This is a genomic window from Pseudomonas oryzihabitans (assembly GCF_007665395.1).
GTDB classification, from domain to species: Bacteria; Pseudomonadota; Gammaproteobacteria; order Pseudomonadales; family Pseudomonadaceae; genus Chryseomonas; species Chryseomonas psychrotolerans_C.
The window spans coordinates 1-56,936 of sequence record NZ_VDND01000007.1 but is presented as its reverse complement, the minus strand read 5'-3'; the positions used below and the strand labels follow the sequence as shown (position 1 = coordinate 56,936).

Sequence of the window (56,936 nt, the reverse complement as noted above, 5' to 3'; positions counted from 1 at the left end):
TCCAGGCCGATTATGCCCTTGATGGCCACGTCGCTGCGGGGCGGCAGCCCCAGCTGCTCGGCGGCCACGTGCATCACCGCGACGATGCGGCCGATGGAGTCCGCCAGGGTGCCGTCCCAGTCGAAGATCAGCAGCTGGTAATCAGGCATCCAGCCGCTCCAGCGTCTGGCTCCAGGTACTGTCGACCGGCGCCTCGAGACGCAGCTCGCCGCCCTCGGGCAGCGGAATCACCAGACTCGCCGAATGCAGGAACAGTCGCTTGCCGCCCAGGTCGCGGATCTCCTGGGAGAAGTCCTCGTCGCCATACTTGGGATCGCCGGCGATGGCATGCCCGGCGTGGCGGGCATGGACGCGGATCTGGTGGGTACGCCCGGTCACCGGCCGCGCCTCGACCAGGGTGGCGAATTCGCCATAGCGCCGCAGCACGCGGAATTCGGTGAGCGCCTCCTTGCCTTCGTCATTGACCTCGACCATGCGCTCGCCGGACCTGAGGGTGTTCTTCAGCAGGGGTGCGCTGATCTTCTTCTTTGCTGCCGGCCAGTGGCCGCGCACCAGGGCGTGATAACGCTTGTCGACGCCATCGCCGCGCAGCGCCTCGTGCAGGAACCTCAGCATGCTGCGCTTCTTGGCGATCATCAGCAGTCCGGAGGTGTCCCGGTCCAGGCGATGGACCAATTCGATGTCGCGGGCGTCGGGGCGCAACTGGCGGAAGACCTCGATGACCCCGCCGGACAGGCCGCTGCCCCCGTGCACGGCGATACCCGCCGGCTTGTTGATGACGATGAGCGTCTTGTCCTCGTGGACGATGGACGCCTCCAGGCGCTCGAGCAGCCCCTTGGCCAGGGGTGCCGGCTCGTCCGGCTCGGACAGCCGTAGCGGCGGCACCCGCACCTGGTCGCCGGCCTGCAGGCGGTAGTCGGGCTTGATGCGGCCCTTGTTCACCCGTACCTCGCCCTTGCGCAGGATGCGATAGATGAGGGTCTTGGGCGCACCCTTGAGCTGGGTACGCAGGAAGTTGTCGATACGCTGGCCGGCATAGTCGGCGGGCACATCGAGCAGTTGAACGCCGGTGCTGGGAGAAGGAGGCTTAGTCATCGGCGGATGATAGCAATTTTCCCTGATTTGAAGCACTTAAAGCTTGCTGCTATAGTCCGGAGGCGGTTATCAGTCCTGTCTGGATGGCACCGCTCGCGAGGCCGTCGATTCCGCCCGCGAATATAGGCTGCAAATGCAATAGTCACTGGACGTCTGGCCGTCCAGCAGATTGCCGACTCTGCCCAAGGGGGTGAGTGGCGAGCTGCGATCCGCCTGGTAACCAAGGCAGCGGCACCCAGGGTGCCAGCTGTAAAACGACAACCGCTCCGGACCTCGCGGGCGGCACCTGATTCCTGAAGATTGTGTGCAGGATGGAGATGCACAACCAGCGTATCGCGTAGCCTGACAGTACGCCTGCAGCCCGCTTCGCGCCCAGCTTCGGCCAAGGTGACGATCGCAGGTGGAAGCCTCAAGGCCAACGGCCGATGCTCCAACCGAGCGACACCTGACACGAATCCCGCGACGACCCGGCTGCCCGAGCCTTTCGGCTGTCACGCCCGCACCATGCCTGGTTGATTCCTCCTCCTGTGGAGCTGCAACGGCAGTCGCTCAAGCGCCTGCAGGAGACGTAGTCGCGGCACGCCCCCGGGCCTGCTGCTGGACACGAAGGCCGGATCCATACCGGCTTCGATACGACCCCATGCACCCTTCTCCTGAATCCTGTTGCCACCACGCGGGCCGAGAGCCCGGAACGTAGTGGTATTACATGAAGAGAATGCTCATCAACGCGACCCAGCCCGAGGAATTGCGGGTTGCCCTGGTCGACGGTCAACGCCTGTTTGACCTGGACATCGAGTCCGGTGCCCGCGAACAGAAGAAGGCCAACATCTACAAAGGCCGCATCACCCGCATCGAGCCCAGCCTGGAAGCCGCCTTCGTCGACTTCGGCGCCGATCGCCACGGCTTCCTCCCGCTGAAGGAAATCTCCCGGGAGTACTTCAAGAAGAACCCGGAAGGCCGGGTCAACATCAAGGAAGTGCTCTCCGAAGGCCAGGAAGTAGTCGTCCAGGTCGAGAAGGAAGAGCGCGGCAACAAGGGCGCCGCCCTGACCACCTTCATCAGCCTCGCCGGTCGCTACCTGGTGCTGATGCCTAACAATCCCCGCGCCGGCGGCATCTCCCGCCGCATCGAGGGTGAGGAGCGCAACGAACTGCGCGAAGCCCTGAACGGCCTGGACGCCCCGGGCGACATGGGCCTGATCGTGCGCACCGCCGGCCTAGGCCGCAGCACCGAAGAGCTGCAGTGGGACCTCGACTACCTGCTGCAACTCTGGTCCGCCATCACCGAAGCCTCGGGCGAGCGCAAGGGTCCCTTCCTGATCTATCAGGAAAGCAACGTCATCATCCGCGCCATCCGCGACTACCTGCGCCAGGACATCGGCGAAGTCCTGGTCGACAGCGTCGAAGCCCAGGAAGAAGCCCTGAGCTTCATCCGCCAGGTGATGCCGCAGTACGCCAGCAAGATCAAGCTGTACCAGGACAGCGTCCCGCTGTTCAATCGCTTCCAGATCGAAAGCCAGATCGAGACCGCCTTCCAGCGTGAAGTGAAGCTGCCGTCCGGTGGTTCCATCGTCATCGACCCCACCGAGGCCCTGGTGTCCATCGACATCAACTCGGCGCGCGCCACCAAGGGTGGCGACATCGAAGAAACCGCCCTGCAGACCAACCTGGAAGCGGCCGAGGAAATCGCCCGCCAGCTGCGCCTGCGCGACATCGGCGGCCTGATCGTCATCGACTTCATCGACATGACTCCGGTGAAGAACCAGCGCGCCGTGGAAGATCGCGTCCGCGAAGCCCTGGAAGCCGACCGTGCCCGCGTGCAGATCGGGCGCATCTCGCGCTTCGGCCTGCTGGAGATGTCCCGCCAGCGCCTGCGCCCTTCCCTGCGTGAAACCAGCGGCATCGTCTGCCCCCGTTGCAACGGCCAGGGCATCATCCGCGACGTGGAATCCCTGTCGCTGGCGATCCTGCGCCTGATCGAAGAAGAAGCCCTGAAGGATCGCACCGCCGAGGTGCGTGCCCACGTGCCCATCCAGGTCGCGTCCTTCCTGCTCAACGAGAAGCGCAACAGCATCACCAAGATCGAGCTGCGCACCCGCGTGCGCATCATCATCCTGCCGGACGACCACATCGAGACCCCGCACTTCGAAGTGCAGCGTCTGCGTGACGACAATCCCGAGCTGCTGAACAGCCAGTCCAGCTACGAGATGGCCAATACCGAAGCCGAGGAAGTGCTGCCGGTCAGCTCGACCCGCACCCTGGTCCGCCAGGAAGCCGCGGTGAAGGTAGCGCCCGAGCGCGCCCCAGCGCCCACGCCGGTGACCGCCGAGGTCGTGGCTCCCATCGCCACCGCACCCGCCAAGCCGGTAGCCGAGCCCAATCTGTTCAAGGGCCTGGTCAAGTCCCTGGTCAGCCTGTTCGCCGGCAAGACCGAGGAGCAGCCGTTGGCCGACAAGACCGTCGCCACCCCGGAAGCCGCCAAGAGCAGCGACGAGCAGCGCCGCCAGGACGAGCGTCGCAATGGCCGCCAGCAGAATCGCCGCCGCGAAGGCCGTCGTGACGACGAGCGCAAGCCGCGCGAAGAACGCCAGCCGCGCGCCGACCGTGGCGAACGCAGCGAGCGTCCGGCCCGCGAAGAACGCAAGCCGCGTGAAGAGCGCCAGCCTCGCGAAGAGCGTCAGGCTCGTGAAGACCGCCCCGCTCGCGAGGAGCGTCAGCCCCGCGAGGAGCGCGCCACCCGCGAGGAGCGCGCCACCCGTGAAGAGCGCCAGCCCCGCGAGGAGCGTCAGCCGCGCGAAGAGCGCCAGCCGCGTGAGGAGCGTCAACCCCGCGAGGAACGCGCCGCTCGCGAAGAGCGCCAGCCGCGTGAAGAGCGTCAGCCGCGCGAGGAACGCCAACCCCGTGAGGAGCGTGCCGCTCGCGAAGAGCGTCAGCCCCGTGAAGAGCGTCAACCTGGCGAAGCGCACGTGAGCGCCGAGGAACGCCCGGCTCGCGAGGAGCGCCAGCCCCGTGAGGAGCGCAAGCCCCGCGAAGAGCGTCAGCCGCGAGAAGAACGCAAGGCCCGCGAAGAGCGTCAGGCAGCGGCCACCGCCGAAGAGCTGAACGAAGAAGAGGTGCTGGAAGGCAACGAGGAGCTGGAAGAAGGCGAAGAGCGTCCCCGCCGTCGTTCCCGCGGCCAGCGTCGTCGCAGCAACCGTCGCGAGCGTCAGCGTGACGCCAACGGCAACTTCATCGAAGACGAAGAGCAGAACGCTGCAGGCACCGACGCCACTGTCGCGCCGGCCGCCGTCGCCCTGGGTACCGCCGTGGTGGTCAGCGAGAGCGTAACCGCCATCGCGACCCAGGAAGAGGTACGCGACGCTCACCAGCAGGACGCGGCACCGACCGTGGAAAGCGCCGTCACTGCCACTCCGGAAACTCCGGCGGAGCAGCCGGCCGCCGATGCGCCCGCCCAGCCGGAAATCCTTACCCCTACCGTGAGCCAGCTGCAGGACGAGCGTGCGCCGCACCAGGAGGTGGAAATCACCACGCCGGTCGCCGAGCAGGTCGCTCCGGTAGCGACCCCCGCCCCCACCCCCGCTGAACCGGTCGAGACCGAGACCGCGGAATCGGCGGCCGGCCGCGCCTCCAACGACCCGCGCGAGCGTCGCCGCCGTGAGCGCCTGGCCCGCGAAGCCGAGGCCGCCGCTCGCGCCAAGCAGGCTGAGCAGCCGGAGCAGGCAGTGCCGGCACCGGCCCTGGGCGCCATCGCCGAAACCGAGGAAACCTTCGCTACCGCAGCGGTAGGCACCCTCGAGCCGCAACCGGTAGTCGAGTCCGAGCCCACTCCGGTGGCCGAGGTCACGCCTGCCGCCGAAGCGGAATCGGCGCCTATCGTGGTGGAACAACCCGCCGAGCTCGCACCGAGCCCCATGCAGGAAGAGGCAGCCCCTGCCGCCCCGGCCAGCACGGAGCCGGCAGGCGACGAGATCCACAAGACCGACGTAGCGAAGGAGGACGAGTCCGCTCAGTCCGAACTCGACCGCAAGCGTGAAGAGTCGCGGGAAAACCATCCCCGCTGATTCCTGACGCAAAGGAAAAAGGGCGCTTCGGCGCCCTTTTTCATGCCCGGGATTCGTGGCGGCGTATACCGTCAAGCGGCCTTATCCCTTCCCTTGCGCCCAGGCTCATCGACGTCAGTGCGCTAACTTAGGCTGGCGCTGAGCGCAGCAAAGCCCAAGAGACCCAAGCGCGGCCTGCTTGTTGGGCTTCGGCGGTAGAGCTGCCTTAGCCCAACCTACGAGATCCAGTGAGGCAACGTAGGTTGGCGCTGAGCGCAGCGAAGCCCAACATTCCGAGGTGCGGACTGGCTGTTGGGCTTCGGCGGTGGAGCTGCCTCAGCCCAACCTACGAGACCCGGGTGAAACGCCGTAGGTTGGCGCTGAGCACAGCGAAGCCCGACATTCCGAGGTGCGGACCAGTTGTTAGGCTTCGGCGGGGGAGCTGCCTCAACCCAACCTACGAGACCCGGGTGAAGCACCGTAGGTTGGCGCTGAGCGCCGCGAAGCCCAACTTTCCGAAATGCGGATTGGCTGTTGGGCTTCGGCGGTGGAGCTGCCTCAGCCCGACCTAGGAGACCCGGGTGAAGCACCGTAGGTTGGCGCTGAGCGCAGCGAAGTCCAACATTCCGAGGTGCGGGCTGGCTGTTGGGCTTCGGCGGTGGAGCTGCCTCAGCCCAACCTACGAGAGCCGGGTGAAACGCCGTAGGTTGGCGCTGAGCACAGCGAAGCCCAACATTCCGAGATGCGGACTGGCTGTTGGGCTTCGGCGGTGGAGCTGCCTCAGCCCAACCTACGAGACCCGAGTGAAACGCCGTAGGTTGGCGCTGAGCACAGCGAAGCCCAACCAAGCGGCGTTCGCAGGAAAAACCCAGGCATAAAAAAACCCAGCCGACCGGCTGGGTTTTTCGAGCAAATCCCGAGGGATTAACGCTTGGAGTACTGCGGACGCTTACGCGCTTTGCGCAGACCGACTTTCTTACGCTCGACTTCACGGGCGTCACGAGTGACGTAGCCGGCTTTGCGCAGGGAGCTGCGGTAGCCTTCGTCGTACTCGATCAGGGCGCGGGTGATGCCGTGACGGATGGCACCGGCCTGGCCGCTTACACCACCGCCAGCGACGGTGACGTAGACGTCGAACTTCTCCAGGGTCTCGGTCAGCTCGAGGGGCTGACGGACGACCATGCGCGCGGTTTCGCGGCCGAAGAAGGTGTCCAGGGTGCGATCGTTGATGGAGATCTTGCCAGTGCCCGGACGGAGGAAGACACGAGCGGTGGCAGTCTTACGACGGCCGGTACCGTAATTTTGAGTTGCCGACATGTTGTACTATCCCGATTAAAACTTGAGTTCTTGGGGCTGCTGAGCGGTGTGCGGATGGTTCGCACCCTTGTACACCTTGAGCTTGCGATACATGTCGCGGCCCAGCGGGTTCTTCGGCAGCATACCCTTGACGGCGGTCTCGATGACGCGCTCGGGAGCACGGGCGATCAGCTTTTCGAAGTTGATCGACTTGATGCCACCCGGGAAACCGGAGTGATGGTAGTACATCTTGTCGGTAGTCTTGGCACCGGTCACCCGAACCTGCTCGGCGTTGATGACGACGATGTAGTCGCCGGTATCAACGTGAGGAGTGTATTCGGGCTTGTGCTTGCCACGCAGGCGAGTGGCGATTTCAGTAGCCAGACGACCCAGAGTCTGGCCAGCAGCGTCGACGACGTACCAGTCGCGCTTAACGGTTTCCGGTTTTGCGGTGAAAGTTTTCATTCTCTATGGCCTCAGAGGCCGCCCTGGTAAAAAGACGGCAAATTCTACACAACAGTGCAACCCCGGACAAGTCAGGGGCAGCCGGAAACAGACGCTCTTCGGGGGCTCGGGTCGGCGTCCGCTACGGCGATCTCGGCAGGCTTAGGCATCCCCCGCCAAGAAAGCTGCGGCATGATACCCCTTCAAGGCGAAAAAGCAACCGGAAATTAGCAGGAGAACAGCGCCTGGGTGGCCGCCGAGCCCTGGCGACGCGAGGCCAGGTGATCCGCTAGGCGGGTCGGCTCCGGCAGGCGGTGGCGCCGCACGCAGGCCATGACCAGCGCGGGTGCGCTGGCCAGGCTGACCCTATGACCGGGCGAGACGATCAGTGGCTTGACCCTGTCCTTGCTGCGCAGCAGCGTGCCGATCACCGCGCCGTCCCGATCCAGCAAGTCGACCTGGCTGCCGCGGGTTTCGGCCAGCTCGCCATGATGGCCGGTGAGGATCTTCTTGGCGACGCCGATGGTCGGCAGACCGGTGACCACGCCCAGATGGGCGGCGATACCGAGACGGCGGGGATGGGCGATGCCGTGACCGTCGCAGAACACCAGCCCGGGCGTTTCCGGCAACTCTTCCAGGGCCTGCAGCAGCGCCGGCAGTTCGCGAAAGGACAGCAGCCCCGGCACATAGGGCATGACGGTGGGAATACGGGCGACGGCATGGGCCAGCGGCTGCAGGGTGTCGGCATCCAGCAGGACGGCCACCGCCCGGGTGATCTCGCCGCCTTCCTCGAAACCCACGTCGACTCCGGCATAGCGCCGTGGCGCGCCGAAGTCGTCGTCCAGGCGGACCTGCCTGGCCAATTGCTTTTGCAGGATGCGCGCCTGGGCGGGCGAGCCATCCCAGTCGGCGAAGGGGTCGGAATTCACGAGCAGCTCCCAAGAACCTGAGTCAAAGGATTGATCCTTCAACCCGGGCAGGGTTCAGGGCTTGTGCGGACGCGCCAGGTACTCGTGGGACTGCATTTCCAGCAGGCGGCTGAGGGTACGCTGGAATTCGAATTCCAGCCGACCGCCGGCATAGAGGTCCTTGAGCTCGACCTCGGCGGACAGGATCAGCTTGACCTGGCGGTCGTAGAATTCGTCGACCAGGTTGATGAAGCGCCGCGCCATGTCATCCTTAAGGGCATCCATCCGCTCGACATTGGAAACCAGCACGGTCTGGAAGATCTTGCCCAGCTCGATGTAGTCGTTCTGGCTGCGCGGGCCGTCGCAGAGGGCGCGGAAATCGAACCAGGCGACGTCTTCGCAGGTGCGCCGGGCGCGGATCTCGCGATTCTCGATCATCAGCGGCACGTCCTCGCAGAGGTCGTTGCACTCGACGGTCAGCGAACGGAAACTCTTGGCCATGGCCGCCTCGACTTCCTCGCTCAACGGGTAGTGGAAGAGCTGGGCCTGTTCCAGGGCGCGCAGGCGATAGTCCACGCCGCTGTCGACGTTGACGATCTCGGTGTGCTCCTTGAGCAGCGCGATGGCCGGCAGGAAACGGGCGCGCTGCAGGCCGTCCTTGTAGAGGCCGTCTGGCACGATGTTGGAGGTGGCGACCAGGCTCACGCCGTTCTTGAACAGCTCCTCGAGCAGGGTCGCCAGGATCATGGCGTCGGTGATGTCGGAGACGAAGAATTCATCGAAGCAGATCACCCGCGCCTCGTCGGCGAAGCGCCGGGCGATGATGGTCAGCGGATTCTTCTCGCCCTTGAGGGTGCGCAGTTCTTCGTGCACGCGCTTCATGAAGCGGTGGAAGTGGGTACGCATCTTCTGCTTGAACGGCAGGGCGTCGTAGAAGGTGTCGACCAGGTAGGTCTTGCCGCGCCCTACCCCGCCCCAGAAATACAGACCCTTGATCGGCGTGACCGTCTTGCGCCCCAGCAGCTTGCCGAACAGGCCGCCCTTGGCCGCGGGCTCGGCGAGCAAGTCGTCATAGAGCCGCTGCAGATGGCGGACGGCCTCTTCCTGGGCAGCATCGTAGAAAAACTCCGGGCGCTTGAGGTCGGCCTGGTAACGCTCGAGGGGGGTCATGGCGGCTTCTGGTCGGCTGGGTGAAAAAGGGTGGTCACTGTAATGGCGGACCCTGGCGTTGACAACGCCAGGGTCCGGGGGTGCCGTCAGAGCTTGTTCAAAGACTCGCGAGCTAGAGACAAACAAGGCGAAAATGGCTGAGGAAGCGGAGTTTACAGCGGGTAAATGAGCATTCCGAAGCCATTTTCAACGCAGTTTGGCCGACGCGCAGCAGCCTTTGCGCAAGCTCTTAGCCTTCGGCCAATTGCGCCAAGACCGCGCGGGCGCGCTCGACCAGAGCATCGCGGGCGGCCGGAGAATCGCTGGCGACGCCTTCAGCCACGACCTTGTCGTCCAGCAGCAGCTGGAAGCCATTGCCCTCGCCTGCCACGACGGTGGCCGGGGTGGTGACCAGCTGTTTGCTGGTGATGCCGGCGGTCTTGGCTTCGGCGAAGGGGATGGAGAGCGCCAGCTCGGTGCCGTCGGCGTCGAGCAGGCGGAAGCGGAAGCTGCCGTCGTTTTCGCGGAAGCTGACGAAGCGGGCGGTCTTGCTGGCCTTCTTCTTGGTGCCGCCGGTGGCGACCTGGGTCTTGAGCGAGCGCAGGCCCACGGCTTCGCGCAGTTCACCGAGGAAGGGCGTGGCGTAGCGGCGGGCCTTGGCGGCGCCGGCCAGCAGGATATCTTCGAGGTCGTCGGGACGGGCGATCAGCGCCGCATAGCGCTCGCGCGCCTCGCCCAGCTCGGCGTCGAGCAGCTCGAAGAGCTGGGCCTTGGCCTCGCCCCAGGCCAGGCCATCCTGCAGGGCCGCGCGGAAGGCGGCACTCTGTTCGGGGGTGGCGAAGGCCTGGTAGAGGGTGAAGAGATGGGCGCTGTCGGGGTCCTTGGGCTCGCCGGGCAGGCGCGAGTCGGTGACGATTCGGGCGATGGCCTCCTTGAGCTGCTTGGCGCTGCCGAACAACGGGATGGTGTTGTCGTAGCTCTTGGACATCTTGCGGCCATCGAGGCCGGGCAAGGTGGAGACGCTTTCCTCGATGACCGCCTCGGGCAGGGCGAAGTAGTCGCGCCCGTTGCCGAACAGGTGGTTGAAGCGCTGGCCGATGTCGCGGGCCATTTCCACGTGCTGGATCTGGTCGCGGCCGACCGGCACGCGCAGGGCGTTGAACATCAGGATGTCCGCCGCCATCAGTACTGGGTAGCTGTAGAGGCCCATGGTCACCCCGGCATCGGGGTCCTCGCCCTGCTCCAGGTTGCGATCGACCGCGGCCTTGTAGGCATGGGCACGGTTGAGCAGGCCCTTGCCGGCGACGCAGGTGAGCAGCCAGGTCAGCTCGGGGATCTCGGGGATGTCGGACTGCCGATAGAAGGTCACCCGCTCCGGATCCAGGCCGCTGGCCAGCCAGGTGGCGGCGATCTCCAGCCGCGAGCGCTGGATGCGCGCCGGGTCGTCGCACTTAATCAGGGCATGGTAGTCGGCGAGGAAATAGAAGGAATCGGCATCGTCGGCCAGGCTGGCGCGAATGGCGGGACGGATGGCACCGGCGTAGTTTCCCAGGTGCGGGGTACCGGTGGTGGTGATGCCAGTGAGGATGCGAGTGGTCATGGAGGCGCTGGAAATCCGAGAGACGAGGGCTTATCTGGAGAGGTCAGGCCTGCAGGCGCGGCAGGACCAGATCCTTGAGTTCGACGAGTTTGCCATGGAAGAAGTGGCTGCACTCGGGAACGCGGAGCAGTTCGTGAGGCAGGTCGAGGCTGGCGGACCAGGCGTAGACGCGCTCGGGGGTCACCACCTCGTCGGCTTCGGGCTGGATGACGGTGAGCCGGGCCCGGGTGGGCAGCCGGCCATCGACCGCGAAGCGCTCCACCGGCGGCGCCAGCATGAACAGCCGCGCCACGGGCACGCCTGCGCCTTCCAGGCGCCCGCCAAGGCAGGCGGCGACACAGGAGCCGAAGGAGAAGCCACAGAGGGTCAGGGGCAGGTCGGGATGGCGTTCGCGCAGCCAGGCCACGGCGGCCGCGGCATCGTCGATCTCGCCTTCGCCGCCGGCATGCACGCCGGTGCTGGCGCCGACGCCGCGGAAGTTGAATCTGAGGGTGGCCTGGCCGGCATCCCGGGCGATGCGCTGCAGGGTGGCGACCACCTTGTTCTGCATGGCGCCGCCATGGAGCGGATGGGGATGACAGAGCAACACCGCACCGGTGGGTTCGGCGGGACTCTGGTACAGCGCTTCCAGAGTGCCCGCGGGGCCCTCCAGCAGCAGGGATTCTTCACGGGCTGACACGCTTGACTCCGTGACCCCGGACGCACAGTGCTCATCCAAGGAGTTGATTTGATAGGGTCGATCCTGCGCGATGCCTGAGTGCGGGGTATGATGACGCCCAGCGAATGGCAGAAGACGCAACCCAGTGTACAGGCTCGCCGGTCTGCCGTTACCGTAAAGCAAAGCCGCTCATAGAGGAAGTTTCGTGGAACAGTCGCTCACTACCTGGTTGTTGCCCCTGCTCGCGCTGCTGATCGGGGTCGGGATAGGTTTTCTGCTGGCGCGCCTGCTGCCGGGTGCCGCGCCGAGCCGGGTGCAGCGCCAGCTGGATGACCTGCAGAAGAAGTTCGACGACTACCAGCACGAGGTCACCAGCCACTTCAGCACCACCGCCGGACTGGTGCGCAAGCTGACCCAGACCTACCAGGACATGCAGACCCACCTGTCCGAGGGCGCCGAGCGCCTGGCGCAGGACGAACTGACCCGCCAGCACCTGCTGGCCTCGCTGCACAGTGCCGAACAGCGCTATCCCACCAGCCGCGAGCGGATCGATGGTCCGACCGAAGCGCCGCGGGACTACGCGCCCAAGGGTGACGGCACCCCGGGCACCCTCGATGAAACCTACGGCGTGAAGAGCCGCGGTTGATCCAGGAGGCCGGGCACTGTCCCGGCCTTTTCCTTTCCTGCTTGGCCGTGCGGGTCCGGGTGCGACGCCCGGCCCTTTTCCGGCCCGACATGGCATAATCTGCGGTTGCAGTCTTTCGCAGGAGAACGCCATGCCCGTAGCGGCCGATGGCCTGAGCCTCTACGGCATCAAGGCCTGTGACACCATGAAGAAGGCCCGCCTGTGGCTCGACGAGCACGGCCAGGCCTATCACTTCCATGACTACAAGCAGAGCGGCATCGACCGCGAACGCCTGGCCGCCTGGTGCGCCGAGCACGGCTGGGACAAGGTGCTCAATCGCGCCGGCACCACCTTCCGCAAGCTCGACGACGCCCAGAAGGCCGACCTGGATACCGCCAAGGCCATCGACCTGATGCTGGCGCAGCCTTCGATGATCAAGCGACCCGTGCTCGATCTCGGCGACCGTACCCTGCTGGGCTTCAAGCCCGAGCTCTATGCCGCGGCCCTGAACTGAGCCCCGCGGCGATAGCCCCCAACGCATACCCCGCACCGACCGGATCGGTGCCTTTGTAAAGGATGAACAACATGTCGAATGCCCTCTTCAGTATCGCCTTCGGTGTCGGCACCCAGAACCGCCAGGACGCCTGGCTGGAAGTCTTCTATGCGCAGCCCCTGCTGAATCCCGCTGCCGAGTTGGTGGCGGCGGTCGCGCCGCTGCTCGACTACCAGGGCGGCAACCAGGCCATCGCCTTCGCCCCGGCCCAGGCCCGCGGCCTGGCCGAGGCCCTCAAGGGCATCGACCCGGTGCAGTCGGCGCTGCTGACCCGCCTGGCCGAGAGCACCAAGCCGCTGGTGGCGACCCTGCTGGCCGAAGATGCCGCGCCTGCCTCCACCCCCGAGGCCTACCTCAAGCTGCACCTGCTGTCCCACCGCCTGGTCAAGCCGCACGGCCTGAACCTGAGCGGCATCTTCGCCCTGCTGCCCAACGTGGCCTGGACCAACCAGGGCGCCGTGGACCTGGCCGAGCTGCCGGCCGAGCAGCTGGAAGCGCGCCTGCGCGGCAAGCTGCTGGAAGTCTTCTCGGTGGACAAATTCCCCAAGATGACCGACTACGTGGTGCCGGCTGGCGTGCGCATCGCCGATACCGCCCGCGTGCGCCTGGGTGCCTATGTGGGTGAAGGCACCACCGTGATGCACGAAGGCTTCGTCAACTTCAACGCCGGTACCGCCGGCCCCGGCATGATCGAAGGCCGCGTTTCCGCGGGCGTCTTCGTCGGCAAGGGCTCGGACCTGGGCGGCGGTTGCTCCACCATGGGCACCCTGTCGGGCGGCGGCAACATCATCATCAGCGTCGGCGAAGGCTGCCTGATCGGCGCCAACGCCGGCATCGGCATCCCGCTGGGCGATCGCTGCACCGTGGAATCCGGTCTCTATGTGACCGCCGGTACCAAGGTCGCCGTGCTGGATGACCAGAACCAGCGGGTGCGGGTAGTCAAGGCCCGTGAGCTGGCCGGTCAGAGCGATCTGCTGCTGCGCCGCAATTCGGAAACCGGCGCGGTCGAATGCAAGACCAACAAGACCGCCATCGAACTCAACGAAGCGCTGCACGCGCACAACTGAGTCCACCACCGGGCAGCCCGCCCCGCGCGGGCTACCCCGGAGCTGTCGCCATGTCGCTACCCTCTCCCTGGAGAGCCGAATTTCCGGCTTTCACCGCCTTCGCCGCCGATGGCATCACCTACCTCGACAGCGCCGCCACGGCGCAGAAGCCCCAGGTGGTGCTGGATGCCCTGCTGGCCAGCTATAGCCTGGGCGCGGCCAATGTGCACCGCGCCCAGCACTGGGCGGCCGAGCGTGCCACCGCCGCCTACGAAGGTGCGCGGGGACGGGTCGCCGCCTGGCTGGGCGCCGCCTCGCCGCACGAGGTGGTGCTGACGCGCGGGGCCACCGAGGCGCTCAACCTGCTGGCCTATGGCCTGGAAGAGACCTTCAGCCCGGGCGACGAAATCCTCATCAGTGCCCTGGAGCACCATGCCAACCTGCTGCCCTGGCAGCAGCTGGCGCGGCGGCGGGGCCTGCAGCTGAAGGTGATCCCGCTGACGCCCGGCGGCCATCTCGATCTACAGGCCGCCGAGGCCTTGCTGGGACCCAGGACCCGCCTGGTCGCGGTCAGCCAGCTGTCCAATGTGCTGGGCACATGGCAGCCGCTGGCCGAACTGGCCGAACGGGTACGGGCCCGGTCGCCGGCCTGGCTGGTGGTGGATGGCGCCCAGGGCGCGGTTCATGGCCGGCATCGCCCGGCCGACTTCGACGCCGATTTCTATGCCTTCTCCGGCCACAAGCTCTATGCCCCCGAGGCCATCGGCGTGCTCTGGGGCAAGGCCGAGTGCCTGGCGCAGCTCAGGCCCTGGCAATTCGGTGGCGAGATGGTGCGGCACACCTCCTTCAGCGAGGCCCAGTTCCATGCCGCCCCCATGGGCTTCGAGGCCGGCACGCCGCCCATCGGCGCGGCCATCGCCCTGGGGGCGGCGGTCGACTGGTTGCAAGGGCAGGACGAGACGCTGATCCGCGGTCACGAGCAGGCGCTGAGCCTGAAGCTGCTGGCCGGGCTGGCCGCCCGCGAGGGCGTCCGCGTGCTGGGTGAACCCCAGATCGCCCTGGCCAGCTTCCAGGTCGAGGGGGTCGACGTCGGTGATCTCTCCCACCTGCTGGGTGAACAGGGCATCGCCGTACGAGCCGGTCAGCACTGCGCCATGCCGCTGTTCCAGACCCTGCGGACGCCCGGTGCGTTGCGGGTGTCCCTGGGCCTGTACAACGACGCCGAGGATCTGCAGCGCTTCTTCACCGCGCTGGACAACGCCCTGGAGCTCTTGCGATGAATCTGCTTCCCGATGCGGCGGAAGCCCGCCGCGCCTTCGTCATCGCCAAGGGCTGGGAAGCGCGTTCGCGCCTGCTGCTGCAATGGGCCGAGCGCCTGCCGGCGGTAGCGGAGGAGCGTGACGAAGACCTGGTGCAAGGCTGTGAAAGCCGCGTGCGCCTGACCCATGAGGCCCAGGGTGATCGTCACTTCTTCCGCGCGAGCAGCGAGTCCCGGGTGCTCAAGGGGCTGCTCGCCGTGGTACTGGTGCGCGCCAATGGGCTGACCCGGGAGGAACTGGGCCGGCTCGACATCCATGGCTGGCTGGGCGAACTCGGCCTGGAGCGGCAGCTGTCGCAGTCACGCAGCAATGGCCTGAACGCGGTGCTGGCGCGAATGCGCGAACTGGCGGCCTAACCCTCCCCGGCCGCCGGATTGCGCCGCGCCCGGAAGAAGTCGGTCAGCACCTGGCCGCAGGCCTCGGCCAGCACCCCACCCTCCACCAGCACGCGGTGGTTGAGGAAATCCTGCTCGAAGAAGCGCCCGCGACTCTGGGCCATGCCGGCGCGGGGTTCGCTGGCGCCATAGACCAGCCGCTGGATGCGGCTGTGGACGATCAGCCCGGCGCACATGCTGCAGGGCTCCAGGGTCACGTAGAGGGTGGCACCGGGTAACCGATAGTTGGCCAGGCGCGCCGCGGCAGCGCGGATGGCCTGCATCTCGGCGTGGGCGCTGGGGTCATGGGCGCCGATGGGGCTGTTGAAGCCGCGACCGACGATCTCCCCTTCGAGCACCACCACGGCGCCGACCGGGACCTCGCCTTGCAGGGCGCCCCGTTCCGCCAGGGTGAGCGCCTCACGCATGAAGCGATCATCCTGACTGCGGTCGACGATGGGCAAGGGACGGAAGCGGGCCATGGAGGAGAACTCGAAGCAAAGGCCCATGATACCGCGCCCGACCGTCGAGATCAGTCGCGGCACTCCGAGCTCGGCTGTGCGACGCTCGACAAAAAGGCATCACAGTAATAGTTATTGAACAAATCAAATGAAAGAATGGCTAGGAGCCGGCCCGGGCATTTTTGTGACACTCATCACATCACCGGTCATTCGACGACTAAACTTCAACGGTCGAGGCCACCCGTGGTCCTATTCAAGAGTTCATCTGAGACAGACGCATGATTGCTGCACCGCCCGGTCAGTCGCTGCAAAGCTGTGAAAGCGAGCCGATCCGCATCCCAGGCGCGATCCAGGCGCATGGCTATCTGCTCGCCTTCGATGTGGTGGAGCAGCGGGTGAAGCACATCAGCCGCAACCTGCCCGAGCTGCTCGCGAGACCGGAAGTCGAGCTGCTGGACCGCCCCCTGGGCCAGGTCCTGCCTGCCGACCTCCATGAACAGGTCCAGCAGGCCCTGACCCTGGAGCACCTGGAGGAAGCCAATCCCCTCGGCTGGACCCGCCCGACCCGGGACATGGATGTGATCCTGCATCGCAGCCATGGCCTGGTCTTCATGGAGTTCGAGCCGGATGACCATGGCGGCGTCGAGCCTGCCGGCCTGGCCCGTGCCCTGGCGCGCCTGCAGCAGGCGCGCACCCTGCCCGAACTCTGCGCCGGCGCGGTACGCGAGGTGCGGGCCCTGACCGGCTTCGACCGGGTGGTGGTCTATCGCTTCGACGATGGCGGCGATGGCCAGGTGGTCGCCGAGGACCGCATCGAGGACATCGACAGCTACCTGGGCATGCATTTCCCGGCGAGCGACATCCCGGCCCAGGCCCGCGCCCTCTATCACGAGAACTGGATTCGCAACATTCCCGATGCCCAGTACGAGGCGGTGCCCCTGGTACCCGCCTACCTGCATGGCACCGCCCACGATCCCATCGACCTGACTCACGCGGTATTGCGCAGCGTCTCCCCCATCCATTGCCAGTACGTGCGCAACCAGGGCCTGCGGGCGTCCATGAGCGTCTCGCTGATCAGCGACGACAAGCTCTGGGGCCTGATCAGCTGCGGCCATCGCGAGCCGCTGTACCTGCCGTTTCGTACGCGCATGGCGTGCCGCTCGGTCGGGGTACTGGTCTCGCTGATGATCCGCGCCCTGGAAAATCGCCAGGTGCAGCGCGAAATCGACGCTCGCGAGGCGCAACTCGCCGGCCTGATCCAGGCGATGTGCGATTCCCGTGGCGAAGTCCTGAGCGGGCTGTGCGAGCGGGCGACGGATCTGCTGGAGCTGGTGGATGCCGCGGGCGCCGCGGTGCTGGTGGAAGACGAGCTGGTCACCCTGGGCGATTGCCCGACCGCCGAGGACATCCGCCTGCTCGCGGCCTGGGTCACCACGGAGATGGATACCTCCGGCATCTATGCCAACCGCTGCCTGGCCGACGAGGTGCCCGATGCGCGCCGCTACAGTGACCGGGCCAGCGGCATCCTGGCCCTGGCGCTGCCCAAGCCGGTGCGCAACCTGGTGCTCTGGTTCCGCCCCGAGATCGTGACCACCGTGGTCTGGAGCGGCAATCCGGCCAAGCTGGAACCCACCGCCGCCGCGCCGGGCTCCGGGCTCAACTATCCCCATCCGCGGCGCTCCTTCGACGCCTGGAAGGAACTGGTACGGCTGCGTTCCGAGCGCTGGCGGTCGTCCGACCTGTTCGCGGCCAAGGACCTGCGCCGCTCGGCCATCGAACTGGACCTGGCCCGCCAGGTGGAGCGTGAGCGCCAGGCGGTGCGCCTGCGCGACGAGATCGTCGCGGCGGTCTCCCACGACCTGCGCAGCCCCATCACCATCATCCTGATGAAGACCGGCATGCTGCAGCGCCTGCTGGAAAAGCTGGCAGTGGGTGATGACCGCCTGCCGGCGTCGCTGGAGGTGATAGAGACCGCCGCCAACCGCATGAACGCCCTGATCAGCGACCTGCTGGACCTGTCGAAGATAGAATCCGATCGGCTGGCGCTGGATCTCAAGGCGGCGCGGTTGGTGGATGTCTGCGCCCAGCCCATCCTGCTGTCGCGCCCACTGGCGGAGAGCAAGACGATCAGCCTGGAATACGCCGCCGATGCCGACATCCAGGTGCTGGCGGAGCCCGAACGCATCTTCCAAGTGCTGATGAACCTGCTCGGCAATGCCATCAAGTTCACCGCGCCAGGCGGGCTGGTGCAGCTCGGCATGCGCCGCGTCGGTGACATGGCGGAGATCAGCGTGGCGGACAACGGCCGCGGCATGAACCAGGCGCAGCAGGCACGGGTGTTCGAGCGCTTCTGGCACGTCCAGGAAGACAACCCCACCGGGCACGGGCTGGGGCTGTATATCGCCAAGGGCATCGTCGAGGCCCATGGCGGCGAACTGAGCGTCACCAGTGCTCTTGGTCAGGGCAGCACCTTCAGCTTCACCCTGCCACTTGCGCCCCAGGCGGCCGCGTAACGAAAGAAAAGCCCCGGTGGCCGACAGCGACGTTGAAACCACCGGGGGAGCGCTGGGCTCGCGATAATGGACGCGCGGGAAACCCCTCGAATTCCCGCCTTTCGTCGGCCCACAGGGTCATTTCCTTCAATACCGCCCACCGGTACGCTCGCTAGGGTCAGGTCTCCCCTTCACCGAGACCTCACGATGACCCTGATCCTGTCCATGGCCGCCTTCGCGCTGGTAGCCTCGCTCTCCCCCGGCCCGGTCAACCTGGTCGGTTTCAACACCGGCCTCACCCATGGCTGGCGCCCGGCGCTGTGGCATGTCGCCGGGGCGACCCTGGGCTTCGTCGTCCTGCTGCTGGCGGTCGGCCTCGGCCTGCACGAGGTACTGGCCGCCTGGCCGCTGCTGCTCGACGTGCTGCGCCTGGCCGGGGCGCTGTTCCTGCTGTACCTGGCCTGGAAACTGGCCCGGGCGCCAGGCGACCTGGGGACTGGACGGCTCGCCCACTGCCCGGGCTTTCGCGATGGCGCCCTGCTGCAGTGGCTCAACCCCAAGGCCTGGCTGGCCGCCGCGGCCGGGGTGGCGCTGTTCGTCGGCGAGGATCGCGGACGCCTGGCGCTGTTCGCCGGCCTCTACCTGGTGATCTGCTTCGCCTCCCTCGCCTGCTGGGCGGTGGCCGGCGAGCTGCTGCGAGGACGAGCCTTGACCGCCGGGCGACTGCAACTGCTCAATCGCGCCCTCGCCGCGCTGCTGGTGCTCTGCGCCGCCTCGCTGCTATGGGAGGGCTGAGGCGGCGCGGTACTGGCCGGGCGTCGCCGCCACCAGGCGCTTGAAGGTGCGTTGCAGGTGAGCCTGGTCGGCGAAGCCGGTGGCCAGGGCCACCTCGGCCAGCGCCTCGCCCTGGCGCAGCCGTTGCCGAGCCAGGCGGATCCGGCGATCGATCAGATAGGCATGGGGCGTGAGCCCGTAGCGCCGGCGGAAGCTGCGGATCAGCTGGGTAGCGGACAGCTGCGCGACCTGGCTGAGCTGCTCCAGGCTGACCCCTTCGCCGCAATGGGCGTCGAGGAACTCGGCGACGCGACGCAGGCGGCGATCCTCGCGCGCCAGGGCTGGCTTGGCGGGCATTCGTCCCAGCCGGGCCAGGACCGCCTCGAAGTACAGCAGGGCCCGGCTCTGGCGCTGCAGGGTGGTGCTCGCGGGGTCGATCAGGCAGGCATGCAGGGCTTCCAGCCCGAGGTAGAGCGACTCGTCCTGGGACAGCTGCACCGCCAGCGGCTGGAAGTCCGCGGCGGCCCGCCCCTGCAACCCGGCCAACCAGCCGGCATCCACGTGCAGCATCCGATAACGCCAGGCGTCCTCGCCCTGGGGATTGCAGGCATGGACGTCACCGGGATTCATCAGCACCAGGGTGCCCGCCCCGACCAGTTCGCGGGTGGGGCCATTGTGATAGCGGCTGCGGCCGCCCAGCACGGTCCCGATGGAGAAGGTCTCGTGGGAATGGGGCGCATAGCAGAGCGCCCGGCCGTCCTGGATGGAGCGGGCCTCCAGAAAGGGCAGCGCGGGGTCGCGCCAGAAGCGGGGTACGGCGGTGCCGGTAGCGGTCATGCGGCGAGGATTCCGGGACGACGGACCGGATCAGTCTAGACGGCGTCCCGGAGCGAGGAAAGCCGGGCGCTCAGCGGGTGGCGGCGTCCTCGGCCTCTTCCAGCAGCACATCGGCGGTGATGAGGTAGTCGGCATCCGGGTGCAGTTCGGCGCCCAGGGCCAGTTGCTGCGCGGCGGCGGCCAGGGTCGGGGCGCCCTGGTAGGTGGCGTTGAGTTCGGCCAGCAGCAGGCCCATGTCCTTGTGCATCAGCGCCGCCGGGAATTGCGGGGCGAAGTCGCCCTCGCGCAGGGCGGCCAGCTTGCGCTGGTGATGGGGCGAGAGCACCGCCAGGTCGCCGAAGACCTCGAACAGCACCTCGGCATCCAGGCCCGCGCGGGTGGCATAGGCCAGGGCTTCGGCCAGGGCGGCGAGACCGGCGCCCATCAGGCCGTTGATGGCCAGCTTGATGGCGGCGCCCTGCCCGGTCGGGCCGACGTGGTGCACCGCCTTGCCCAGGGTTTCGAGGATCGGCCGTGCACGTTCCACCGCCTCGGGTTCGCCACCGGCCAGGACCACCAACTGGGCCTTTTCCGCCTCAGGGGTGCTGCCGGACACCGGCGCCTCGACCACGGCAATGCCGCGGGCGCGGCCGGCCTGCTCCAGGCGCAAGGCCAGGGCCGGCGAGTTGGTGCTGGTGTTGATCAGCAGGCGCCCGGCTTCCAGGCGGGCCAGGATGCCATCGGGGCCGAGCAGGACCTGTTCGAGGATGGCGTCGTTGGGCAGCGAGACGATCACCACCTCGGCCTGGGGCAGCAGCGTCGCCAGCGGCTCCATGGGCGTTCCGTGGCGCTCGCCGTCCTGCTGGTGCTCGGCATAGGCGCGAACGGTATGACCGGCCTCGCGGAGGTTGGCGCCCATGCGCTGGGCCATGGCACCGAAGCCGATGAAACCGATCGAGGGATGGGCGGACATGGCGAGACTCCTGGGTAAGGGGTGGGTGGTATCTCGACTGCCGCCCCGGGCCGGGGTTCCGCTCCCCAGGCGTGCTAGATCCCGCTGAACCAGTTGTAGCCCTGGTCTTCCCAATAGCCGCCGGGATAGTCGTTGGTCACGAACAGCGCCTGGATGTGCTTGGGATTCTTGAAGCCGAGCTTGGTCGGCATCCGCAGGCGCAGCGGGTAGCCATAGTCCGGCGGCAGGGCCACCTGGCCGAAGTCCAGCGCCAAGAGGGTCTGGGGATGCAGCGCCGAGGCCATGTCGATGCTGGAGTAGTAGCGGTCGGCGCACTTGAAGCCGACGTACTTGGCCGTGGTGTCGGCGCCGATGCGTTCGAGGAAGGTGCGTAGCGGCACCCCGCCCCACTGGCCGATGGCGCTCCAGCCTTCGATGCAGATGAAGCGGGTGATGTCGGCCCGTTGTGGCAGGCGGCGCAGGTCTTCCAGGGTCCAGGCCTGCTTGTTGGCGACCAGGCCGGAGACCTCCAGGCGGTAGTCGCTGAGGTCCACTTCCGGGACGTTGTATTCGGGGTAGAAGGCATTGAAGGGAAAGGGATTGGTGATCTGGCTGGCGGCGAAGGTCGGCGCCAGGCGCTCGCGGCCGAACAGCCAGGCCTGCACCCGGTCGTTGAAGCGCGACATGGACCAGAGCACCTTGTCGACGCTGTCGCCGTCCTGCAGGTTGCAGCCGCTGAGCATGGCCAGGGCACCCACGGTGAGACCCTGCTTGAGCAGCAGCCGTCGCTGCAGGTTCTCCACCTGCCGCTGTTGCGCCGGTTCCAGGCGCAGTCGTTCACGCCGACTCATCGTTCACCTCCTCGTGCGCCCGGCCGGTGATCATCGGCGGCAGGGTGCGGGGGACCAGGATGACCAGGGCCAGGTGCACGACGACGAAGGCGCCGATGCCGGCCATGGCGAAGAAATGCACGTAGCGGGCAGTGTCGAAGCCGCCCAGCAGCGCGGCCAGGCCCTGCAACTGCACCGGCTTCCAGATGGCCAGCCCCGAGAGCACCACCAGTACCCCGAGCGCCAGCACGCCCCAGTACAGCAACCGCTGCACGGCGTTGTAGGTGCCCAACCGGTGGCCAAGACGCAGGCGCACGGCGGCGGCGAAGTCCCGGCCGATGGCCCGCGGCGAGAGCGGCAGGAAATCGCGGCGGAAATGCCCGCTGAGCAGCCCATAGAGCAGATAGACCAGGCCATTCACCAGCAGCAGCCAGAACACCGCCAGGTGCCAGGCGATGGCACCACCCAGCCAGCCGCCAAGGGTCGCCCAGGCGGGAAAGGTGAAGGGGAACAGCGGCGAGGCGTTGTAGATCGCCCAGCCGCTCATGAACATGCAGGGCATTGCCAGGGCATTGAGCCAGTGGGTGAGGCGCACCGGCCAGCGGTGCACCAGGCGCCGTCGCGAGGTGGTCATGGGGTTCCCCTCCACGGAAAGTTGGACGCGGTCGCCAGGCGACCGCTTAACTACATGGACTATTCAAAGCCTTGCGAGCTAGCGCCAAACAAGGCGAAAGGCACTGAGGAAGCGGAGTTTACGAATGGTAAATGAGCATTCCGAAGGGCTTTTCAACGCCGTTTGGCCGACGCGCAGCTGGCTTTGGGTAGTTCATTACATGGGCGGCGTGAAACCGTCCTTACCGATGGCCACGCCCTTGACGTGCTTGCCGTCTTCGGCGGGGAACAGCACCACCTTGGCGCCGGGCTTGAGCAGACTGCGGTCGCCCTTCTCGACGTAGGCGATGGGCACGTCTTCCGGCACCACCAGCTGCTTCTCGCCACCCTTGTACTGCACGGTGAGGGTGCGGCCGTTGGCCTTCTTGAGTTCACCCACGGTGCCGTTGGTCATGGTGCCGGTGCTGCCGTCGGCATTCTCCCAGCCGTAGTGGCCTTCGCCGGAGCCACGCAAGCTGGCTTCGAAGACCGTCACCTCCAGCGCCTTGAGGGTGCCGTCGGACTGAGGGGTGGCGGCCGAGCCGATGAAGCTGTTGGCTTCGATGCGGTCCAGGTTGGCCTTGGACACGGCGCGGTAGCTGGTCTTGTCGTCCAGCATCAGGGATTGGTGGGCGCCGCCGCGGGTGGTGACGGCCAGGGTGTCGCCCTGGACGCTGTCCACGGTGCCACGCAACGGCTTGACGGTGGGCATGGGCGCGGCCTGGGCCAGCAGGGCGCTGCTGGCGAGCAGCAGGGCAAGGGAACCGCGGAGCAGGGTCTGGGTACGCATGAAGCCTCCTGGGATAGGGAATCGCCCCGCCACAGTGCGACGCGTGGGGGGTCAGCAAGATGACCGGCGAATGACAAAAATGTCACCCAACCAAGCGACCGGAGGACCTACCATTACGCCATGCACATTCTCCTCATCGAAGACGACCAGAAGACCGGCGAGTACCTGAAGAAGGGCCTCGGCGAATCCGGCTACGCGGTCGACTGGACCCAGCACGGCGCCGACGGCCTGCACCTGGCCCTCGAGGGCCGCTACGACCTGGTCATCCTCGACGTGATGCTGCCCGGTATCGACGGCTGGCAGATCATGGAAGTGCTGCGCAAGAAACTCGACGTGCCGGTACTCTTCCTCACCGCCCGCGACGGCCTGCAGGACCGCATCCGCGGCCTGGAGCTGGGCGCCGACGACTACCTGGTCAAGCCCTTCTCCTTCGTCGAATTGCTGCTGCGCATCCGCACCCTGCTGCGCCGCGGCGTGGTCCGCGAGCCCGAGCACTTCCACCTGGCCGATCTGCAGCTGGACCTGCTGCGGCGGCGGGTGACCCGCGGCGATGACCTCATCGTGCTGACCAACAAGGAATTCGCCCTGCTGCACCTGTTGCTGCGCCGCGAAGGCGAGGTGCTGTCGCGCACCCTGATCGCCGCCGAGGTCTGGGACATGAATTTCGACAGCGACACCAACGTGGTGGACGTGGCCATCAAGCGGCTGCGGGCCAAGGTCGACAACCCCTACCCGGTCAAGCTCATCCACACCGTGCGCGGCATCGGCTACGTCTGCGAGGTCCGCCCTTGAGCGCGCGCTCCCCCTCGCTGATCCTGCGCGCCACCCTGGGCTTCGCCCTGGTGGCGCTGCTCGCCGTGGGCGGCGCCGGGCTGTTCCTCTACCACAGCCTGCAACGCACCGTGCTGGAGCGCGCCGACTACGCCCTGCTCGGCCGCCTGGCGCATTTCCGCAGCCTGCTCAGTACCGACCTGTCGCTGGAGACCCTCGGCCACAGCCCCCAGCTGTTCTCGAACATGCTGGGCAACGAGCAGGACGTCTTTCTCATCGGCACCCCGGGCGCCAAGCCGGTGATCGCCTCCAATCCGCTGAACATCGCCCTCCCCGAGCTCGCCGTGGTGCCCCAGACGCGACGGCCGACGCCGGCCGATCTGCGCGAAGGCACCCTGGCCGACGGCACGCGCTGGCGCGCCGCCCGGGTCGCGGTGAACACCGCCGACGGCCCGGTGGAACTCACCGCCGCCCATGTGCTGAATCGCGAGGACGCCACCCTGGCCGACTTCCGCCTGGGCCTGCTCGGCGCCGTGACCCTGGCCTTCCTCGCTACCGCCGGCCTCGGCTACCTGCTGCTGCGCCGTGGACTGGCGCCCTTGCGGCGCATCGCCCGGCACGCCGGCGGCATCACCCCGACGCGCCTGGCCGCGCCCCTGGACCTGGCCGATGCGCCCCGCGAGTTGCAACCGCTGGTGGAAAACTACAACGCCATGCTGGCGCGCCTGGCCGACGGCTATGGCCGGCTGGTGCAATTCTCCGCCGACCTCGCCCACGAGATCCGTACCCCGATCAACGCCCTCATGGGCCACACCGAGGTCGCCCTGCGCCAGGTGCGCGGCAGCGAGGAATACCAGACGCTGCTGGAATCCAACCTGGAAGAGCTGGAACGCATCTCCCGCCTGGTGGAAAGCATCCTGTTCCTGGCCCGCGCCGACGATGCCCAGGCGGTCCTCGCGCCCCAGCCGCTGGCGCTGGCCGAGGAACTGACCCGCATCGCCGACTACTTCGAAGGCCCGGCCGACGAGCGCGGCCTGAGGATCGTCGTCGCCGGCAGCGGCCAGGTGGTCGCCGATCCGCTGCTGGTGCGCCGCGCCCTGAGCAACCTGGTGGCCAATGCCATCCGCTACGCCGAGCCGGATGGCGAGATCCGCCTGGAGGCGGCGGGTGGGCGGATTCGCGTCAGCAATGCCGGTCCCGCCCTGGCGCCGGAGCAGCTGAGACGGCTGTTCGACCGCTTCTACCGCGCCGATCCGTCGCGCCATCAGCCCCATGACTCCAACGGCCTGGGGCTGGCCATCGTCGCGGCGATCATGCGCCTGCACGGCGGCCGCGCCGAGGTCGAGCAGGACGCGCGGGGCATCCATTTCAGCCTGGTCTTCCCGACGCCGGCGGGCTGAGCCAGGTCGCGGATAGCGACCTATCGCTCAAACCACGCAACCGCCCGTCACCAAAGGACTTTTTCCGCTTGCCCAGGCCGGCTATGGGCTGCATCGACCCGCCCACTACTGTACATTCATCTACCTCAGGCAATAAGCAAGGGTGGTAGGCGATGAGCGTGGATGTCGAACTGGTGCTGGCCGGCAAGATCGGTTTCGCGGCGCACCAGAACGCGGTGCCCGTGCTGCGCGAATTGCGCCTTACCCACAGTGGCCCGGAACCCCTGGTCGACGTCAGTCTGACGGTCACGGCCGAGCCGGCCTTCGTGGTGCCGCGTACCTGGCACCTGGAGCGCCTCGATCCCCAGGGCACCCTCTATCTCGACGATCGCGACCTCGAATTCGACGCCGCCCTGCTCGGCAGCCTGCAGGAAAGCCTGGTCGCCCAGCTGACCTTCACGGTGCGCCAGGGCGAGGCGATCCTGCAGACGCGGCGCTATCCGGTCGAGCTGCTGGCGCGCAACCAGTGGGGCGGCGTGGACAGCATGCCCGAGCTGGCGGCGGCCTTCGTCATGCCCAATGACCCGGCGGTGGATCGCCTGCTGGGCGCGGCGGCCGAGGTCTTGCGGCGGGCCGGCAAGTCCACGGCGCTGGACGGGTACGAAAGCGGCTCGCGGCGCCGCGTGTGGGAGCTGGGTTCGGCACTCTGGTCCGCACTGTGCGGCCTGCAGCTGAGCTACGCGGTGCCGCCGGCCAGCTTCGAGCGCCAGGGCCAGAAGATCCGTACGCCGGGCGCCATCCTCGACGGCGGCCTGGCCACCTGCCTGGACCTCGCCCTGCTCGCCTGCGCGGCGCTGGAACAGGCCGGTCTCAATCCGCTGCTGGTGATCACCCGCGGCCATGCCTTCGCCGGGGTCTGGCTGCAGCCCCAGGAATTCGCCCAACTGCTGACCGACGACGCCGAGCCGGTGCGCAAGCGGGTGGCGCTCAAGGACCTGCTGGTGTTCGAGACCACCCAGGCTACCGCCGCGCCACCGCCCTCGTTCAGCCAGGCCATGCAACTGGCCGAGCGCCAACTGGACGACGAGTCCTTCGTGCTGGCGCTGGACGTCCGCCGCGCCCGCCTGCAACGCATCCGCCCGCTGGCGGTGGCGGGCCAGCCGGCGACCCCCGTGGATGGCCTGCTGCTGCCCGGCGAAGCCCTGGAAGAAGCCCCGCCGCTGCCGGCCTTCGACGTGGACGTCGAGGCGGCGCCGACCACTCCGGTCGGCCGCCTGGCGCTGTGGCAGCGCAAGCTGCTCGACCTCACCACCCGCAATCGCCTGCTGCACGTGCCGGACAACGCCCGCAGCGTGCCGCTGCTCTGCCCCGAGCCGGCGGCGCTGGAAGATCGCCTGGCCGAGGGTCGCGCGCTGCGCCTGGTGCCGCTGCCGGACCTGGCGGTGAGCGGGCGCGACGCCGTGCTGCACGAGGCCCGGGAACACGAGAATCTGCAGGACGAATATGCCCGCGGCGCCCTGGCCCGCGGCGAGGTGGTCGCGCCGCTGGATGAAACCAAGCTGGACGCGGCGCTGGTGGAACTCTATCGACGCGCCCGCAGCGATCTCGACGAGGGCGGCGCCAACACCCTCTACCTGGCGCTGGGCTTCCTGCGCTGGAAAAAGGCCGCCGACGATCCCAAGCACTACCGCGCCCCCTTGATCCTGCTGCCGGTGCGCCTGGAACGCCAGAGCGCCGCCAGCGGCATCACCCTGCACCTGTTCGAGGACGAGCCACGCTTCAACCTGACCCTGCTGGAGCTCTTGCGCCACGACTTCGACCTGGACATTCCCGGGCTCGACGGTCCGCTGCCCGGCGATGGCAACGGCATCGACGTGGACGGCATCTGGACCAAGGTACGGCGGGCAGTGCGCGACCTGCCCGGCTTCGAGGTCAGCAGCGAATTGCTGCTCGGTCAGTTCTCCTTCGCCAAGTACCTGATGTGGAAGGACCTCACCGAGCGCAGCGACCAGCTCATGGAAAGCCCGCTGGTGCGGCACCTGCTGGAACGCACCGCGGAATCCGGCGCCTACCTGAGCGGCGGCGGCTTTCCCCGCGAGCGCGAACTGGATCGCCAGGTCACCCCGGCCGAACTCTTCACCCCGCTGCCGGCGGATTCCTCGCAGCTGGCGGCGGTGCTGGCCTCGGCCGGTGGCCAGGATTTCGTGCTCGACGGCCCGCCCGGCACCGGCAAGTCCCAGACCATCGCCAACATGATCGCCCACAACCTGGCGCTCGGTCGGCGGGTCCTGTTCGTCGCCGAGAAGCGCGCCGCCCTGGACGTGGTCTATCGCCGCCTGGAAGCCCAGGGCCTCGGGGAATTCTGCCTGGAACTGCATTCGAGCAAGGCCTCCAAGGCCGAGGTGCTTAAGCAGCTGGAGCGCGCCTGGGACACCCGCGACGGCCTCGACGAAGAGGAATGGCTGGCCGAGGCCGCCGAGGTGGAGCGCCTGCGCGATCGCCTCAATGCCGTGGTCGAGCGCCTGCACCGGCGCTGGCCCAATGGCCTGACCCTGCAACAAAGCATCGGCCGTGTCCTGCGCGACGCCGCCCCCGATACCCCGCGCCTGGCCTGGCCCAATGCCGACGCCCATGACGCCGAGGCCCTGGCCGAGCTGCGCAGCGCCGTGCGCCGCCTGGCGCTGCATGCCGAGACCGGCCGCAGCCTGGCGGCGGATTTCGCCCTGCTGCCGGCGCATCCCTGGTCCAACGCCTGGCAGGACGCCCTGGTCAGCGCCGCCGAACGGCTGCGCGACACCCAGCAGGAACTGCAGCAGGCGCGGCAACGCCTGCGCGACGTCCTTGGCCTGCCGCTGGCCGACCAGGTGGCGCCCCAGCGCCTGCTGGAATTCGCCGAGCTGTTGCAGAACGCCGCCGGCCAGGACCTGGCCTTCGCCTTCGGGCCTGGCGCCGCCGAGCGTCAGCGCCAGCTGGGGCGCGCCCTGGAGTTGCTGCGCGACTATCAGGCGCTGGAGCGCGAGCTGTCGGTGCCCTATGCCGCCGAAGCCTGTCGCCGCGTCGCCCTCACCCAACTGGAAACCGCCTGGGACGCTGCCGCGCAGCGCTTCTGGATCTTCGCCAGCCGTGCGCAGCGCCAGGTCACCCAGGACCTCGCCCGCCAGGGCGAAACCCAGGGCCAGCCGGAGGTGGCGGCCGACCTGCCAAAACTGCGTCGTCAGCGCACCCTGCTCACCGAGCTGGACGAGTTGACGCCCACCCTGGCCGGCATCAGCGGCTGGCAGGGCGTCACCAGCGACCTGGACGCCCTGCGCGCACGCCGCGCCCTGGCGGAACAGCTCAGCGCCGCGCTACCGAGCCTGGCGGAAACCCCCGAGCAGTTGCTGGCCCTGCGCCAGGCGGCGGCGCGCCGGCTGCAGCATCCCGAGGACCAGCCGGTGGACACCACCCTGGCTCCGGCCAGCAGCGCCTTCGCCGCGGCATTGGACGCCGCCGAGGTCGCTCGCCAGAGCTTTGCCGAGCAGGCGGGACTGGCGGCCGACCCCCCCGCCACCGAGCGGGTCCGCACCGCCGCCGCCCTGCTGCGCCAGCCCGGTCGCCTCAAGGCCTGGTGCGACTGGCAGCGGGTCCGCGAGGAGGCCGAGGCCCTGGGCCTGGCCACGCTGATCGCCCGTGTCACGGGCGGCTCCGGCGAGGATCTCGCAGCCGTCTTCGAGACCGCCTATGCCCGCTGGTTCGCCGCCACCGCCCTGGACGCCGAGCCGCTGCTGCGTGATTTCGTGCCCGCCGAGCACGAGAGCGACATCCAGGCCTATCGCCGGCTGGACGATCGCCTGCAGACGCTGGCCGTGCGCCATATCCGCGCCCGGCTCTGCGGCGAGCTGCCGCCGAAGAACGACGCGGTGCGCCAGGGTGGCGGCTTCGCCGTGCTCAAGCACGAATTGCAGAAGCAGCGCCGGCACAAGCCGCTGCGCCAGCTGGCCCTGGAAATGGGCGACGCCCTGGCCCGCCTGGCGCCCTGCATGCTGATGAGTCCGCTGTCCATCGCCCAGTACCTGCCGCCGGACGGCGGCCTGTTCGACCTGGTGATCTTCGACGAAGCCTCGCAGATTGCCCCCTGGGACGCGGTGGGCGCCATCGCCCGCGGCGTGCAGGTGGTGATCGCCGGTGACCCCCGGCAGATGCCGCCGACGCGCTTCTTCGACCGCGCCGCCGGCGAGGACGACACCGCCGAGGACCTGGAAAGCATCCTCGACGAATGCCTGGGCGCCGGCATCTACAGCCACAGCCTCAACTGGCACTACCGCAGCCGCCACGAAAGCCTGATCGCCTTTTCCAATCACCACTACTACGACGGCAAGCTGATCACCTTCCCCGCCCCGAAGATCCGTCCGAGCGCGGTGGAATGGCGGCGGGTGGACGGCGTCTACGCCAAGGGCAAGGGGCGTCACAACGCCCTCGAGGCCCAGGCCATGGTCGCCGAGGCGGTCAAGCGGCTGCTGGATCCAGCCTTCGCCGGGCTCAGCCTGGGCATCATCACCCTCAACAGCGAACAGCAGCGCCTGGTCACCGACCTGCTCGACCGGGCGCGCCAGCAGCACCCGGAGATCGAGGCGCACTTCGCCGAAGACCTGGCCGAGCCGGTGGTGGTGAAGAACCTGGAGACGGTGCAGGGCGACGAGCGCGACCTGATCATGCTCGGCATCGGCTTCGGTCCTACCGAGCCCGGCGCCAATACGATGTCGATGAACTTCGGTCCGTTGAACAAGGACGGCGGCTGGCGCCGCCTCAACGTCGCCGTGACCCGGGCGCGGCGGGAGATGCTGGTGTTCTCCTCCTTCGATCCGGGGCTGATCGACCTCAACCGCACCAATGCCCGCGCGGTACGGGATCTCAAGCTGTTCCTGGAATTCGCCCAGCGCGGCCCCCAGGCCCTGGCCGCCGCGGTCAAGGGTTCGCTGGGCGGACATGATTCGCCCTTCGAGGAAGCCGTGGCCCAGGCGCTAGAGGCCAAGGGCTGGCAGGTGGTGCCACAGATCGGTGTCTCGCGTTTCCGCATCGACCTGGGCATCGTCCACCCCGACCGGCCGGGCGACTACCTAGTGGGCATCGAATGCGACGGCGCCACCTACCACAGCGCCGCCACCGCCCGCGACCGCGACAAGACCCGCAGCGCCATCCTCCAGGGCCTCGGCTGGACGCTGCTGCGCGTCTGGTCCACCGAGTGGTGGATCGACCGCGCGGGGGCGACCGAGCGGTTGCATGGGGAGATCGAGAAGTTGCTCGAGGCGTCGCGGGCGAACGTTTGAAGGTTAGGAGTGTTGGGCTTCGCTGCGCTCAGCGGCAACCTACGGTGTGGTGGCTAGGTTGGGCGTAGCGCGGCGATGTCTGGGTGTGTGGCGGCCCTCACCCCAGCCCTCTCCCAGGGGGAGAGGGGCCGGTTGGGTCCGGCGCGGGTGGTGGCTTTTCATCTGACATTGCGATGCCAAGGCGTCTGTAGCGTTTTCCACTGATCAACCGCATCTCGATGTGGATAAGGCTGCGCCGTTATCCACGCTACGCAGCTGCCCGCTGCTGGGGTGAGGGGATCCCCGTCAGGCCGATGGCCGACGGACCGTTGGGCTTCGCTGCGCTCAGCGCCAACCTACGAGGCGTCTGCTCACACCGAACCACCCCCTCTCCCCCTGGGAGAGGGCCGGGGTGAGGGTATTCCTGATAGGCTGATGGCCAACCGACCGTTGAGCTTCGCTGCGCTCAGCGCCAACCTACCGATCTGGCGTAGGTTGGTGCTGAGACGGCTCCATCGTCGAAGCCCAACATGAGGAACCCGACCTGAGATTGTTGGGCTTCGCTCCGCTCAACCCAACCTACAAAGCGCCGCCAATCAGAGGATGTTCAACGGATACTCGGTGATCAGCCGGGTCTCGGCCACGGTGCCGCCGGTGCTCTGGCTGCCGGAATGCCAGGCCTGGCGCAGGCGGAAGCTGAGGTTCTTGGCCGGACCGTCCTGCAGGACGTACTTGGCCTCCAGATCGGTCTCGTGTTCCTTGTCGCCATCACCGTAGAGACCGGCGTAGGCCGAGTCGGCGGCCACCTGGGTACCGTCGATGCCGCTGCCGCGGGTATGGCGCACCATCAGGCTCATGCCCGGCACGCCGTAGCTTTCCAGGTTGAGGTCGTAACGCGCCTGCCAGCTGCGCTCGCCCGGGCCGTTGAAGTCGGAGAATTGCATCGAGTTGCCGAGCAGGATGGAGTCGCCGAAGGAACCCGGCACCGGCGCGCCGAAGACCGCGTAGTCGAAGGGTTGGTCGCCATGGATGCGTTGGTGGATCAGGGTGAAGGTATGGGCACCGACCTGGTAGGCGGCGGCCAGCGACCCGGCGGTGTTGTCGATGCTGCCGGCCTTGGCGCTGCCGGCGTCCAGGGTCCGGTAGAGGTTGGCGTCGAAGGTCAGGCTCTGCTCGGCGGCCAGCGGCAGCACGTAGTTGAGGTTGCCGTAGTACTGGTCCCAGACGTCCTCGAAGTGGCCGGCATAGAGCGAGGCGCTGAGGTGGTCGCTGAACTTGTAGACGCCCCCGGCATAGCTGGCCGAGGATGCCTCGACCCCGGCGTAGCCGGCATAGATGCCGCCATCCGAGCTTGTGGTCCGCGGCGCCGTGGCGGCGGTGAAGTGCCCGGCCTCGAGCATCAGGTGGTCGACCTCCTGGCTCACCAGGCTCCAGCCGCGCGCGGTCTGGGGAAACAGCCAGTTGCCGCCTGCCGCCAGCACCGGCGCCGTGGGTTGCTGGTCGCCATACTTGAGCACGGTGTTGGAGACGCGCAGCTTGACCGCCGCCCCACCCTTGCTGAATTCGTCGCGCTGGCTGCCGTCGCCGTCCACCGGCAGGTTGGGGGTGTTGGCATGGCCATCCCCGCCGTCGAGCTTGAGGCCCAGGTAACCATAGGCGTCCACGCCGACACCCACGGTGCCCTGGGTGAAGCCCGAGGTGTAGTTGAGCAGGAAGGCCTGGGTCCAGCTGCGCGGATCGCGGCTGTTGCGCGCCGCGGCGCCATGGCCGTCGCCTTCGTTCTGGCGCAGGTAGTAGTAGTTGCGCAGCAGCAGGGTCAGCTCGCTGTCTTCGACGAAGCCCTTGGCATCGGACTGCTGGCTGGCCAGGGCGGCGCCGGTGAGGAGCAGACCGGGCACGCCCAGCAGCCAGGCACGCTGGCGGACGGAAGGGGATAACAGCGACAGCTTCATGGGCGTCTCTCTCGCAGGATCACGGGTTGAAATCGTTAGGTCGCGAACGAGTTTGCCAGCTGTTGGCCTCTCCTACCACTTGGATGACGACTGTCATCGTTCAGCAACCTGACTATGCTGGGCTGGAACCCCTTTCCCAGCGCCGAGGCCGCCCATGTCCACCGAGTCCTTCAGCGTCGATCTCGCCTATCGTCCGCGCCTCGCCGATCTGCGTCCGCTGGTGCCTGAGACGGCCACTGGCCTGCGCGGCGGCCCCAGGATCACCCCAGCCAGCGAACTGGCGGATCGCCTGGGCTACCGCGCCGACTTCCTCGGCGACTTCGCGGTGCCCTGGCCCCGGCCCGGCGCTGCCCTCGCCGCAGACGTTTATCCCCTGCCCGCCTCGGCCGATCGCCTGGACTACACCCATTTTTCCGTGACCCTGTCGCGCAGTCGGCGGATGGCGCTCTGGGTGGGCGTCAACATCGACGGCGGCCAGGCGGTGGAGGTGCCGCGCAGTCGCGATGCCTGGGCCTACGATGGCCGGGTGCCGCTGGACGCCCAGCTGGGCGACGAACTCTATGCCGACAACCTGCTCGACCGCGGCCACCTGGTGCGGCGCCAGGACCCCAACTGGGGCCCCGCCGCCACCCAGGCCAACCGGGATACCTTCCACTTCACCAACTGCGCGCCGCAGATGGCCGCCTTCAACCAGAAGACCTGGCTGGAGCTGGAGGACTACCTGCTCGACAACACCCAGCGCTGGCAGGCACGGATCAGCGTGTTCAGCGGACCGGTGCTGCGCGCGGACGACCGGAGCTACCGGGACGCGCAGATTCCCGAAGCCTTCTGGAAGGTGGTGGCCTTTCTCGGCGACGACGGCAAGCCCTCCGCCAGCGCCTACCTCATCGACCAGCGCCGCGAGCTGGACGAGCTGTCCCTCGCCTTCGGCCGGCTGCGGACCTACCAGTGCAGTGTGCGGCGGATCGAGCAGCTCACCGGTATCGACTTCGGCGCACTGGCCGACTACGACGGCTTCTCCAATGAAGAACGGGCCACCGGCCAGCCCGTCGAGCGAGCCCTCTACGGCCCGGCCGATATCCGCGTCTAGCCCGGCTGGGCGCAGGCGCGCGGCAGGCTGTTGCGTACCCCCAGCGACGCCAGCAGGATGACCCCGGCCAGGTACAGTTGCGCCGCGCCCGCCAGGCCGAGGCGCGGCACCAGGGTGCTGACCGCCAGGGCCGGCAGGCAGAACGCCAGGTAGCTCAGGACGTAGAAGGCCGCCAGCAAGCCGGCGCGCTGGTCCGCTGCGGCCAGCGGCAACAGGCTGCGGGTAGCGCCGAGAAAGCCGCTGCCGAAGCCGACCCCGGTGACCAGGGTCCCCAGGGCGAAGAGCCCGAGTTGACCGCTCGCCACCGCCAACCAGAGCAGCACCGGCCCCAGGACCAGCGTCCCCGCTCCCAACCGCAGCAGGCGCGGCGCCGGCCAGCCGCGCAGGCCATGCAGGCAGGCCGCGCCGGTGAGGGTCAGGCCGGCCACCACGCCGCCGCCGACCAGCAGCGAGGCGCTGCCGGTGGCCGCCTTGATCAACCCCGGCATCAGCGACAGGTAGAAGCCGCCCACGGCCCAGACCGCCAGTTCCAGCGGCAACACCCGCCAGAGCATGGCCCTGGCCTGGGGCGGTACCGCCAGTTGTGGACGCAAGGCGGCGAGCAGCCCCGGCCGTCGCGCCAGGGTATCGGGCAGGCGCAGCAGCAACAGCCCCTGCAGCAGGAACAGCGCCAGGAACAGCCGATAGACCAGTTGCAGCGGCGCGGGCGCGAATTCCACCAGCAGTCCGCAGCCAAGGGCGCCGCCGGCCATGCCCAGCAAGGGTGCCAGGCTGTTCAACCAGGGGCCGCGCTCGCGATCCACGTCGAGCAGGGCAGCGCCCAGGGCGCTGGTGGCGATGCCCGTGGCCAGGCCCTGCACCGCGCGGGCGACCACCAGGTCGACCAGGCCCTGCGCCTGATGGAACAGCAGCATGGCGCCCGCCTCCAGCAGCAGCGCCGCCAGGGTCACCGGACGCCGCCCCAGGTGATCGGACAGGCGCCCGCCCACCAGCAGGGCCGCCAGCAGGGCGAAGGCATAGATGGCGAATACCCAGGTCAGCCAGAAGGTGGAGAATCCCCAGGCCTGCTGGTAGCTGGCATAAAGCGGCGTTGGCGCGCTGGAGGCGGCGAGGAAGGTGAAGAGCATGGCGCCGAGCAGGGTCAGACGTGCCCTGGAGGAAACGTGTGCAGGGGTCATACCCTCACCTTAACGCTAATGAATTGCTTTAGAGCCTGAGCCCTTTCCCCAGTAAAAGCAATGCGTTTGCGTTAAGAGCCAGGTATCCTGGCGGCATGACCACCAAGCAAGCCCGTCCCGGCGGCCGTAGCGCCCGCGTCCAGCAAGCCATCCACGAGGCCGTTCTGGCGCTGCTGCAGGAGCAGCCGCGCGAGTCCCTCACGGTCCCCCTGATCGCTGCCCGCGCCGGGGTCACCCCCTCCACCCTCTATCGGCGCTGGGGCAACCTGCCCAGCCTGCTGGCCGACGTCGAGCTGCAGCGCCTGCGCCCGGACCAGCCGCCGGAGGACACCGGCAGCCTGAGAGGCGACCTCGAACGCTGGCTGGAGCACTATGTCGATGACCTCGCCTCGACGCCTGGCCAGGCCATGCTCAGGGACGCCCTCGCCGCCACCGACCCGGGTTGCGCGGTGCGCTGTACCGAACCGACCCGGGAACGCCTGGAGCTGATGCTCGAACGCGCCCGCTCGCGGGGCGAGGCGGCGCCGCCCCTCGGCGTCCTGCTCGATGGCCTGGTGGCGCCGCTGATCTATCGCACCCTGTTCGGCGCCGAGCGCCCTGACCTGGCGCTGTGCCTGCAGCTGCTCTCCCGGGTACTGCGGCCAGACCGCTAGGAAAGGCACCGGCCCCAAACGACGAGGCCCGGACTGTCGCCAGTCCAGGCCTCGTGTCTTGTCAGTGGATCCCGCGGGATCCGCCAGAGTTTGCGCTTAGGCAGCGACCACCTTGTTGGCCGGCTGGGTACGACGACCCAGGGCACCGCCGATGGCACCAACCACACCGCCTACGATCAGGCTGATCAGCAGCACCCAGCTGGCCTGGGAAACCTTGCGGGCAGCGACGTCAGCGGCTTCGCGGGCCTTCTGCTCGGCCTGGGCCTTGAGTTCCTGGTACTTGGCATAGGCCTGCTGGTAGGTCTGCTGGGCCTTGTCGACGATGGCATTGGCCTCGGCGTCGCTCTTGCCGGTGCGGGCCTTGATCAGGTTGACCAGCGCCTGGCGGTCGGCGGCGTTCCAGGCCTGGTCGCCACGCTGCTTCAGGCGGTCCAGCAGGGCGCTCAGCTGGTCATCGGTCTGCTGCGGATTGTTGGCACTGTTCTGCGCGGTGTTCTTGGCATCCTGTTCGGCGCCCTGGGCCTGCTGCTTGAGGTTCTCCGGCTGCAGTTCGGTCTTGCCGGTCTGGCGCAGCGCGGTCTCCAGTTCGTTCTGCAGATCACCCAGGTCGAGCTGGATGCCCTGCTGGCGCAGCTGGTCCTGCACCTGGCTGGTCAACGCCGGCGCCGCCTGGGACAGGCCGCTGCCGATCATCGACAAGCCGCTGCCCGCCACGTTGAGGCCGGTGCGCACCACGCCGCTCACGGCGCTGGACACCAGGTAGACGCTGACCAGGGTCACGCTGGCCCAGACCAGGATGCCGTGCAGGGCGCCTTCGCGCTGCGCCAGGCGACCAGCGATCCAGGCGCCGACGAAGACCGAGATCACGGCGCTGACGCCGACCCAGATGCCGGTGCCCTTGCCGAGACCGGACAGCGGATTGGCTTCCTGTTGCGGATCGATGGAGGCCGAGCCGATGGCGGTGCCGAGCAGGCTGAGCAACAGGGACACGGTCAGGGCGATCACCACGCCGGCGATGATCGAGCTCCAGGAAATGCGCTTCAGCAGCGGCGCGGTAGCGGTCGCAGTGGTGGCCACGTAGGCGGGGTTCTGACGGGCGTCGTAGGACATGGCAAAGGCTCCAAGATAGTCAGGGAAACAACTTATTGTGGTAACGGATGGATTCCCACGCGTTTTCACAAGTTCCCAGACCCCAGTGCCAGAGCCCCCAGCGGTCGTAAGACCTCTGTTGTCTGCTATCCCGGCAGCATATCGAGCAGCAGCTTCAGGTTGAGGATCAGGATCAGCCCGGCCACGGCCCAGGCCAGGGTCTTGGTCACCCGCCCGATGACGAAGCTACCCATCAACTGGCGATCCGAGACGAAGCGCACCAGCGGGATCACCGCGAAGGGCAACTGCATCGACAGCACCACCTGGCTCAGCACCAGCAGCTTGGCCGTGCCGCTCTCGCCATAGAGCCCGGTCACCACCACCACCGGGATGACCGCGATGCCCCGGGTGATCAGTCGCCGCGCCCAATCCGGAATGCGCAGCGAGAGAAAGCCCTCCATGACGATCTGCCCGGCCAGGGTCGCGGTCACCGTGGAGTTGATGCCGGAGGCCAGCAAGGCCACCGCGAACAGCAGCGAGGCGATGCCCACGCCGAGCATCGGCGAGAGCAGGTGGTAGGCGTCCTGGATCTCGGCCACGTCGGTGCGCCCGGCACTGTGGAACACCGCCGCCGCGGTGATCAGGATGGCGGCGTTGACGAACAGCGCCAGCATCAGCGCCAGGGTGCTGTCGGCCACCGCCCAGCGCAGGCCCATACGCCGGCCTTGCTCGGTGCGCGGATAGGCGCGGGTCTGCACGATGGACGAGTGCAGGTAGAGGTTATGCGGCATCACGGTAGCGCCGATGATGCCTATGGCCAGGTACAGCGCCGCCGGATTGATGACCACCTCGGCCTTGGGCACGAAGCCATCGAGTACCGCGGCCAGCGCGGGCTGGGCCAGCACCATCTGCACGCCGAAGCAGACGAAGATCAGGGTCAGCAAGGCGATGACGAAGGCTTCCAGCCAGCGGAAGCCACGGTTCATCAGCAACAGGATGAGAAAGACGTCCAGCGCGGTGAGGATGGCGCCCCACATCAGCGGGATGCCGAACAGCAGGTTGAGGGCGATGGCGGTGCCGATCACCTCGGCCAGATCGCAGGCGATGATCGCGATTTCGCAGGCGATCCACAGCATGAAGCTCACCGGCCGCGAGTAGCGCGCGCGGCAGGCCTGGGCCAGGTCCAGGCCGGTGGCGATGCCGAGCCGAGCGGCCAGGGCCTGCAGCAGGATGGCCATGAGGTTGGACAGCAGGATCACCGACAACAGCAGGTAGCCGAATTGCGAGCCACCGGCCAGGTCGGTGGCCCAGTTGCCCGGGTCCATGTAGCCCACCGAGACCATGTAGCCCGGGCCGACGAAGGCCAGCAGCCGCCGCCACCAGCTGCCGCCCTGGGGGACTGGCACACTGGCGTTCATGCGCCCCAGGCTTGGCCGGGCGGACGGCGCGGGTTCCTGCCAAGCAGGCTCGACGTAGCTGGCGGATTCTTTCATGGCGGGCTCGTGCGGCAAGGTAGGACTACCCTTTGGAGAATTTAGCCTAGGCTAAAATTCACACATCCAGCAATAAAAAATCTCTATCTCATCCGTCGATAATGGCCACTGGCGAAGGAAACTTTGGTATTCGCCCGCAACTCGGTCAAAATGGCGCCCGGGCGCTTCCCTCCGAAGCGCCACCGGTCTTGCGGAGAAGGTCACTCAGGTGGGCAACATGACTAAGGACGACGAACTGCTGAATCGGTTGGTCGATCCATCCATTCACATGGAAGGTTTTCAACAGGTCCGCGAGGCGCATCGTCAGGAGCTGATCGAAGACTACGTCGAGCTCATCTCCGATCTCATCCGGGACGGCGGCGAGGCGCGCCAGGTGGACATCGCCGCGCGCATCGGCGTGGCCCAACCGACCGTGGCCAAGATGCTCAAGCGCCTGGCCACCGCCGGGCTGATCGTGCAGCGCCCCTATCGCGGCGTCTTCCTCACCCCCGAAGGCGAGGCCCTGGCCGAGGCCAGCCGTGCACGCCACCACGTGGTGGAAACCTTCCTGCTGACCCTGGGCGTGGACGCCGATACCGCGCGGCGCGATGCCGAAGGCATGGAACACCATGTCAGCGAGGCCACCCTGGAAGTCTTCCGGCGTTTCATCGCCAGCCAGGGCTAGGCTGCGGCTTTAGTCGAAAGTCGCCTCGCTTCCCTTAAGAAAACCCCGGCGCCGTCGAAGAAGTGGAAGTCATACTTTCACTCTCGCCGGTGCCCCGTCATGTTCAATCGCCCTCTCAAGACCGAACTCGCCCAACTGCGCGCCGAGGTCGCCGAATTGCGTCAGTTGCACGCCGGCTTCGAAAGCCAGGCGCTAAGTCTTACCGTGGATGACCGCGGCAACATCGAGCGGGTGAACGAGCGCTTCTGCCGCGAGATGGGCTATCGCGCCGATGCCATCACCGGTCGCCCGCTGGATGAGTTCATTCCCGAATACGTCAAACAACTGCCCTGCTATCGCGACCTCAAGAGCGCGCTCAGCCAGGGCCAGCAGACCAGCGGCATGTACCGCCTGCTGCGCGCCAACGGCCAGGAAGCCTGGCTCTATGCCACCTGGCAGCCCCTGCGCGACGCCGACGGCCGCATTCACAAGACCATCTGCTACGGCCACGACCGTACCGAGCAGGTCGAGACCTCCACCGAGCACTCCGGCCTGATCAACGCCCTGCTGAGATCCACGGCAGTCATCGAATTCAACCTGGCCGGCGAGGTGATCACCGCCAACGAGCGCTTCCTCAAGGGCATGGGCTATTCCCTGGCGCAGATCCAGGGCAAGCACCATCGCCAGTTCTGCACTAGCGAGGAAGCCAATTCCGTCGAGTACCAGGCCTTCTGGGCCCGGCTCAACCGCGGCGAATTCATCGCCAGCCGCTTCAAGCGCATCGACAGCCACGGGCGCACGGTCTGGCTGGAAGCCTCCTACAACCCGGTGCTCAATACCCGCGGCGAGCTGTACAAGGTGGTCAAGTTCGCCACCGTCATCACCGAGCAGGTGGAGCAGGAGCAGGCGGTGGCCGAGGCGGCCAAGGTGGCCTTCGACATCTCCCAGCAGACCGACGAGAGCGCGCGCCTCGGGGCGGAAGTGGTGCAGGACACGGTGTCGGTCATGCGCAAGATCGCCGAGGAACTGCAGGTGGCCTCCAATGGCATCGAGGCCCTGGGCGAGCAGTCGCTGGTGATCAGCACCATCGTCAAGACCATCAGCGGCATCGCCGAACAGACCAACCTGCTGGCGCTCAACGCCGCCATCGAAGCCGCCCGCGCCGGTGAGCAGGGCCGGGGCTTCGCCGTGGTGGCCGACGAGGTGCGCCAACTGGCCGGTCGCACCAGCAAGGCCACCGAGGAAATCGTCGGCGTGGTGCAGCAGAACCAGAGCCTGGCGCAGACCGCCGTGGCCAACATGGCGGCGAGCAAGCACCAGGCGGAACAGGGCCTGCAGTTGGCCAACGCCGCCGGTACCCGCATCACCGAGATCCAGGACGGCGCCCAGCGCGTGGTGGGCGCGGTGGGCCAGTTCGCCCGGCGCCTGAGCTGAGCCCGGCCCCGCAACGGGGCCGGGTAGGCCCCTTGGCGACCTGGTCCGTGCGCGGCGGCGTGCCCCGACGCAGACGAGACCGGGCGTTTCCCGTGCCATCCGCCCCGCCTTCAGTTGCGAAATTTCTGAACTAAGTATTTGCCGCCGCCTATTCAATGGCGGTCCCGCCCGCCGCAAGATGGCTCTCGGCACCTAGCCAGCAGAGCTGCGGCCACTTCCTCTTCGCGTCACTGCCATCACCCTCGACCCCGCAACCTGGGAGGCAGTCGCCCGCATGAAACTCGACCTCTTCCGCTCCCTCTGGGGCTACGCCGACCAGCACGCCAGCGCCTGTCGCGAGGCCCGCGCCTCAGGCTTCGCCGGCATCGAGGCGCGATTGCCGCAGACCGCCGCCGAACGCCGCGACTTCGGCGCCCTGCTCGCCGGCGAGGGCCTGGACTACATCGCCATCCTCTTCACCGGCGGCGCGGTGCTGCCCGACCAGGCGCTGACCCCGGCCGAGCACCTGCGTGACCTGGAGCGCCAGCTGGACGCCTCCGCCGAACTGGCGCCGCGCTTCGTCAACGTGCTGGCCGGCAACGATCGCTGGTCCACCCACCAGCAGCTGGACTTCTTCGGCCAGGCCCAGGAAATCGCCCGTCACGGCGGTCACCTGTGCAGCTTCGAGACCCATCGCGCGCGCTGCCTGGCCACGCCCTGGGTCACCCTGGAGATCGCGCGCCAGCTGCCCGAATTGCTGTTCACCACCGACATCAGCCACTGGGTGGTGGGCTGCGAACGGCTGCTGGACGATCCCGCCGACGACCTCGACGACTTCATCGGCCGGGTCCATCACATCCAGGCACGGGTCGGCTATGACCAGGGCCCCCAGGTGCCCCACCCCGCCGCCCCGGAATACGCCCGCGAACTGGCCTTCCACCAGGGATTCTGGGCGGCGGTCTGGCGCGCCCAGCAGGAACGCGGCTACCCGGTGACCACCCTCACCCCGGAATTCGGTCCCGATGGCTACACCTTCCGCCTGCCCTTCACCGGCATGCCCATCGCCGATCTCTGGGACCTCAACCGCTGGATGGCCGACACCCAGCGCGACCAGTTCCAACGCTTTCTCCGCGACCGCTAAGGAGCTCGCCATGCCAGACACCCCAAATACCGCCTTCCAGACCATCCCGGTGGTGGACATCGCCGGCCTGTTCAGCCCCGACCTGGCGCAGCGCCAGGCCGTCGCCGCCGAACTCGGCCAGGCCGCCCGCGAGGTGGGCTTTCTCTACATCCGCAACCACGGCCTGGCACCGGCGTTGATCGAGGGCCTGCGCCAGGCGGGGCGGGACTATTTCGCCCAGCCCCTGGACGCCAAGATGGGCCACTACATAGGCACGTCCGCCTCGCACAAGGGCTTCGTGCCCGAGGGCGAGGAGATCTACGGCAGCGGCAAGCCCGATCACAAGGAGGCCTTCGACGTCGGCTTCGAGGTGGCGGCGGACGATCCGCTGGTGCTGGCCGGCACCCCGCTGCTGGGCCCCAATGCCTGGCCCGCGCTGCCCGGCTTTCGCGAGCGCGTGCAGGCCTACTACGCGGCGGCCTTCGCCCTCGGCCGCCAGCTGTTCCGCGGCTTCGCCCTGGCGCTGGAGTTGCCGGAGGACACCTTCGATCCCCTGGTCAGCCGGCCGCCGTCCAAGCTGCGGCTGATTCACTACCCCTTCGACGCCAGCGCCGAGGACGCCCCCGGCATCGGCGCCCATACCGACTACGAGTGCTTCACCATCCTGCTGGCCGACCAGCCGGGCCTGGAGGTGATGAACGAAGCCGGCCAGTGGATCGACGCCCCGCCGCTGGAGGGCGCCCTGGTGGTGAACATCGGCGACATGCTGGAGGTGATGACCGCCGGCGCCTTCGTCGCCACCGCGCACCGGGTGCGCAAGGTCAAGGCCGAGCGCTATTCCTTCCCGCTGTTCTACGCCTGCGACTACCACACCCGTATCGAGCCGCTGCCGCAATTCGCCGCGGGCGCCACGGGCTACGAGGCCCTGGCCATCGGCGAGCACATGTGGAGCCAGGCCTTGCAGACCTACCGCTACCTGCGCGCCAAGGTCGCCGCCGGCGAGCTGGCGCTGCCGGAGCGGGCGCGCAAGCCGTCCAGCTTCGGCCATCTGAAGAACCACGCCTGACCATAACGACAACCACCGGAGCATCCCCATGAACATCCTGCGCAAATCCCTGAGCGTCATCCTGCTGGGCAGCCTGGCCTGCGCGGCCCAGGCCGAGGTCAAGACGATCACCCCCGGCGTGCTGAAGGTCGGCATGGACATCACCTATCCGCCCTTCGAGTCCTTCGACGGCGACAAGGTGGTGGGCTCCGATCCGGACTTTTCCAGCGACCTGGCCAAGCAACTGGGGCTCAAGGCCGACTTCGTCAACACCGAGTTCGCCGGGCTGATCCTGGGGCTCAAATCCAACCACTTCGATACCGTGATCTCCGGCATGTACATCACCCCGGAGCGCACCGCCCAGGCCCTGGCGATCCCCTATGCGCGCACCGGCGCGGCCATCATGACCAAGGCCGGCGCCGCCAAGGAACCCAAGGTGCCGGAGGACCTCTGCGGCCTGAAGGTCGGCCTGCAACGGGGCACCACCTGGGTCGCCAAGCTGCAGAAACTCTCCACCGACTACTGCGTGGCCCAGGGCAAGGGCGCCATCGCCGTCAGCGAATTCCCCTCCGCGCCCGAGGCGACCCAGGCCATGCTGGCCGGCAACGTCGACGCCCAGCTGGAGATCGGCGGCGCGGCCAGCCAGATCGTCGAGCGCTCCCGCGGCCGGGTGCGCATCACCTCGCCGGAGCTGGTGTACAAGGAGACCCTGGGCATCTACCTGCGCAAGGACAACGAAGCCCTCAAGCAGGCCCTCGAAGAGGCCTTCGCCAAGCTGCGGGCCTCCGGCGAATACGCCGCCCTGCTGAAGAAGTACAACCTGGAAGACGCCCCGGCGAACTGAGCGAGGAGCCGAGCCGCCCCGACCCCGGCCGGGGCGGCGACGCCTGGTGATCCCCATGCAATTCGATTGGCCCTATTTCTTCTCGCTGTTCTCCCTGCCGGCCTTCTGGAAGGCCTGTATCACCGTGGTCGAGCTCAGCGGTCTGGCCTGGCTGATCGGCCTGGCGCTGGGCTTCCTGGTGGCCTCGGCGCGGCTGCACGGGCCGGCCTGGCTGCGCTGGCCGCTGGGCGGCTACATCTGGTTCTTTCGCAGCGTGCCCCTGCTGGTGCTGGTGGTGTTCGTCTACAACCTGCCGCAATTGCTGCCGATGAGCGGCCCGCTACTGTCGAATCCCTTCGTTTCCGGGCTGTTCGCCCTGGTGCTGACCGAAACCGCCTACATGGCCGAGATCCATCGCGGGGGCCTGCTGGCGGTGGCGAAGGGGCAACGTGAGGCGGGCCGCGCCCTGGCCCTGGGCACCCTGAGCATCCAGCGACTGATCGTCATTCCCCAGGCGCTGCGCATCGCCCTGCCCACCCTGATCAACGAATACATCACCGTGGTCAAGCTCACCTCGCTGATCTCGGTGATCTCCCTGACCGAGATCCTCAAGGTCGGCCAGCAACTCTATGCCGCCAACTTCCTGGTGCTGGAGACCCTGGCCGCGGTGGCCGTCTACTACGTGCTCATCGTCACCCTGTTCGGCTGGCTGCTGCAGGCGCTGGAGCGCCGCCTGGACCTCAATCGGCGCCGCCCGGGCACCCTCGATGCCCAGGCCGAAGCCGAGCTGCGCGCCAGCCTGCCCGGTGCCGCCGGCCCGCGCTTCCCCACCCCGCGCCCGGGCGATCCACCCGCCCTGGAACTGCGCGGCGTGCGCAAGCGCTATGGCGCCCAGGAGGTGCTCAAGGGCATCGACCTGCAGGTCGGCCGCGGCGAGGTGCTGGCGCTGATCGGCCCCTCGGGCTCGGGCAAGACCTCGCTGATCCGCACCCTCAATGGCCTGGAGAGCCTGGACGCCGGCGAGATCCTGCTGTTCGGCGAGGGCTTCATCCGCGCCGGCGAGCGCACGCCGCGCCGGCGGCTGCGCGAGGGCCTGCAGCACCTGGGCATGGTGTTCCAGAGCTTCAACCTCTTCCCGCACCTGAGCCTGCTGGGCAACGTCAGCCTGGCCCCGCGGCAGCATCGCCAGGCCGAGGCCGGCGAGCTGCGTCGACGCGCCCTGGCGCTGCTGGACAAGGTCGGCCTGCTGGCCCACGCCCACAAGTATCCGCACCAACTCTCCGGCGGCCAGCAGCAGCGGGTCGCCATCGCCCGCGCCCTGGCCATGGCGCCGGACATCATGCTGTTCGACGAACCCACCTCGGCGCTCGATCCCGAGTTGGTGGGCGAGGTGCTCAAGGTGATCCGCACTCTGGCCGACGAAGGCATGACGCTGCTGATCGTCACCCACGAGATGGACTTCGCCCTGTCCATCGCCGACCGGGTGATCTTCATGGAGAACGGCGTGATCCACACCGACGCCGCACCCCAGGCGATCCGCCAGGGGCTCTGCGATCCGCGCATCCGCCAGTTCATGGGCCTGACCACCGCGGCCGCCACGCCCGCTGCCGAGGAGATCACGACATGAACAGCGTCGACCTGCGCCCCGGCGAGTGGCCGGCGCGCTGCGAGCTGGCGGCGCTGTACCGCCTCCTCGCCCACTACCGCATGACCGACCTGATCGACACCCATATCACCCTGCGCCTGCCGGGGACGAGCGAGCTGTTCCTGATCAACCGCTACGGGGTGCCCTTCGAGCGCATGACCGCCAGCGATCTGGTCCTGATCGACCTGGACGGCCGTCCCCAACCCGGTCCCTTCGGCGAGCAGCGGGTCAACGCCGCCGGCTTCGTCATCCACTCGGCGATCCATGCCGCGCGTCCCGACCTGCACTGCGTGATCCACACCCACACCGCCGCCGGCATGGCGGTGGCCGCCCAGCGCGACGGCCTGCTGCCGCTCACCCAGCACGCCCTGAAGTTCCACGGCCACCTGGCCTACCACACCTACGAAGGCATCGCCCTGTCGCTGGACGAACGCGCCCGGCTGGTCGCCGACCTCGGCCCCCATAAGGCCATGATCCTGCGCAACCATGGCCTGCTGGTAGGCGGCGCCACCCCGGCGGAAGCCTTCCACGAGATCTACTTCCTGGAGCGCGCCTGCCAGGCGCAGGTCCAGGCGCTGGCCGGCGGCGTGGCGCTGCACTACCCCAGCGACGCCGTCTGCCAGCACACCGCCGTGCAATTCCAGGCCGACGGCGCCGACGGCCTGATCGACCTGGCCTGGCAGGCGGCCCTGTCGCTGATCGAGGACCAGCGCCAGGACTGGTGTCGCTAGCCCACCGACACTCGCCGCTGCCCCAGCAGGCCCACCGCGGCCAGGGTCACCCCCAGGCTGACCAGCAGGCACAGCCCGAGCAGGCCGCGCTCGCCCCAGTGCTCCCGGGCCAGGGCATAGCACCAGGGCGCGGCCGCCGAGAGCAGGAAGCTCGGCGCCAGCAGCCTGCCGGTCAGCCGGGCATAGAGCGCCCGGTCGAACAGCTCCAGCGGCAGACTGGCGCGCAGCACCGCCACCAGGCCGTTGAGGGCGCCATAGAGCAGGACGAAGCCGGCGGTGAGCACCAGATGGCCTTCGCTTACCAGCGCCAGGGCGAAACTCAGCGGCAACCCCAGGCCCAGCAACAGATTGAGCTGGCGCGCCGCCAGCCGCTGATGCGAGGCCAGCTCCGCCAGCCGCGCGCAGACCTGGCCGACGCCCCAGAGCGCCGCCACCGCCACCGGCACGCCGCGCTCGGCCAGCAAGGCCGGCAGATGGGCCGACAGCCCGGCGGAGAGAAAACCGATCAGCGCCATGCCGGTGGCGAACAGCACGCCCGCCCACCGTGGCGAGGTGCCGGCCGCCGGGGGAGGCAGGTCGGCAGTGGGCAAGCGCCCCCGCACGTTGGGCAGCGGCAGCAGGAGCAGCAGACCGGCCAGGGCGATAGCCGCATAGACCACCAGGCCCAGCCGCCAACCCAGCAGGCCCAGCAACCAGTGCCCTAGCGGCCAGAACACCGCCGACGCCAGGCCACCGAGCAGGGTGATGCGCACCATCACCGCTCGTGAGCGCTCCCCGGCCATTCGCGCCAGGGCGGCGAAGGCGGCGTCGTACAGCGACAACCGCATCCCCACGCCCAGGATCACCCAGGCCAGATAGAACGGTGGCGCCGAGTGCGCCGCCGCCAGCCCCAGGCACCCCAAGGCATCCAGCACCAGGCCGAGTTGCAGGGTCCGGCAGCCCCCCAGGCGCTCGATCAGCGCGCCACTGAAGGGCGACACCAGGCCCATGGTCACCATGGCCAGGGAGAATCCGCCGTAGACCCAGCGCGCCTCCCAGCCGAGCCCCGCGGCCATCGCCGGCCCATAGACGCCCGGCAGATAGAAGGCCAGGCCCCAGGCCAGCAGCTGCATCAGCCCCAGTTGCCAGATGGCGCGGTCGCTCGGCATCGGCGTCATCAGCGGCTGCCGGGTGTGCGGTCACCCTCGCCGAGGCCGCGTTGCATCAGCACGGTATCCACCCAGCGCCCGTGCTTGAACCCCACCGCCTCGAAGGTGCCCACGGTGCGAAAGCCCAGGCGCCGGTGCAGGGCGATGGAGGCCGCGTTGGCGCTGTCGCCGATCACCGCGACCAGTTGGCGAAAGCCCGCCGCCGTGCACGCCGCGACCACCTCTTCCAGCAGGCGCCGGCCGATGCCCTGGCCACCCAGGCCTGCGCGTACGTACACCGAATCCTCCGCGGTATGCCGATAGGCCGGTCGCGGTCGGTAGAGCACGGCATAGGCATAGCCCACCACCTCGCCCTCCAGCTCCGCCACCCGGTAGGGCAGCCCGGCCTGGCGCACGGCAGCGAGGCGGCGCTCGAGTTCGGCCACGTCCGGCGGCTCCAGCTCGAAACTGGCGCAGCCGTGCAGGACATGCTGCGCATAGATGGCCTGGATGGCCGGTAGATCGGCGGGGGTGGCGTCGCGCAGCTGCAGGGCGGTGTTCACGGGTTCTATCCAGCCTGGGGTTCGGTGGCGAGATCATGCCGGCCCGGCCAGGCAAAGATAAAGCTATGCTCGGTTATCCCTGGTATAAGCGAAACCTTGGCATGGCCGATCTCAACCTCACCCAGCTGCAGACCTTCGTCCAGGTAGTGGCCACCGGCAGCTTTTCCGCCGCGGCCGACCGCCTGGGCTTGAGCCAGCCGGCGGTCAGCCTGCAGATCCGCCAGCTGGAGCGGCGCCTGGGGCTCAGGCTGCTGGAGCGTCTCGGCCGCCGCCTCAAGCCCACCGCCGCCGGCAGCCTGCTGCTCGACCACGCCGCGCGCATCCAGGCCGAGGTGGACCTGGCGCTGCAGGCGCTGGCCAGCCACGGCGAGACCGTCACCGGCCAGGTCGCCATCGGCACCGGCGCCACCACCTGCATCCATCTGCTGCCGCCGTTACTCGGCCAGTTGCGCCAGCGCTTTCCGCAGCTGGACGTGCGGGTCAGCACCGGCAACACCCTGGACGTGCTGCGCGCGGTGGAAGACAACCGCCTCGACCTCGGCCTGGTCACCCTGCCGGCCAGCGGGCGCAACCTGCAGGTGGAGCCGCTGCTGGAGGATGCCTTCGTCGCCCTGCTGCCGCCCGCCAGTCCCCTGCCACCGCGACCGCTCACCCCGGCGGACCTGGCCGAGACGCCGCTGCTGGCCTTCGAGACCGGCAGCAGCACCCGGCTGCTGATCGACGACTGGTTCCGCCGCGCCGGCCAGGCCAGCCGCCCGGTGATGGAGCTGGGCAGCATCGAGGCGCTCAAGGAACTGGTGGCCGCCGGCCTCGGCTACAGCCTGGTGCCCGGCATCGCCGTGGCCACGGCGCATCATCGCCATGGCCTGCGCGTCCAGCCGCTGGCGCCCGCGCTGACCCGTACCCTGGCCCTGATGCTGCGCCGCGACAAACCCCTGAGTCGCGCCCTGCAGCAGGTGCTGGAAGCACTGCGCCAGCTGCGCAGTTGATCGGCGCTCGACCCTGGCTTATCATTCAATGATTCAACGATCATTGTATTATCGAATCATGCACGAAGAATCTGCCGTATCCGCCCTCGCCGCCCTCGCCCATGCCCAGCGCCTGCGGGTCTTTCGTGCCCTGGTGGTCGCCGGGACGGACGGCCTCACCCCCAGCCAGTTGGCCGACCAGCTCGAGGTGGCGCGCAGCAACCTCTCCTTCCACCTCAAGGAGCTGGCCAATGCCGGCCTCGTCACGGTGGAGCAACAGGGACGCAACCTCATCTATCGCGCCGCCTATGGCCAGATGAACGCCCTGCTCGGCTACCTCACCGAGCACTGCTGCGCCGGCACCGACTGCGCGGTCACCACCCCCCCTCGCTGCCCATGCTGATCCCCGACAACCGCCCCGCCACCGACCGCCAGCGCCTGAACTCGCCATGACTACCACGCCCGCCTGCCCATCACCCGCTGCCCCCATGAACACCTTCGAACGCTACCTGAGTCTCTGGGTCGCGCTCTGCATCCTTGCCGGGATCGGCCTCGGTCAGCTGGCGCCCGAGGTCTTCCGCGGCATCGGGCGGCTCGAGGTGGCCCAGGTCAACCTGCCGGTCGGCCTGCTGATCTGGGTCATGATCGTGCCCATGCTGCTCAAGGTGGATTTCGGCGCCCTCGGCCAGGTACGCCAGCATTGGCGCGGGATCGGCGTCACCCTGTTCGTCAACTGGGCGGTCAAGCCTTTCTCCATGGCCCTGCTGGCCTGGCTGTTCATTCGCCAGCTGTTCGCCCCCTGGCTGCCGACGGACCAGCTCGACAGCTACATCGCCGGCCTCATCCTGCTGGCGGCGGCGCCCTGCACGGCCATGGTCTTCGTCTGGAGCCGCCTCACCCAGGGCGATCCGCTGTTCACCCTGTCCCAGGTCGCGCTGAACGACACCCTGATGGTGTTCGCCTTCGCGCCCATCGTCGGCCTGCTGCTGGGGCTGTCGTCCATCGCGGTGCCCTGGGCTACCCTGCTGCTCTCGGTGATCCTCTATCTGGTGCTGCCGGTGATCCTCGCCCAGCTCTGGCGCCGCGCCCTGCTGCGCCGCGGCCAGGCCGCCTTCGAGCTCACCCTGGCGCGCCTCGGGCCACTGTCGATGGCGGCGCTGCTGGCCATCCTGGTACTGCTGTTCGCCTTCCAGGGCGAGGCCATCCTGGCGCAACCGCTGGTGATCGCCCTGCTGGCCGTGCCCATCCTGATCCAGGTGCTGTGCAACTCGGCGCTGGCCTACTGGCTGAATCGCCTAGTAGGCGAGAGCCACCGCGTGGCCTGCCCTTCGGCGCTGATTGGCGCCAGCAATTTCTTCGAGCTGGCGGTGGCCGCCGCCATCAGCCTGTTCGGCTTCCACTCCGGCGCCGCCCTGGCGACCGTGGTGGGCGTCCTCATCGAAGTCCCGCTGATGCTGCTGGTCGTGCGCCTGGTGAACGGCTCGCGCGCCTGGTACGAACGCGGTTCCCCTGCCCTCCGTCGAGACCGTCCATGAGCAGCGCCATCACGATCTATCACAACCCCGCCTGCGGCACCTCGCGCAACACCCTGGGCCTGATCCGCAACAGCGGCGTCGAGCCGCAGGTCCTCCACTACCTGGAGACCCCGCCCGACCGGGCGCACCTGGAACGGCTGATCGCCGCCCTGGGCCTCCCGGTGCGCGACCTGCTGCGCAAGAAGGGCACGCCCTATGCCGAGCTGGGGCTGGACGATCCGCAGCTGAGCGATGCCGAGCTGATCGCCGCCATGCTGCGCCATCCGATCCTGATCAACCGACCCATCGTGGTGACGCCCCTGGGCACCCGCCTGTGCCGGCCTTCGGAACGGGTGCTGGAGATCCTGCCCGATCCCCAGCGCGGGCCCTTCGTCAAGGAAGACGGCGAGGTGGTGGTTCCTTCCGCGCCGGCACGCGGCTGATCAAGTCGTCATCCTATTGAACTTTTAGCATCCTACCGTTTGGCGGTACGCCACTAGTGGCCCGATGAAATTGCGGCATGGTTCGCTGTAGACCTGAGGAAAGCTTGGCACTGTCAGCGCGGCGCTAGCTGCCCAAGACGCCTCGCTCTCCGCGAGCCCGTCCAGCGAGCGCTCGGCCTGCATGCATTAAGGATGACCGCCATGACCTACAAGAAACAGCCACTGGACTCCGATCAACCCCTCTTCACCCAGACCCTGGCCAAGGCGCCCCTGGCGGCCACGCCCGCCAAGTCCGCCGGCACGGTCGATGGCGTCTCCTACTACGCCTTCCAGAGTCAACCGCGCCTCACGCTCGACATCAACAGCGCGCCCGAGCACGTCGCCTTCGCCAAGACCTTCGATGCCAAGGGCCCCCACTACGCGGCCGCCGCGACCCTGAACGAGCTGACCCTGACCGGCCACTACGAAGGCCAGATCACCCGCCTCGACGGCCACACCCAGGGCGCCACCGTCAGCGACCACAGCCTCGACTCGTCCATCACCAAGCTCACCGTCAGCCTCAGCGATACCCCGGACAACCAGTTCCACGAAGGTGACCTCATCACCCTGAACAACTTCGATGGCCTGCAGACCTTCGACGGCTCCAAGTCCACCGCCGGCCTGTCGATCGACTTCATCAACGACTACACCCATGACGTCAGCTACGCCAGCCAGAGCGCCTTCCTCAAGAGCGTGACCACCGGCAGCGGCAGTGACCTGATCCAGATCAGCACCATCGCCGCCCCGGAACTGGACAGCGTCGCCGCCCTCGCCCACTCGCGGGTCAAGGCCATCACCGTCGATACCGGCGCCGGTGGCGACCAGATCGGCGCCCATATCCAGCAGGCCGACGTCGTCATCAACGCCGGTGCCGGCAACGACTACGTCGACCTGCTGTTCACCAAGGGCGTCGCTTCCCACAACGCCAACCTGAGCGGCAGCTACGGCCATGGTGCCACCGTCACCCTGGGCGAGGGTCGCGACTCCCTGACCGTCGACCCCAGCCTGGTCAACTTCGACGGCAGCAGCGCCGCCGCCGCCAATCGCTCCCTGGCGGCCAACCATGTGACCGTGACCGACTACAGCGCCAAGGACGACCAGATCGTCTTCGGCTTCTCGCTGTTCGTCGACTCGGCGGTCAACACCGTGGCGGATGCCGCCCTCAAGGGCTCGACCAGTCTCTATGACGCCCTGCAGAAGGTCGTCCAGACCACCACCGGCGAGGTCCATGCCGCGGTCTTCCACTATGGCCAGGACACCTACGTCTTCCACGACGGCGGCGACCGCGGCCAGATCGATACCTCGGACTCCCTCATCCAGCTGGTGGGCGTGCACGACCTGCAGGACGTCGCCGGCACCGTGGCCGCCGGCGAGCGCGGCATCGGCAACTGGGGCTGACCACGCCACGCTGGGACCCTGTCCGCTGCCACCAGCGGCAGGGCGCCAGCCTTCCCGCGCACCGTTAGTCGCGACGGGGCCAGCCCTACCGCTGGCGCCTGTCCCAGGCACTTGTCCGCGTTCATGGGGGTCTGTCTAGCGAGACCCCTCCACTCGAATACGAGGAACGCGCGATGAAGATCCTGATGGTCCTGACCTCCCACGACCAGCTCGGCGACACCGGCAAGAAAACCGGCTTCTGGCTGGAAGAATTCGCCGCCCCCTACTACGTCTTCAAGGACGCCGGCGCCGAGATCACCCTGGCCTCCCCGGCGGGCGGCCAACCGCCGCTGGACCCGAAGAGCGACGCTCCCGACGCCCAGACGGAGTCCACCGAACGCTTCAAGAACGACCCCGAGGCGCAACAGGCCCTGGCCAACACCGTCACGCTCGCCGAGGTGCAGGCCGACGACTACGACGGCCTCTTCTACCCCGGCGGCCACGGCCCGCTCTGGGACCTCGCCGAATCCCGCGACTCCATCGCCCTGCTGGAAGCCTTCGCCCAGTCCGGCAAACCCTTCGGCCTGGTCTGCCACGCCCCCGGCGTGCTGCGCCACGTCAAGGCCACCGACGGCACGCCCCTGGTCAAGGGCCGCACCGTCACCGGTTTCACCAACAGCGAAGAAGCCGCCGTGCAACTCACCGACGTGGTGCCCTTCCTGGTGGAAGACGAACTCAAGAAACTCGGCGCCCGCTACGAAAAAGGCCCCGATTGGGGCAGCTACGTGGTCGAGGACGGCAACCTGGTCACCGGCCAGAATCCGGCCAGCTCGGAAGATGCGGCGGATGCGTTGTTGGCTAAGCTGGGCTGAGGGGTTTGGATCTGAAAAAGCCCGCCGTATGGCGGGCTTTTTACGTCGACGTGAAGCCGGAGCGCAGACTGCATTCTGGAGTAGGACACCACACTGGCTTGATCACGAGGCCTTGAATACCTTAGATAGCCCACCCGCCTACAGGGTGCTTTTCCGCTCTGCACTGATACGTTGCGCCAGCGACCTTCATGGATATTCACAGCAAGCTCGATCTGAAAATCACCGCAACCTCGGCATCCAGGACCTACCGCAGACCCAGGCAGAGATCAGCCGCCTTCGTGAGCTGGGCTGTGGCATCTCCCTCGACGACTTCGGCACCGGCTACCCCAGCCTATGCCAGATCCATGCGCTGCCCCTGACCAAACTCAAGGTGGACCGCACCTTCGTCACCAACCTTCACCTCGACCCGGCCAGCTTCAAGATCATCAAATCCCTGATCGCCCTATGCCAGGACATGCAGCTGGAATGCATCGTGGAAGGGGTGGAGGCCGCTACGGAACTAGGTGCGTTGAAGAGTCTTGGCTGTAAGCAGGCACAGGGCTATCTGTTCGCCAAACCGATGCGAGCGAGTGATATTAGGGGTTGGTTGGAGGGGGAGCATTTGGCTGAGGCGCTGGCGGTTTGACTCGTAGGGGGTATCAGGTGCGACGCGAGCTCATATCCAAGCAGCAACCTCGGTTCAGCTACGACCGCTCCTAACTGCAATCCCGCAACACCTTGTCACTCTTGGATTTACGTAGGCACTCATGCCACTTCGTTTTGATCATCCCGTGGCCACTGGCGGCAAGAAGCGCATGTCGACAAGCTACCGCTACCGACCCATTGCAGCCATTCAGAACCGGCTGAGTCGCTTGTAAGACGTAACAGCACAAACGCATCAAAGTCCAAGTGATACCATGCGGCATACCTGCATGCTACACAGCACTATACGTGCATTAGACCGAGAGGAATTGTGATGATCAATGGCTACTCAGAGGAAGAGTTTGGCACTATCGTGCATGAGCACGTACGTCCGGCAGAGCCAATTAGCTCTATTGAGCTGCTCAAAGGACGACATAAGGAGCTTGAGGATATCCGCCGAGCTTTGTTCGCCAAAGGCCGTCACATGTTCATCTACGGCGATCGCGGCATCGGTAAATCATCGCTTGCACAGACCGCGGCTCTGCAATATCAGTCCTCTGATTCAGATATTATTCAAATCGGGTGTACGCGTACGAGTACGTTCTACGAGATTATGCAGAGTATCGCCGCAAGCTTGGTTGATAATTTTGATAGTAAGGAAGTCCAAACTAAAGCTGGCGTCAACCTTAAGTTTCTCAGTTTTGAATTTCTCGCCAAATCTTCGACTAAGCCTGACGTGCCATCAGTGTGTAATATGGAGCAAGCTCTGGATGTCATCTCCGACATCAGAGAAATACACTCGGAAAAGCCAATTATTGTCGTGGACGAATTCGATGCGATCCAAGAAGCTGAGGAAAGGTACAAATTTGCTGAATTCTTAAAAAAAATGGGAGACTCAGGCATCTACGTTCCTATTATTTTTAGCGGAATTTCAGCCTCACTAGACGATGTCCTCGGCGGGCACCAGTCCAGTATTCGCCAGCTATTTCCAATACAGCTCTCGCCCATTTCATGGGATTCTCGCTGGGATATCTTGGTGGAGGCACTCGAAGCCTTAAATATCGAGTACGAGGATGAGATAAAATATCGTGTCGCCGGCATCAGCGACGGGTTCCCTTACTACGTCCACCTAATAACAGAGCAACTATTATGGGCAGTTTACGATGACTCTGAAACATTGCAAATCGCTAACTTTTCTCACTACAACGAAGCGCTGAAAAAAGCGGTAGAAACGGTTCAGGAACATATCCGCAAGCCATACGATTTAGCGACAACTCGTCATAGCCAAGACTTTCACCATGCCTTATGGGCGTGTGCTGACACGTCTATTTTGCATCGTAAGACCGATAGCATTTATGCATCCTATGAACGGATTATACGTGACCTGAACCGTGCCAATCCACAGGAAACTCTGACTCCGATCGATCGCAAAAAATTTAGCCAGCGCCTCAATACGCTGACCAAGCCGAGCCATGGCTCGGTACTGAAAAAGATGAGCGATAATCGCACTGGCTGGTATCAGTTCAGTGAAAATATGCTTCGGGGGTATGTGAGGCTGCTTGCGGAAACAAATGGTGTTCAGCTTTGGATGGATGAAGCCAAGGTGCCTAAGCAGCTGATTAACCCACGACCAAGCCCCATGGGCAGCAATCGTCGCTTTCAATCGAGCATTCCTATAGGTATTGGCCTTAAAGATGATAAAAAGTCCTAAATTTTTCGTAAACATTTTAATTCCAATGAACGATGCTTCGCGTTTCGTGCTTCGTGCATTGTAAGAGTTAGTAATGCGGGTCGATGAAAGCAGATTCACTCCTCGGTATTTTGATGTCAAAATGCGCAAGTTAGCCGCGCTCAGGAGATCAGGACGGCTATATACGGAAAGCAGGTACTCAAGAACGGTCTGGAAAATGTTTTTTCGTGGCTTGACTTATTTTGACGAAATCGACCGCCGCCCATTCGGCCTTTGGAAACCCTTTCCAGGATCTGAATTCATGGCTTGGTATCTGTGGTAGACGTTATAGCCCCTACCGGCTCTGAAGGGAGCTGAGGTGGCAGGGGGCTTACTGGTCGACCAGGAAAGCATTCTTGGCTGGGGTGCACCGCACCCGGTAGTCGATCTTGAGCAACTGACTGATTTGCTATAATTTCTCGATAAAAGTTAACTCTGATATCAGCGAGCAAGAGCATGGTTAGCATCTACACAGCGAAACGCCCCACCATTGCGGCAGAGGTTGCCAGAGCAATTAAGGTTGAGAGTGGTCATTGCTGCGCAATTAATCAGTGTACTGAGCACACTTACCTGGAAATTCACCATATCGATCACAATCGTGAGAATAACGATCCAAGCAATCTAATCGTTCTCTGCGACAAACATCATAAAATGGCGCACGCTGAAGTCATTGATCGAAAAGCGTTGAAGCTTTACAAAAAACAGCTTGCAGCTTCAATATTAAACCCTGTACCGAAGCATGTAGTAGATAATGCTTCGGGTCTCAAGATTGTTGATTTTTATGAAGTTGAAAGCTGTATCGGCGAAAACGAGGAATACCTCACTTCTTTAGAGTTGAAGCTGGTCAATCGCGGTACGCAAGTCACTTTTATAAAAGAAATTAGGTTAACCACGCTCAAGCACTGGGAAACGTTGACTAATCATCGCCATAGTCTTGTACCTATCTCAGCAACGTACGATCTGAAGATATGCAAAGAGGAAGGGTCAGTTTCGCGCATGAAGGTTCACCACGAAATGAAGCCTCAGGAGACGGAGCGAGTGACATTTCGCTTGGAGAGTGACTATGACTCAGATCCTAATGGGCTATCTCTTTTCTTGATCAAGCTTGAGATTCTCCACGACGAGACCAATAGCGTAGTGATCGCGCCACTGATCATAGTGAACATCCATCCTCGCTTTGCAAGCGCAGGGTCTTTCTTTCCAGGCTACCAGCTCGGAACTATTACTCAAAACAAGGCTGTCGCTTCAGAAGTGCTGTGTCTCGCGGAGAATGGCACCCTTGTCAGCCAAGACGTGATCAATGCTCTTGAATCTTGGAAAAATGCCCCTGAGGAAAGCGAGTATTTTGCTGGCGCACGTTGAGGTCTCGCTGACGGCAAAAATTTGGCCAAACGCGGACAGTCTCACTGGGATTGGGCGGGCGCGCTGAAAGCGCGTTCGGCGAGCGTGCTTGAATGCCTTGCTATTTACTCCTTCGCCGAGTAAGCGGGAATACAAATGGCTTTTCTTGAGACAAATTTATTTCGTTTAGCTTGTATTTAAGTCTAATGTCGCTACAACTAAATTGTCGAACTAGGCCTTCCACTTTATTGTCACTTAGCTTGTGATTCCAAGGATGAATTATAGAGCCGCCCCTAACTTTATCGAAGCCATACTTTTGCCCCAGAGCTACAGTGATAGTATTTTCAATCTCTGTCACCCATAAATGATCGCCAATTGATCTAAAGACCGCATGTAAGTGAGTTGCTTTTCTCTTTCCCGTGAGGCCGCTCTCTATACATTTTTTGGCGCCATCTTTCTTTAATGTAGAGTAAGGGCTCTTTTTACCATGGCTTCGCAGCCTTGATCTCAACCCTTTAGCTGTACCCACGTACCATGAGTTCAGCTCAAGTTTCAAAATGTAGATATACCAATTTCTAATTTCTTCACTCCTTTTCCGGAATCAAATCGTCCATAACGATTGAGCTAAGCCCTCTGAGACACTACTTGATTCGCACTGAACGTGTCTATTGCAAGTGGGGTACGCCGCACGGCAGGATTAGGTCTGCTGAAGTCGAAGCGCCTTATGCAGGTATCTAGCGGAGCGAGGGGTAGCCCAAAACCTCAACTCTTGGCCGATTGCTTCTCTCTGGCAACGTCTGCTTTGGGTCGATTCCTGCCGGTCAAGACCTACCCGGGCGCTGGCTACATCCGAGGCGAATGGCTGGTCACGTCAGATGCAAACGGCTAGTCAGCATCCATGCAAATTGTTCCGGTAGAGGGCACTTTTCCATCAAGCGACTAGCTGTAATGAACGGCTACCACGCAACCTACCCATTAGCTCTCCCAGATTGCCTGAGCGTCCATTCATCAATCACATCGGCCCAATCCTGTCCCATGACGTGATGCTGATCCTGCCACGACCTTGTTGTAAGCGGCGCGCACGTCCCTCTCCGCTGGCTAGCTGTGTAAACCCAGTACGTTGTTCAGTGGCAACGGAGCCCGACTGATGGGCGGTTTGT

The 56,936-nt window shown here is 66.4% G+C and carries 50 protein-coding genes and 1 pseudogene (1 of these 51 running past the window's edge); 30 read left to right on the top strand and 21 right to left on the bottom strand.

What is annotated here, in order from left to right; all coding sequences use genetic code 11:
- A protein-coding gene (locus FSV73_RS15490) for an HAD-IA family hydrolase (RefSeq protein ID WP_145008742.1) crosses the window boundary here: on the bottom strand, positions 1–149 show its start. It extends 538 nt beyond the left edge of the window; only the first 149 of its 687 coding nucleotides appear in the window; its start codon is at positions 147–149; its stop codon lies beyond the left edge, outside the window.
- Positions 142–1,095, bottom strand: a complete 954-nt coding sequence (gene rluC, locus FSV73_RS15485; protein ID WP_145008741.1) for a 23S rRNA pseudouridine(955/2504/2580) synthase RluC — start codon at positions 1,093–1,095, stop codon at positions 142–144. The genes FSV73_RS15490 and rluC overlap by 8 nt, the downstream gene beginning before the upstream one ends.
- 706 nt (positions 1,096–1,801) lie before the next feature.
- Here rluC and rne point away from each other — a divergent pair.
- Positions 1,802–5,155: a ribonuclease E gene (gene rne, locus FSV73_RS15480; RefSeq protein WP_145008740.1), complete on the top strand. Its 3,354-nt coding sequence runs from the start codon at positions 1,802–1,804 to the stop codon at positions 5,153–5,155.
- Between the two features lie 903 nt (positions 5,156–6,058).
- Here the strand turns inward: rne and rpsI are convergent.
- The 6 genes from rpsI to FSV73_RS15450 all read right to left on the bottom strand — a co-directional run bounded on the left by rpsI (position 6,059) and on the right by FSV73_RS15450 (position 11,210).
- Entirely contained in the window at positions 6,059–6,451 is a 393-nt protein-coding gene (gene rpsI / locus FSV73_RS15475) for a 30S ribosomal protein S9 (protein WP_058764621.1), read from the bottom strand.
- 15 nt (positions 6,452–6,466) lie between these two features.
- Complete coding sequence (gene rplM, locus FSV73_RS15470; protein WP_007160609.1) at positions 6,467–6,895, bottom strand: 50S ribosomal protein L13; 429 nt, start codon at positions 6,893–6,895, stop codon at positions 6,467–6,469.
- A gap of 206 nt (positions 6,896–7,101) precedes the next feature.
- A complete protein-coding gene (gene nfi, locus FSV73_RS15465; protein WP_145008739.1) occupies positions 7,102–7,803 on the bottom strand; it encodes a deoxyribonuclease V in 702 nt (233 codons plus the stop codon).
- Between the two features lie 54 nt (positions 7,804–7,857).
- Positions 7,858–8,952 (bottom strand): cell division protein ZapE, encoded by a 1,095-nt coding sequence (zapE, locus tag FSV73_RS15460; RefSeq protein ID WP_145008738.1) that lies wholly within the window; start codon positions 8,950–8,952, stop codon positions 7,858–7,860.
- A 229-nt stretch (positions 8,953–9,181) separates the two neighbouring features.
- On the bottom strand, positions 9,182–10,531 hold the full coding sequence (locus FSV73_RS15455) for a tryptophan--tRNA ligase (RefSeq protein WP_145008737.1): 1,350 nt from the start codon (positions 10,529–10,531) through the stop codon (positions 9,182–9,184).
- Between the two features lie 43 nt (positions 10,532–10,574).
- The gene (locus FSV73_RS15450; protein ID WP_145008736.1) at positions 10,575–11,210 is read right to left on the bottom strand and encodes an alpha/beta hydrolase; all 636 of its coding nucleotides are present in this window, start codon (positions 11,208–11,210) and stop codon (positions 10,575–10,577) included.
- A gap of 184 nt (positions 11,211–11,394) precedes the next feature.
- On the opposite strand from FSV73_RS15450, the gene FSV73_RS15445 reads away from it, so the two are divergent.
- From FSV73_RS15445 to FSV73_RS15425, 5 genes are all read left to right on the top strand, one after another.
- Positions 11,395–11,835, top strand: a complete 441-nt coding sequence (locus FSV73_RS15445) for a YhcB family protein (protein WP_145008735.1) — start codon at positions 11,395–11,397, stop codon at positions 11,833–11,835.
- A gap of 130 nt (positions 11,836–11,965) precedes the next feature.
- Positions 11,966–12,328 (top strand): ArsC family reductase, encoded by a 363-nt coding sequence (locus FSV73_RS15440; RefSeq protein ID WP_145008734.1) that lies wholly within the window; start codon positions 11,966–11,968, stop codon positions 12,326–12,328.
- Positions 12,329–12,399: 71 nt separating this feature from the next.
- Entirely contained in the window at positions 12,400–13,434 is a 1,035-nt protein-coding gene (gene dapD / locus FSV73_RS15435; RefSeq protein ID WP_145008733.1) for a 2,3,4,5-tetrahydropyridine-2,6-dicarboxylate N-succinyltransferase, read from the top strand.
- Positions 13,435–13,484: 50 nt separating this feature from the next.
- Positions 13,485–14,693 (top strand): aminotransferase class V-fold PLP-dependent enzyme, encoded by a 1,209-nt coding sequence (locus tag FSV73_RS15430; protein ID WP_145008732.1) that lies wholly within the window; start codon positions 13,485–13,487, stop codon positions 14,691–14,693.
- Positions 14,690–15,088 carry a SufE family protein gene (locus FSV73_RS15425; protein ID WP_145008731.1) on the top strand — a complete coding sequence of 133 codons (399 nt, stop codon included), beginning with the start codon at positions 14,690–14,692 and terminating at the stop codon, positions 15,086–15,088. The genes FSV73_RS15430 and FSV73_RS15425 overlap by 4 nt, the downstream gene beginning before the upstream one ends.
- Here the strand turns inward: FSV73_RS15425 and tadA are convergent.
- Complete coding sequence (gene tadA, locus FSV73_RS15420) at positions 15,085–15,588, bottom strand: tRNA adenosine(34) deaminase TadA (RefSeq protein WP_145008730.1); 504 nt, start codon at positions 15,586–15,588, stop codon at positions 15,085–15,087. The genes FSV73_RS15425 and tadA overlap by 4 nt on opposite strands.
- A 257-nt stretch (positions 15,589–15,845) precedes the next feature.
- Here tadA and FSV73_RS15415 point away from each other — a divergent pair, with 257 nt between their 5' ends.
- Both FSV73_RS15415 and FSV73_RS15410 read left to right on the top strand, forming a co-directional pair.
- On the top strand, positions 15,846–18,080 hold the full coding sequence (locus FSV73_RS15415) for an ATP-binding protein (protein ID WP_145008729.1): 2,235 nt from the start codon (positions 15,846–15,848) through the stop codon (positions 18,078–18,080).
- Positions 18,081–18,266: 186 nt separating this feature from the next.
- The gene (locus FSV73_RS15410) at positions 18,267–18,854 is read left to right on the top strand and encodes a LysE family translocator (protein WP_145008728.1); all 588 of its coding nucleotides are present in this window, start codon (positions 18,267–18,269) and stop codon (positions 18,852–18,854) included.
- Here the strand turns inward: FSV73_RS15410 and FSV73_RS15405 are convergent.
- The 5 genes from FSV73_RS15405 to FSV73_RS15385 all read right to left on the bottom strand — a co-directional run bounded on the left by FSV73_RS15405 (position 18,840) and on the right by FSV73_RS15385 (position 22,872).
- Positions 18,840–19,670 (bottom strand): AraC family transcriptional regulator, encoded by an 831-nt coding sequence (locus tag FSV73_RS15405; protein WP_145008727.1) that lies wholly within the window; start codon positions 19,668–19,670, stop codon positions 18,840–18,842. The genes FSV73_RS15410 and FSV73_RS15405 overlap by 15 nt on opposite strands.
- A 70-nt stretch (positions 19,671–19,740) precedes the next feature.
- The gene (locus FSV73_RS15400) at positions 19,741–20,622 is read right to left on the bottom strand and encodes an NAD(P)-dependent oxidoreductase (protein ID WP_145008726.1); all 882 of its coding nucleotides are present in this window, start codon (positions 20,620–20,622) and stop codon (positions 19,741–19,743) included.
- Between the two features lie 74 nt (positions 20,623–20,696).
- A complete protein-coding gene (locus tag FSV73_RS15395) occupies positions 20,697–21,452 on the bottom strand; it encodes a molybdopterin-dependent oxidoreductase (protein ID WP_145008725.1) in 756 nt (251 codons plus the stop codon).
- A complete protein-coding gene (locus FSV73_RS15390) occupies positions 21,439–22,065 on the bottom strand; it encodes a cytochrome b/b6 domain-containing protein (protein WP_145008724.1) in 627 nt (208 codons plus the stop codon). Before FSV73_RS15390 ends, FSV73_RS15395 begins: the two co-directional genes overlap by 14 nt.
- 195 nt (positions 22,066–22,260) lie before the next feature.
- Positions 22,261–22,872, bottom strand: a complete 612-nt coding sequence (locus FSV73_RS15385) for a hypothetical protein (RefSeq protein WP_145008723.1) — start codon at positions 22,870–22,872, stop codon at positions 22,261–22,263.
- Between the two features lie 120 nt (positions 22,873–22,992).
- Between FSV73_RS15385 and FSV73_RS15380 the strand changes: the two genes are divergently transcribed.
- From FSV73_RS15380 to FSV73_RS15370, 3 genes are all read left to right on the top strand, one after another.
- Positions 22,993–23,664, top strand: a complete 672-nt coding sequence (locus FSV73_RS15380) for a heavy metal response regulator transcription factor (protein WP_145008722.1) — start codon at positions 22,993–22,995, stop codon at positions 23,662–23,664.
- Positions 23,661–25,043 carry a heavy metal sensor histidine kinase gene (locus FSV73_RS15375; RefSeq protein WP_145008721.1) on the top strand — a complete coding sequence of 461 codons (1,383 nt, stop codon included), beginning with the start codon at positions 23,661–23,663 and terminating at the stop codon, positions 25,041–25,043. The genes FSV73_RS15380 and FSV73_RS15375 overlap by 4 nt, the downstream gene beginning before the upstream one ends.
- Positions 25,044–25,195: 152 nt before the next feature.
- A complete protein-coding gene (locus FSV73_RS15370; protein ID WP_145008720.1) occupies positions 25,196–30,328 on the top strand; it encodes a DUF4011 domain-containing protein in 5,133 nt (1,710 codons plus the stop codon).
- A gap of 575 nt (positions 30,329–30,903) precedes the next feature.
- On the opposite strand, the gene FSV73_RS15365 is transcribed toward FSV73_RS15370, so the two are convergent.
- Positions 30,904–32,259 carry an OprD family porin gene (locus FSV73_RS15365; protein WP_145008719.1) on the bottom strand — a complete coding sequence of 452 codons (1,356 nt, stop codon included), beginning with the start codon at positions 32,257–32,259 and terminating at the stop codon, positions 30,904–30,906.
- A gap of 154 nt (positions 32,260–32,413) precedes the next feature.
- Here FSV73_RS15365 and FSV73_RS15360 point away from each other — a divergent pair, with 154 nt between their 5' ends.
- Positions 32,414–33,349, top strand: a complete 936-nt coding sequence (locus FSV73_RS15360) for a DNA/RNA non-specific endonuclease (protein WP_145008718.1) — start codon at positions 32,414–32,416, stop codon at positions 33,347–33,349.
- Here the strand turns inward: FSV73_RS15360 and FSV73_RS15355 are convergent.
- Positions 33,346–34,527, bottom strand: coding sequence for an MFS transporter (locus FSV73_RS15355; protein ID WP_145008717.1), 1,182 nt, complete (start codon positions 34,525–34,527; stop codon positions 33,346–33,348). The two genes, FSV73_RS15360 and FSV73_RS15355, sit on opposite strands and share 4 nt — an antisense overlap.
- A gap of 95 nt (positions 34,528–34,622) precedes the next feature.
- Between FSV73_RS15355 and FSV73_RS15350 the strand changes: the two genes are divergently transcribed.
- Positions 34,623–35,180 carry a TetR/AcrR family transcriptional regulator gene (locus FSV73_RS15350; RefSeq protein ID WP_145008716.1) on the top strand — a complete coding sequence of 186 codons (558 nt, stop codon included), beginning with the start codon at positions 34,623–34,625 and terminating at the stop codon, positions 35,178–35,180.
- A 96-nt stretch (positions 35,181–35,276) separates the two neighbouring features.
- Here FSV73_RS15350 and FSV73_RS15345 read toward each other — a convergent pair whose 3' ends face one another.
- Together FSV73_RS15345 and FSV73_RS15340 are read right to left on the bottom strand one after the other, a co-directional pair.
- Positions 35,277–36,290, bottom strand: a complete 1,014-nt coding sequence (locus tag FSV73_RS15345; protein WP_145008715.1) for a YrzE family protein — start codon at positions 36,288–36,290, stop codon at positions 35,277–35,279.
- 125 nt (positions 36,291–36,415) lie between these two features.
- Entirely contained in the window at positions 36,416–37,762 is a 1,347-nt protein-coding gene (locus FSV73_RS15340; RefSeq protein WP_145008714.1) for an Nramp family divalent metal transporter, read from the bottom strand.
- 217 nt (positions 37,763–37,979) lie between these two features.
- Here FSV73_RS15340 and mntR point away from each other — a divergent pair, with 217 nt between their 5' ends.
- From mntR to FSV73_RS15305, 8 genes and pseudogenes are all read left to right on the top strand, one after another.
- On the top strand, positions 37,980–38,426 hold the full coding sequence (gene mntR, locus FSV73_RS15335; RefSeq protein WP_145008713.1) for a manganese-binding transcriptional regulator MntR: 447 nt from the start codon (positions 37,980–37,982) through the stop codon (positions 38,424–38,426).
- A gap of 99 nt (positions 38,427–38,525) precedes the next feature.
- Positions 38,526–39,302: pseudogene (locus FSV73_RS26180) on the top strand (PAS domain-containing protein); the annotation flags it as partial.
- Positions 39,297–39,839 carry a methyl-accepting chemotaxis protein gene (locus tag FSV73_RS26175; protein WP_437179292.1) on the top strand — a complete coding sequence of 181 codons (543 nt, stop codon included), beginning with the start codon at positions 39,297–39,299 and terminating at the stop codon, positions 39,837–39,839. The pseudogene FSV73_RS26180 and the gene FSV73_RS26175, both read left to right, overlap by 6 nt.
- A 274-nt stretch (positions 39,840–40,113) precedes the next feature.
- Positions 40,114–40,959 (top strand): sugar phosphate isomerase/epimerase family protein, encoded by an 846-nt coding sequence (locus FSV73_RS15325; RefSeq protein ID WP_145008711.1) that lies wholly within the window; start codon positions 40,114–40,116, stop codon positions 40,957–40,959.
- A 10-nt stretch (positions 40,960–40,969) separates the two neighbouring features.
- Positions 40,970–42,004, top strand: a complete 1,035-nt coding sequence (locus FSV73_RS15320) for an isopenicillin N synthase family dioxygenase (RefSeq protein ID WP_145008710.1) — start codon at positions 40,970–40,972, stop codon at positions 42,002–42,004.
- Positions 42,005–42,032: 28 nt separating this feature from the next.
- Complete coding sequence (locus tag FSV73_RS15315) at positions 42,033–42,827, top strand: ABC transporter substrate-binding protein (protein WP_145008709.1); 795 nt, start codon at positions 42,033–42,035, stop codon at positions 42,825–42,827.
- A gap of 55 nt (positions 42,828–42,882) precedes the next feature.
- On the top strand, positions 42,883–44,433 hold the full coding sequence (locus FSV73_RS15310) for an amino acid ABC transporter permease/ATP-binding protein (protein ID WP_145008708.1): 1,551 nt from the start codon (positions 42,883–42,885) through the stop codon (positions 44,431–44,433).
- Entirely contained in the window at positions 44,430–45,182 is a 753-nt protein-coding gene (locus FSV73_RS15305) for a class II aldolase/adducin family protein (protein ID WP_145008707.1), read from the top strand. Before FSV73_RS15310 ends, FSV73_RS15305 begins: the two co-directional genes overlap by 4 nt.
- Here the strand turns inward: FSV73_RS15305 and FSV73_RS15300 are convergent.
- Both FSV73_RS15300 and FSV73_RS15295 read right to left on the bottom strand, forming a co-directional pair.
- The gene (locus FSV73_RS15300; protein WP_145008706.1) at positions 45,179–46,339 is read right to left on the bottom strand and encodes an MFS transporter; all 1,161 of its coding nucleotides are present in this window, start codon (positions 46,337–46,339) and stop codon (positions 45,179–45,181) included. The genes FSV73_RS15305 and FSV73_RS15300 overlap by 4 nt on opposite strands.
- A complete protein-coding gene (locus FSV73_RS15295; RefSeq protein ID WP_145008705.1) occupies positions 46,339–46,872 on the bottom strand; it encodes a GNAT family N-acetyltransferase in 534 nt (177 codons plus the stop codon). The genes FSV73_RS15300 and FSV73_RS15295 overlap by 1 nt, the downstream gene beginning before the upstream one ends.
- Positions 46,873–46,973: 101 nt before the next feature.
- Here FSV73_RS15295 and FSV73_RS15290 point away from each other — a divergent pair, with 101 nt between their 5' ends.
- The 9 genes from FSV73_RS15290 to FSV73_RS15250 all read left to right on the top strand — a co-directional run bounded on the left by FSV73_RS15290 (position 46,974) and on the right by FSV73_RS15250 (position 55,797).
- The gene (locus FSV73_RS15290; protein ID WP_260856091.1) at positions 46,974–47,861 is read left to right on the top strand and encodes a LysR family transcriptional regulator; all 888 of its coding nucleotides are present in this window, start codon (positions 46,974–46,976) and stop codon (positions 47,859–47,861) included.
- 58 nt (positions 47,862–47,919) lie between these two features.
- Positions 47,920–48,243: an ArsR/SmtB family transcription factor gene (locus tag FSV73_RS15285; RefSeq protein ID WP_186309247.1), complete on the top strand. Its 324-nt coding sequence runs from the start codon at positions 47,920–47,922 to the stop codon at positions 48,241–48,243.
- Positions 48,244–48,328: 85 nt separating this feature from the next.
- The gene (gene arsB, locus FSV73_RS15280) at positions 48,329–49,375 is read left to right on the top strand and encodes an ACR3 family arsenite efflux transporter (RefSeq protein WP_145008939.1); all 1,047 of its coding nucleotides are present in this window, start codon (positions 48,329–48,331) and stop codon (positions 49,373–49,375) included.
- Complete coding sequence (gene arsC, locus FSV73_RS15275; RefSeq protein ID WP_145008702.1) at positions 49,372–49,797, top strand: arsenate reductase (glutaredoxin); 426 nt, start codon at positions 49,372–49,374, stop codon at positions 49,795–49,797. The genes arsB and arsC overlap by 4 nt, the downstream gene beginning before the upstream one ends.
- A gap of 201 nt (positions 49,798–49,998) precedes the next feature.
- Positions 49,999–51,234 (top strand): hypothetical protein, encoded by a 1,236-nt coding sequence (locus FSV73_RS15270; RefSeq protein ID WP_145008701.1) that lies wholly within the window; start codon positions 49,999–50,001, stop codon positions 51,232–51,234.
- A 173-nt stretch (positions 51,235–51,407) separates the two neighbouring features.
- On the top strand, positions 51,408–52,085 hold the full coding sequence (locus FSV73_RS15265; protein WP_145008700.1) for a type 1 glutamine amidotransferase domain-containing protein: 678 nt from the start codon (positions 51,408–51,410) through the stop codon (positions 52,083–52,085).
- Between the two features lie 112 nt (positions 52,086–52,197).
- Positions 52,198–52,710, top strand: coding sequence for an EAL domain-containing protein (locus FSV73_RS15260; RefSeq protein WP_260856090.1), 513 nt, complete (start codon positions 52,198–52,200; stop codon positions 52,708–52,710).
- Positions 52,711–53,040: 330 nt separating this feature from the next.
- A complete protein-coding gene (locus tag FSV73_RS15255) occupies positions 53,041–54,417 on the top strand; it encodes an AAA family ATPase (protein WP_145008699.1) in 1,377 nt (458 codons plus the stop codon).
- Between the two features lie 474 nt (positions 54,418–54,891).
- Complete coding sequence (locus FSV73_RS15250; protein ID WP_145008698.1) at positions 54,892–55,797, top strand: HNH endonuclease signature motif containing protein; 906 nt, start codon at positions 54,892–54,894, stop codon at positions 55,795–55,797.
- 100 nt (positions 55,798–55,897) lie between these two features.
- On the opposite strand, the gene FSV73_RS25985 is transcribed toward FSV73_RS15250, so the two are convergent.
- A complete protein-coding gene (locus tag FSV73_RS25985) occupies positions 55,898–56,341 on the bottom strand; it encodes a hypothetical protein (RefSeq protein ID WP_367575535.1) in 444 nt (147 codons plus the stop codon).
- Positions 56,342–56,936: the final 595 nt, after the last annotated feature.

Bases quoted from the DNA above. Each gene is read 5' to 3' on its own strand.
- rluC (WP_145008741.1), bottom strand. From the start codon at position 1,095: ATGACTAAGCCTCCTTCTCCCAGCACCGGCGTTCAACTGCTCGATGTG.
- rne (WP_145008740.1), top strand. From the start codon at position 1,802: ATGAAGAGAATGCTCATCAACGCGACCCAGCCCGAGGAATTGCGGGTT.
- rpsI (WP_058764621.1), bottom strand. From the start codon at position 6,451: ATGTCGGCAACTCAAAATTACGGTACCGGCCGTCGTAAGACTGCCACC.
- rplM (WP_007160609.1), bottom strand. From the start codon at position 6,895: ATGAAAACTTTCACCGCAAAACCGGAAACCGTTAAGCGCGACTGGTAC.
- zapE (WP_145008738.1), bottom strand. From the start codon at position 8,952: ATGACCCCCCTCGAGCGTTACCAGGCCGACCTCAAGCGCCCGGAGTTT.
- FSV73_RS15455 (WP_145008737.1), bottom strand. From the start codon at position 10,531: ATGACCACTCGCATCCTCACTGGCATCACCACCACCGGTACCCCGCAC.
- FSV73_RS15440 (WP_145008734.1), top strand. From the start codon at position 11,966: ATGCCCGTAGCGGCCGATGGCCTGAGCCTCTACGGCATCAAGGCCTGT.
- dapD (WP_145008733.1), top strand. From the start codon at position 12,400: ATGTCGAATGCCCTCTTCAGTATCGCCTTCGGTGTCGGCACCCAGAAC.
- FSV73_RS15430 (WP_145008732.1), top strand. From the start codon at position 13,485: ATGTCGCTACCCTCTCCCTGGAGAGCCGAATTTCCGGCTTTCACCGCC.
- FSV73_RS15425 (WP_145008731.1), top strand. From the start codon at position 14,690: ATGAATCTGCTTCCCGATGCGGCGGAAGCCCGCCGCGCCTTCGTCATC.
- tadA (WP_145008730.1), bottom strand. From the start codon at position 15,588: ATGGCCCGCTTCCGTCCCTTGCCCATCGTCGACCGCAGTCAGGATGAT.
- FSV73_RS15415 (WP_145008729.1), top strand. From the start codon at position 15,846: ATGATTGCTGCACCGCCCGGTCAGTCGCTGCAAAGCTGTGAAAGCGAG.
- FSV73_RS15410 (WP_145008728.1), top strand. From the start codon at position 18,267: ATGACCCTGATCCTGTCCATGGCCGCCTTCGCGCTGGTAGCCTCGCTC.
- FSV73_RS15405 (WP_145008727.1), bottom strand. From the start codon at position 19,670: ATGACCGCTACCGGCACCGCCGTACCCCGCTTCTGGCGCGACCCCGCG.
- FSV73_RS15400 (WP_145008726.1), bottom strand. From the start codon at position 20,622: ATGTCCGCCCATCCCTCGATCGGTTTCATCGGCTTCGGTGCCATGGCC.
- FSV73_RS15395 (WP_145008725.1), bottom strand. From the start codon at position 21,452: ATGAGTCGGCGTGAACGACTGCGCCTGGAACCGGCGCAACAGCGGCAG.
- FSV73_RS15390 (WP_145008724.1), bottom strand. From the start codon at position 22,065: ATGACCACCTCGCGACGGCGCCTGGTGCACCGCTGGCCGGTGCGCCTC.
- FSV73_RS15385 (WP_145008723.1), bottom strand. From the start codon at position 22,872: ATGCGTACCCAGACCCTGCTCCGCGGTTCCCTTGCCCTGCTGCTCGCC.
- FSV73_RS15380 (WP_145008722.1), top strand. From the start codon at position 22,993: ATGCACATTCTCCTCATCGAAGACGACCAGAAGACCGGCGAGTACCTG.
- FSV73_RS15370 (WP_145008720.1), top strand. From the start codon at position 25,196: ATGAGCGTGGATGTCGAACTGGTGCTGGCCGGCAAGATCGGTTTCGCG.
- FSV73_RS15365 (WP_145008719.1), bottom strand. From the start codon at position 32,259: ATGAAGCTGTCGCTGTTATCCCCTTCCGTCCGCCAGCGTGCCTGGCTG.
- FSV73_RS15360 (WP_145008718.1), top strand. From the start codon at position 32,414: ATGTCCACCGAGTCCTTCAGCGTCGATCTCGCCTATCGTCCGCGCCTC.
- FSV73_RS15355 (WP_145008717.1), bottom strand. From the start codon at position 34,527: ATGACCCCTGCACACGTTTCCTCCAGGGCACGTCTGACCCTGCTCGGC.
- FSV73_RS15350 (WP_145008716.1), top strand. From the start codon at position 34,623: ATGACCACCAAGCAAGCCCGTCCCGGCGGCCGTAGCGCCCGCGTCCAG.
- FSV73_RS15345 (WP_145008715.1), bottom strand. From the start codon at position 36,290: ATGTCCTACGACGCCCGTCAGAACCCCGCCTACGTGGCCACCACTGCG.
- FSV73_RS15340 (WP_145008714.1), bottom strand. From the start codon at position 37,762: ATGAAAGAATCCGCCAGCTACGTCGAGCCTGCTTGGCAGGAACCCGCG.
- mntR (WP_145008713.1), top strand. From the start codon at position 37,980: ATGACTAAGGACGACGAACTGCTGAATCGGTTGGTCGATCCATCCATT.
- FSV73_RS15325 (WP_145008711.1), top strand. From the start codon at position 40,114: ATGAAACTCGACCTCTTCCGCTCCCTCTGGGGCTACGCCGACCAGCAC.
- FSV73_RS15320 (WP_145008710.1), top strand. From the start codon at position 40,970: ATGCCAGACACCCCAAATACCGCCTTCCAGACCATCCCGGTGGTGGAC.
- FSV73_RS15315 (WP_145008709.1), top strand. From the start codon at position 42,033: ATGAACATCCTGCGCAAATCCCTGAGCGTCATCCTGCTGGGCAGCCTG.
- FSV73_RS15310 (WP_145008708.1), top strand. From the start codon at position 42,883: ATGCAATTCGATTGGCCCTATTTCTTCTCGCTGTTCTCCCTGCCGGCC.
- FSV73_RS15305 (WP_145008707.1), top strand. From the start codon at position 44,430: ATGAACAGCGTCGACCTGCGCCCCGGCGAGTGGCCGGCGCGCTGCGAG.
- FSV73_RS15300 (WP_145008706.1), bottom strand. From the start codon at position 46,339: ATGACGCCGATGCCGAGCGACCGCGCCATCTGGCAACTGGGGCTGATG.
- FSV73_RS15290 (WP_260856091.1), top strand. From the start codon at position 46,974: ATGGCCGATCTCAACCTCACCCAGCTGCAGACCTTCGTCCAGGTAGTG.
- FSV73_RS15285 (WP_186309247.1), top strand. From the start codon at position 47,920: ATGCACGAAGAATCTGCCGTATCCGCCCTCGCCGCCCTCGCCCATGCC.
- arsB (WP_145008939.1), top strand. From the start codon at position 48,329: ATGAACACCTTCGAACGCTACCTGAGTCTCTGGGTCGCGCTCTGCATC.
- arsC (WP_145008702.1), top strand. From the start codon at position 49,372: ATGAGCAGCGCCATCACGATCTATCACAACCCCGCCTGCGGCACCTCG.
- FSV73_RS15270 (WP_145008701.1), top strand. From the start codon at position 49,999: ATGACCTACAAGAAACAGCCACTGGACTCCGATCAACCCCTCTTCACC.
- FSV73_RS15265 (WP_145008700.1), top strand. From the start codon at position 51,408: ATGAAGATCCTGATGGTCCTGACCTCCCACGACCAGCTCGGCGACACC.
- FSV73_RS15255 (WP_145008699.1), top strand. From the start codon at position 53,041: ATGATCAATGGCTACTCAGAGGAAGAGTTTGGCACTATCGTGCATGAG.
- FSV73_RS15250 (WP_145008698.1), top strand. From the start codon at position 54,892: ATGGTTAGCATCTACACAGCGAAACGCCCCACCATTGCGGCAGAGGTT.